The 57,671-nt window shown below is 35.8% G+C and carries 57 protein-coding genes, 2 pseudogenes and 1 riboswitch (1 of these 60 running past the window's edge); of the genes and pseudogenes, 1 reads left to right on the forward strand and 58 read right to left on the reverse strand.

Annotation, left to right across the window (positions count from 1 at the left end; translation table 11 throughout):
* Nucleotides 1-141: 141 nt before the first annotated feature.
* The 37 genes and pseudogenes from WMZ97_RS16125 to WMZ97_RS16295 all read right to left on the reverse strand — a co-directional run bounded on the left by WMZ97_RS16125 (nucleotide 142) and on the right by WMZ97_RS16295 (nucleotide 35,350).
* Nucleotides 142-348 carry a hypothetical protein gene (locus tag WMZ97_RS16125; RefSeq protein ID WP_343273121.1) on the reverse strand — a complete coding sequence of 69 codons (207 nt, stop codon included), beginning with the start codon at nucleotides 346-348 and terminating at the stop codon, nucleotides 142-144.
* Nucleotides 345-1,730: a HAMP domain-containing sensor histidine kinase gene (locus WMZ97_RS16130; protein WP_343273122.1), complete on the reverse strand. Its 1,386-nt coding sequence runs from the start codon at nucleotides 1,728-1,730 to the stop codon at nucleotides 345-347. Before WMZ97_RS16130 ends, WMZ97_RS16125 begins: the two co-directional genes overlap by 4 nt.
* 1 nt (nucleotide 1,731) lies before the next feature.
* Nucleotides 1,732-2,433, reverse strand: coding sequence for a response regulator transcription factor (locus WMZ97_RS16135; protein WP_343273123.1), 702 nt, complete (start codon nucleotides 2,431-2,433; stop codon nucleotides 1,732-1,734).
* Between the two features lie 146 nt (nucleotides 2,434-2,579).
* Nucleotides 2,580-3,290 (reverse strand): cytochrome c biogenesis CcdA family protein, encoded by a 711-nt coding sequence (locus tag WMZ97_RS16140; RefSeq protein WP_343273124.1) that lies wholly within the window; start codon nucleotides 3,288-3,290, stop codon nucleotides 2,580-2,582.
* Between the two features lie 279 nt (nucleotides 3,291-3,569).
* Nucleotides 3,570-5,723, reverse strand: coding sequence for a heavy metal translocating P-type ATPase (locus WMZ97_RS16145; RefSeq protein ID WP_343273125.1), 2,154 nt, complete (start codon nucleotides 5,721-5,723; stop codon nucleotides 3,570-3,572).
* A gap of 261 nt (nucleotides 5,724-5,984) precedes the next feature.
* A pseudogene (locus WMZ97_RS21955) lies at nucleotides 5,985-6,104 on the reverse strand (hypothetical protein); the annotation flags it as partial.
* Nucleotides 6,105-6,242: 138 nt separating this feature from the next.
* Nucleotides 6,243-6,911 carry a response regulator transcription factor gene (locus WMZ97_RS16150; RefSeq protein ID WP_343273126.1) on the reverse strand — a complete coding sequence of 223 codons (669 nt, stop codon included), beginning with the start codon at nucleotides 6,909-6,911 and terminating at the stop codon, nucleotides 6,243-6,245.
* Nucleotides 6,886-8,292, reverse strand: a complete 1,407-nt coding sequence (locus WMZ97_RS16155; RefSeq protein ID WP_343273127.1) for an ATP-binding protein — start codon at nucleotides 8,290-8,292, stop codon at nucleotides 6,886-6,888. Before WMZ97_RS16155 ends, WMZ97_RS16150 begins: the two co-directional genes overlap by 26 nt.
* A gap of 11 nt (nucleotides 8,293-8,303) precedes the next feature.
* Nucleotides 8,304-8,846: a cytochrome c biogenesis CcdA family protein gene (locus WMZ97_RS16160; RefSeq protein WP_405027704.1), complete on the reverse strand. Its 543-nt coding sequence runs from the start codon at nucleotides 8,844-8,846 to the stop codon at nucleotides 8,304-8,306.
* Nucleotides 8,804-8,986 carry a hypothetical protein gene (locus WMZ97_RS21960; RefSeq protein ID WP_405027703.1) on the reverse strand — a complete coding sequence of 61 codons (183 nt, stop codon included), beginning with the start codon at nucleotides 8,984-8,986 and terminating at the stop codon, nucleotides 8,804-8,806. Before WMZ97_RS21960 ends, WMZ97_RS16160 begins: the two co-directional genes overlap by 43 nt.
* 63 nt (nucleotides 8,987-9,049) lie before the next feature.
* A complete protein-coding gene (locus WMZ97_RS16165) occupies nucleotides 9,050-9,955 on the reverse strand; it encodes a F510_1955 family glycosylhydrolase (RefSeq protein WP_343273128.1) in 906 nt (301 codons plus the stop codon).
* A 179-nt stretch (nucleotides 9,956-10,134) separates the two neighbouring features.
* A complete protein-coding gene (gene copZ / locus WMZ97_RS16170) occupies nucleotides 10,135-10,344 on the reverse strand; it encodes a copper chaperone CopZ (protein ID WP_343273129.1) in 210 nt (69 codons plus the stop codon).
* A gap of 93 nt (nucleotides 10,345-10,437) precedes the next feature.
* Nucleotides 10,438-12,822 carry a heavy metal translocating P-type ATPase gene (locus tag WMZ97_RS16175; RefSeq protein WP_343273130.1) on the reverse strand — a complete coding sequence of 795 codons (2,385 nt, stop codon included), beginning with the start codon at nucleotides 12,820-12,822 and terminating at the stop codon, nucleotides 10,438-10,440.
* Between the two features lie 16 nt (nucleotides 12,823-12,838).
* Nucleotides 12,839-13,141 (reverse strand): metal-sensing transcriptional repressor, encoded by a 303-nt coding sequence (locus WMZ97_RS16180; protein WP_343273131.1) that lies wholly within the window; start codon nucleotides 13,139-13,141, stop codon nucleotides 12,839-12,841.
* Nucleotides 13,142-13,313: 172 nt separating this feature from the next.
* Nucleotides 13,314-14,048: a DUF4396 domain-containing protein gene (locus WMZ97_RS16185; RefSeq protein ID WP_343273132.1), complete on the reverse strand. Its 735-nt coding sequence runs from the start codon at nucleotides 14,046-14,048 to the stop codon at nucleotides 13,314-13,316.
* Between the two features lie 267 nt (nucleotides 14,049-14,315).
* Nucleotides 14,316-14,888 (reverse strand): thiol-disulfide oxidoreductase ResA, encoded by a 573-nt coding sequence (gene resA / locus WMZ97_RS16190; RefSeq protein WP_343273133.1) that lies wholly within the window; start codon nucleotides 14,886-14,888, stop codon nucleotides 14,316-14,318.
* Nucleotides 14,889-15,587: 699 nt separating this feature from the next.
* Nucleotides 15,588-16,979 (reverse strand): TrkH family potassium uptake protein, encoded by a 1,392-nt coding sequence (locus WMZ97_RS16195; protein ID WP_343273134.1) that lies wholly within the window; start codon nucleotides 16,977-16,979, stop codon nucleotides 15,588-15,590.
* A gap of 294 nt (nucleotides 16,980-17,273) precedes the next feature.
* Nucleotides 17,274-17,421, reverse strand: a riboswitch (cyclic di-AMP (ydaO/yuaA leader).
* Between the two features lie 879 nt (nucleotides 17,422-18,300).
* Nucleotides 18,301-18,678 (reverse strand): hypothetical protein, encoded by a 378-nt coding sequence (locus WMZ97_RS16200; protein ID WP_343273135.1) that lies wholly within the window; start codon nucleotides 18,676-18,678, stop codon nucleotides 18,301-18,303.
* 246 nt (nucleotides 18,679-18,924) lie between these two features.
* Complete coding sequence (gene pnpS / locus WMZ97_RS16205) at nucleotides 18,925-20,322, reverse strand: two-component system histidine kinase PnpS (RefSeq protein WP_343273136.1); 1,398 nt, start codon at nucleotides 20,320-20,322, stop codon at nucleotides 18,925-18,927.
* Nucleotides 20,322-21,008: a response regulator transcription factor gene (locus WMZ97_RS16210; protein ID WP_343273203.1), complete on the reverse strand. Its 687-nt coding sequence runs from the start codon at nucleotides 21,006-21,008 to the stop codon at nucleotides 20,322-20,324. Before WMZ97_RS16210 ends, pnpS begins: the two co-directional genes overlap by 1 nt.
* Before the next feature lie 114 nt (nucleotides 21,009-21,122).
* Nucleotides 21,123-21,779 (reverse strand): phosphate signaling complex protein PhoU, encoded by a 657-nt coding sequence (phoU, locus tag WMZ97_RS16215; protein WP_343273137.1) that lies wholly within the window; start codon nucleotides 21,777-21,779, stop codon nucleotides 21,123-21,125.
* 23 nt (nucleotides 21,780-21,802) lie between these two features.
* The gene (pstB, locus tag WMZ97_RS16220; protein WP_343273138.1) at nucleotides 21,803-22,579 is read right to left on the reverse strand and encodes a phosphate ABC transporter ATP-binding protein PstB; all 777 of its coding nucleotides are present in this window, start codon (nucleotides 22,577-22,579) and stop codon (nucleotides 21,803-21,805) included.
* A gap of 11 nt (nucleotides 22,580-22,590) precedes the next feature.
* Nucleotides 22,591-23,412 carry a phosphate ABC transporter ATP-binding protein PstB gene (gene pstB, locus WMZ97_RS16225; RefSeq protein WP_343273139.1) on the reverse strand — a complete coding sequence of 274 codons (822 nt, stop codon included), beginning with the start codon at nucleotides 23,410-23,412 and terminating at the stop codon, nucleotides 22,591-22,593.
* Between the two features lie 21 nt (nucleotides 23,413-23,433).
* Entirely contained in the window at nucleotides 23,434-24,321 is an 888-nt protein-coding gene (pstA, locus tag WMZ97_RS16230) for a phosphate ABC transporter permease PstA (RefSeq protein WP_343273140.1), read from the reverse strand.
* The gene (gene pstC, locus WMZ97_RS16235) at nucleotides 24,321-25,250 is read right to left on the reverse strand and encodes a phosphate ABC transporter permease subunit PstC (protein ID WP_343273141.1); all 930 of its coding nucleotides are present in this window, start codon (nucleotides 25,248-25,250) and stop codon (nucleotides 24,321-24,323) included. Before pstC ends, pstA begins: the two co-directional genes overlap by 1 nt.
* A gap of 69 nt (nucleotides 25,251-25,319) precedes the next feature.
* Nucleotides 25,320-26,219, reverse strand: a complete 900-nt coding sequence (locus WMZ97_RS16240) for a phosphate ABC transporter substrate-binding protein (protein ID WP_343273142.1) — start codon at nucleotides 26,217-26,219, stop codon at nucleotides 25,320-25,322.
* Nucleotides 26,220-26,610: 391 nt separating this feature from the next.
* Nucleotides 26,611-26,889: a YidH family protein gene (locus WMZ97_RS16245; protein WP_343273204.1), complete on the reverse strand. Its 279-nt coding sequence runs from the start codon at nucleotides 26,887-26,889 to the stop codon at nucleotides 26,611-26,613.
* A 137-nt stretch (nucleotides 26,890-27,026) separates the two neighbouring features.
* Nucleotides 27,027-27,890 (reverse strand): prolipoprotein diacylglyceryl transferase, encoded by an 864-nt coding sequence (gene lgt, locus WMZ97_RS16250; protein ID WP_343273143.1) that lies wholly within the window; start codon nucleotides 27,888-27,890, stop codon nucleotides 27,027-27,029.
* 457 nt (nucleotides 27,891-28,347) lie between these two features.
* On the reverse strand, nucleotides 28,348-28,434 hold the full coding sequence (locus WMZ97_RS16255) for a helix-turn-helix domain-containing protein (protein WP_343273205.1): 87 nt from the start codon (nucleotides 28,432-28,434) through the stop codon (nucleotides 28,348-28,350).
* Nucleotides 28,435-28,560: 126 nt separating this feature from the next.
* A pseudogene (locus tag WMZ97_RS16260) lies at nucleotides 28,561-29,031 on the reverse strand (HAD-IC family P-type ATPase); the annotation flags it as partial.
* Between the two features lie 481 nt (nucleotides 29,032-29,512).
* Nucleotides 29,513-30,625 carry a DUF262 domain-containing protein gene (locus WMZ97_RS16265; protein WP_343273144.1) on the reverse strand — a complete coding sequence of 371 codons (1,113 nt, stop codon included), beginning with the start codon at nucleotides 30,623-30,625 and terminating at the stop codon, nucleotides 29,513-29,515.
* 182 nt (nucleotides 30,626-30,807) lie between these two features.
* A complete protein-coding gene (locus WMZ97_RS16270) occupies nucleotides 30,808-31,122 on the reverse strand; it encodes a hypothetical protein (protein WP_343273145.1) in 315 nt (104 codons plus the stop codon).
* Between the two features lie 89 nt (nucleotides 31,123-31,211).
* Nucleotides 31,212-31,673, reverse strand: a complete 462-nt coding sequence (locus WMZ97_RS16275) for a single-stranded DNA-binding protein (RefSeq protein WP_343273146.1) — start codon at nucleotides 31,671-31,673, stop codon at nucleotides 31,212-31,214.
* A gap of 53 nt (nucleotides 31,674-31,726) precedes the next feature.
* Nucleotides 31,727-32,377, reverse strand: coding sequence for a hypothetical protein (locus WMZ97_RS16280; RefSeq protein WP_343273147.1), 651 nt, complete (start codon nucleotides 32,375-32,377; stop codon nucleotides 31,727-31,729).
* Between the two features lie 126 nt (nucleotides 32,378-32,503).
* A complete protein-coding gene (locus WMZ97_RS16285) occupies nucleotides 32,504-33,727 on the reverse strand; it encodes a RecT family recombinase (RefSeq protein ID WP_343273148.1) in 1,224 nt (407 codons plus the stop codon).
* A gap of 533 nt (nucleotides 33,728-34,260) precedes the next feature.
* A complete protein-coding gene (locus WMZ97_RS16290) occupies nucleotides 34,261-34,743 on the reverse strand; it encodes a hypothetical protein (RefSeq protein ID WP_343273149.1) in 483 nt (160 codons plus the stop codon).
* 388 nt (nucleotides 34,744-35,131) lie between these two features.
* Nucleotides 35,132-35,350, reverse strand: coding sequence for a hypothetical protein (locus tag WMZ97_RS16295; RefSeq protein ID WP_343273150.1), 219 nt, complete (start codon nucleotides 35,348-35,350; stop codon nucleotides 35,132-35,134).
* A gap of 723 nt (nucleotides 35,351-36,073) precedes the next feature.
* Here WMZ97_RS16295 and WMZ97_RS16300 point away from each other — a divergent pair.
* Nucleotides 36,074-36,358: a hypothetical protein gene (locus WMZ97_RS16300; protein ID WP_343273151.1), complete on the forward strand. Its 285-nt coding sequence runs from the start codon at nucleotides 36,074-36,076 to the stop codon at nucleotides 36,356-36,358.
* Between the two features lie 343 nt (nucleotides 36,359-36,701).
* On the opposite strand, the gene WMZ97_RS16305 is transcribed toward WMZ97_RS16300, so the two are convergent.
* The 21 genes from WMZ97_RS16305 to WMZ97_RS16405 form a co-directional block, all read right to left on the reverse strand.
* Complete coding sequence (locus WMZ97_RS16305) at nucleotides 36,702-37,277, reverse strand: hypothetical protein (protein WP_343273152.1); 576 nt, start codon at nucleotides 37,275-37,277, stop codon at nucleotides 36,702-36,704.
* Between the two features lie 273 nt (nucleotides 37,278-37,550).
* A complete protein-coding gene (locus WMZ97_RS16310) occupies nucleotides 37,551-37,931 on the reverse strand; it encodes a histidine phosphatase family protein (protein ID WP_343273153.1) in 381 nt (126 codons plus the stop codon).
* A gap of 239 nt (nucleotides 37,932-38,170) precedes the next feature.
* A complete protein-coding gene (locus WMZ97_RS16315) occupies nucleotides 38,171-39,349 on the reverse strand; it encodes an Abi family protein (RefSeq protein WP_343273154.1) in 1,179 nt (392 codons plus the stop codon).
* A gap of 214 nt (nucleotides 39,350-39,563) precedes the next feature.
* The gene (locus WMZ97_RS16320; RefSeq protein WP_343273155.1) at nucleotides 39,564-39,731 is read right to left on the reverse strand and encodes a hypothetical protein; all 168 of its coding nucleotides are present in this window, start codon (nucleotides 39,729-39,731) and stop codon (nucleotides 39,564-39,566) included.
* A 124-nt stretch (nucleotides 39,732-39,855) separates the two neighbouring features.
* Complete coding sequence (locus tag WMZ97_RS16325) at nucleotides 39,856-40,266, reverse strand: NUDIX hydrolase (RefSeq protein WP_343273156.1); 411 nt, start codon at nucleotides 40,264-40,266, stop codon at nucleotides 39,856-39,858.
* Nucleotides 40,267-40,411: 145 nt separating this feature from the next.
* On the reverse strand, nucleotides 40,412-40,609 hold the full coding sequence (locus WMZ97_RS16330; RefSeq protein WP_343273157.1) for a DUF4367 domain-containing protein: 198 nt from the start codon (nucleotides 40,607-40,609) through the stop codon (nucleotides 40,412-40,414).
* A 514-nt stretch (nucleotides 40,610-41,123) separates the two neighbouring features.
* Entirely contained in the window at nucleotides 41,124-41,516 is a 393-nt protein-coding gene (locus tag WMZ97_RS16335) for a hypothetical protein (protein WP_343273158.1), read from the reverse strand.
* Between the two features lie 1,147 nt (nucleotides 41,517-42,663).
* Nucleotides 42,664-43,383 (reverse strand): hypothetical protein, encoded by a 720-nt coding sequence (locus WMZ97_RS16340; RefSeq protein ID WP_343273159.1) that lies wholly within the window; start codon nucleotides 43,381-43,383, stop codon nucleotides 42,664-42,666.
* A 14-nt stretch (nucleotides 43,384-43,397) separates the two neighbouring features.
* On the reverse strand, nucleotides 43,398-44,237 hold the full coding sequence (locus tag WMZ97_RS16345) for a S1 RNA-binding domain-containing protein (protein WP_343273160.1): 840 nt from the start codon (nucleotides 44,235-44,237) through the stop codon (nucleotides 43,398-43,400).
* A 49-nt stretch (nucleotides 44,238-44,286) separates the two neighbouring features.
* The gene (locus WMZ97_RS16350; protein WP_343273161.1) at nucleotides 44,287-44,667 is read right to left on the reverse strand and encodes a hypothetical protein; all 381 of its coding nucleotides are present in this window, start codon (nucleotides 44,665-44,667) and stop codon (nucleotides 44,287-44,289) included.
* 31 nt (nucleotides 44,668-44,698) lie between these two features.
* Nucleotides 44,699-46,366, reverse strand: a complete 1,668-nt coding sequence (locus WMZ97_RS16355; RefSeq protein ID WP_343273162.1) for a type IV secretory system conjugative DNA transfer family protein — start codon at nucleotides 46,364-46,366, stop codon at nucleotides 44,699-44,701.
* A 99-nt stretch (nucleotides 46,367-46,465) separates the two neighbouring features.
* Entirely contained in the window at nucleotides 46,466-46,621 is a 156-nt protein-coding gene (locus tag WMZ97_RS16360; RefSeq protein ID WP_343273163.1) for a hypothetical protein, read from the reverse strand.
* A 528-nt stretch (nucleotides 46,622-47,149) separates the two neighbouring features.
* Entirely contained in the window at nucleotides 47,150-47,392 is a 243-nt protein-coding gene (locus WMZ97_RS16365; protein ID WP_343273164.1) for a hypothetical protein, read from the reverse strand.
* Nucleotides 47,393-47,425: 33 nt separating this feature from the next.
* Nucleotides 47,426-47,941 carry a hypothetical protein gene (locus tag WMZ97_RS16370; RefSeq protein ID WP_343273165.1) on the reverse strand — a complete coding sequence of 172 codons (516 nt, stop codon included), beginning with the start codon at nucleotides 47,939-47,941 and terminating at the stop codon, nucleotides 47,426-47,428.
* Nucleotides 47,942-47,957: 16 nt separating this feature from the next.
* Nucleotides 47,958-49,034 (reverse strand): hypothetical protein, encoded by a 1,077-nt coding sequence (locus tag WMZ97_RS16375; RefSeq protein WP_343273166.1) that lies wholly within the window; start codon nucleotides 49,032-49,034, stop codon nucleotides 47,958-47,960.
* Between the two features lie 279 nt (nucleotides 49,035-49,313).
* Nucleotides 49,314-49,991, reverse strand: coding sequence for a hypothetical protein (locus WMZ97_RS16380; RefSeq protein WP_343273167.1), 678 nt, complete (start codon nucleotides 49,989-49,991; stop codon nucleotides 49,314-49,316).
* Between the two features lie 282 nt (nucleotides 49,992-50,273).
* A complete protein-coding gene (locus tag WMZ97_RS16385) occupies nucleotides 50,274-51,326 on the reverse strand; it encodes a peptidoglycan DD-metalloendopeptidase family protein (RefSeq protein WP_343273168.1) in 1,053 nt (350 codons plus the stop codon).
* A gap of 29 nt (nucleotides 51,327-51,355) precedes the next feature.
* Complete coding sequence (locus WMZ97_RS16390; RefSeq protein ID WP_343273169.1) at nucleotides 51,356-51,994, reverse strand: hypothetical protein; 639 nt, start codon at nucleotides 51,992-51,994, stop codon at nucleotides 51,356-51,358.
* Between the two features lie 84 nt (nucleotides 51,995-52,078).
* The gene (locus tag WMZ97_RS16395) at nucleotides 52,079-54,628 is read right to left on the reverse strand and encodes a CD3337/EF1877 family mobilome membrane protein (RefSeq protein ID WP_343273170.1); all 2,550 of its coding nucleotides are present in this window, start codon (nucleotides 54,626-54,628) and stop codon (nucleotides 52,079-52,081) included.
* A 15-nt stretch (nucleotides 54,629-54,643) separates the two neighbouring features.
* A complete protein-coding gene (locus WMZ97_RS16400; protein WP_343273171.1) occupies nucleotides 54,644-57,235 on the reverse strand; it encodes an ATP-binding protein in 2,592 nt (863 codons plus the stop codon).
* A gap of 14 nt (nucleotides 57,236-57,249) precedes the next feature.
* A protein-coding gene (locus WMZ97_RS16405; RefSeq protein WP_343273172.1) for a hypothetical protein crosses the window boundary here: on the reverse strand, nucleotides 57,250-57,671 show its 3' portion. Its footprint extends 520 nt past the window's final position; only the last 422 of its 942 coding nucleotides appear in the window; its start codon lies off the right edge, out of view; its stop codon occupies nucleotides 57,250-57,252.

Genomic DNA, 57,671 nt, shown 5'->3' on the forward strand with positions numbered 1-57,671 from the left:
TACTCCCACGGGCAAATAATATATAAAGCCCACCTTAACTTATAAAAATTTGTGTCTTGACAATGGGGTCCACTTTACATTGACATCATTAATATGACCTCCTTGTTTTTACTTACTATTTTGCACAGTGATATTGTGATATTATTTATTCTTTCCCTTTAACAGAATAACTAAATAAATGGTGCCAAAAACTACTAACGGTAACCCTGTCCATAAGCAAAGTTGGATAAATGTTTTGAAATAGGAAACAATTGATTCTGTTTCCCAAATAGCTGTCCCAGAAACCGTCAGACAAATTAAACCTGCTACGATTAGCAGTCCGGCTATAAGCCATTCAATTTTTTTCATGTTTCCCCCTCACCTGCTATTGGAAAACTTAGCTGAAACCTTGTTCCTTTACCAACCTGACTACTCACAAAAATTGTTCCGTTTTGAAGTTCAACTAAATTCTTTACAATAGCTAAGCCCAATCCTGTACCCCCAAGTTCCCTTGAACGAGATTTCTCGACACGGTGAAAACGTTCGAATATAAAAGCAAGTTCTTCATCAGGAATACCAACTCCTGTATCATCAATCGCTACATACACCGTATTTTCTACACTCCATACTTGAACACAAATAGATCCTTTGTTTGTGTATCGAATTGCATTTCCCAATAGGTTCGCAAAAATTTGCTCTAGACGCATTCCGTCAGCCCTGATTGAAGGTACACTGTTACTAATTTGTTTTCTTAATGTTAATCCCTTCTTTTCCAATTCCATCTTTTCCTTAAAAAGAACCATGTCTACAACCTCAGTGAGGTCGATAGTTTCCATCTGAAGATCTATTTTACCTTCTTCCATTTTAGCTAAATCAAATAGGTCATTAATTAACCTTATCATCCGCTCTGATTCATCTTCTATAATCGTTAAATAGTTTTGTCTTTCCTCTTCAGTTTGATACAGATCTTTTTTAAGTACTCCAGCATATCCTTTTAGATACGATATGGGGGTGCGCAATTCATGGGAAATATTCGCCAAAAACTCTTTACGGTTCGTACGATATCGATTTGTTTCAACAGCAAGATCGTTAATTGCCTTTCCTAGCGTACCTAGTTCATCCCGCGACGAAATGTTTACACGTATATCCAGATTCCCCTTCGCTATTTCCCTTGTCGCTTGCTCCATTTCCAAAAGCGGGTCCGACATTTTTTTTGCGATTACGAATGTAAAACCGAGCGCGAGGAATAATCCTCCAACTACAGACAATAACAGTAAATCTTTTATTTTTTCAATGGGGTCCTTAATATCGTTTATGGAGGTGAGAACAAAGAAAGCCCCTTTGAATGTACCCGCATCGACAATAGGATAGCCTATTCCTAGGTGTTTATTTTTATTAGAGCCAATAAACTCTTTTTGAACAGGATGTCCCTTTGATAAGTTGTTCATGTCTTCTTTCGTCAGATTTGTTTCATGTACAGCAGATTCCGCGGCAACGTTTCCTGCAGCACCCACAATATATATTTCTTTATTCGTCAAATCAGCGAGGTTCTTAAACATATTGATTACCTCTTGATCATCAAGCGATGTTATTGTGTTTGCATATTTTTGAGAAAGATCTGCAAGTTCCTGTTTAACCTGGCTGTAATAAAAATTGGTGAAAATTTTGTTCGCGACATAACCCAGCGGCAATAGCACAACCAACAACAGTACGATAATTGTTCCCCCAAGCTTTAGAACCAACTTGCTCATCTTATGTTTGATCCTCTGGTGAATTAAATTTGTATCCTACACCCCAAACCGTTTTAATAGGATTGTAGGACAAACCTGACTTTCGAAGTTTTTCTCGAATGTTTTTTACATGTGTGTCGATGGCACGTAAATCACTAAACTCACTTGGGGACCAGATTTTATCCAACAATATCTCCCGAGTAAAAACTCTCTTCGGCTGACTTACTATCAAATAAAATATATCAAATTCTTTAGGAGTTAATTCAATTCGTGTTTCATGAACAGTAACTTCTCTACTTTCATTATTAATTGATAAGTCTTCAGCATATAGTACTGCAATATCGCCAGCTTTTTGTTCCATTCTTTGTCGACGAAGGACAGCATGAATCCTGGCAATTAATTCTTCGGGTGCAAATGGTTTGACTAAATAATCATCTGCACCAAGATTAAATCCATGAACTAGATCTTCGACATCCATTCGGGCAGTTAACATGATGATCGGGATTCGTTTTGTTTGTCTGATTACTGAACATACTTCCCATCCATCTATGTCTGGCAACATGATATCCAGAATTATCAAATCGTACAGTGTTTGTTGAGCCATCTGTATAGCCTTATTTCCGTCCACCGCTTCATCAACCTTGAAATTCTCCTTGGACAAGTGGATTTTAATTAGGTTTCTCATATTCTGTTCATCATCCACAATCAGAATTCTATCTTTCATAGGCAATCCTCATTTCTCAACTGAATTAGCTTCATTTTAGTATAAACATTTGCATTATCTTGAATTTATTGCTCTTTTATTGTCTATTTTTCACTTATAACAATGGTTAAATATTCTAATTAATTACTAGTAAAATAGTTGTTAAATCAAAAGCCAGTAAATCCGTTAAAAAAGTTGCTGGATAAATAAGAGGTTAACTTTGTCATCCAATCAAAAAACAGGACAATCCCCATTGCAATCATCGTTCCCCCGCCGATTTTCATGAATAGCCGATTATACCTTTTTATCCACCGCATTTTCCCTAAGAAAAATGACATCAGAAAAAAAGGAATAGAAAACCCAAGTACATAGGAGACCATATATAATAAGGATTGATCGGGGTTAGAAACACCCAGGGCAATGACCGCGGCTAAAATAGGCCCCATACATGGCGTCCACCCAGCAGCATAAGCAAAACCAATTATCCCTGATCCCAAATAACCAGTAGGCCTATCTTTAAATTTCATTCGTTTTTCTCTCATCATAAATTTGGGTGTAAACACGCCTAATATTACCAGACCAAATGCAATTATAAGGACAGCGCCTATTTGTCGAATTAAATCACCGTAAGAAATAAATAATTCACCCAAAAATGAAGTAGAAAATCCCAAAGCGATAAAAATGACAGAGAATCCAATCAGAAAAAAAGTGGTATGCAAAAGTGCTCGCTTTTGCATTAAACCCTTCCCATTTTCTAATTCATCAATAGACATGCCCGTTATATAAGATAGAAATGCCGGGTACAAAGGTAAACAGCAAGGCGATATGAAAGATAATACCCCCGCTGCCAATGCTAACAATACAGTTACGTCTTCCATTTTGATCCTCCAAATTTGAAAGTATTTTTCATGCGTTATCTCAGTTTATACTGTCTATCCATTTTAGTAGTTAATTGTGGAGAAATTGTGGAGACTTGATCAGGCTTTCTCTGGTCGTTCTGTTTTAATTGAAATTAGAGGTATGGATAACGATAGTGAAGAGTGAAAAAACACAACTGAAGCATTCGCCAGTGCTCCTATGAGGTATATAAAAGGGGCGGAAAAAGTTGAAGCGAACCAATAATTAGGTTCGCTTCTCTTTACATATATTGATTTAATTTACGCTTTTAATAACTTTGCATTAATGGCAACAATAATCGTACTCAGACTCATCAGTACAGCTCCTACCGCCGGACTTAATACAATACCAACAGGTGCTAATGCCCCTGCCGCAAGTGGTATTGCCAAAATATTATAGCCGGTTGCCCACCAAAGATTCTGGATCATTTTCCTGTATGTTTTTTTCGATAGATCGATCAACGAGACAACATCTTTTGGGTTACTTTTAACTAGGACGACATCCGCTGTTTCCATAGCTACGTCCGTACCTGCACCAATTGCGATACCTAAATCGGCGGTTGCAAGTGCGGGTGCATCGTTTACCCCGTCTCCGGTCATCGCAACTTTCCAACCCTTTTCCTTAATTTTCTTCACCTGATCTGCCTTTTTATCAGGTAAAACTTCTGCATACACTTCATCAATATTCAGTTGTTTAGCAACCCAGTTGGCGACCTTTTTATTGTCACCAGTTAACATAATCGAATGTATACCTTCTTCCTTAAGAGCAGCAATTGCCTCTTTTGCCGTTTCCCGAACAATGTCAGCTAGAGCAATCATGCCAACCAATTCATCGTCAAGTAAAACAAATACGACTGTCTTCCCTTCTTCTGACATTTCATTAAATTGCTTTTCATTATAAGACATGTTTTGACTAGTAATATAGCCAGGGCTAACAACATTTACTTTTTTGTCATTAATTATTCCTTGAATTCCCTTACCAGTGATGGATTCAAAATCGGAAATCTTTTTTAGCTTGATCTCTTTCTCTTTTGCCGATTTTACGATCCCGGTTGCGATCGGATGCTCAGAATTTTGTTCCAGGCTCGCTGCCCAGTTCAGGACTTCATCTTCTTTATAGCCTTCATTTGGCACAATATTTGTAACTCCGAATTCACCCTTTGTTAGTGTTCCTGTCTTATCAAAAACAACCGCATTCAAGTTTCTTGCACCTTCAAAATTGGTACGATTGCGGATCAGCAACCCATGTTTAGCAGAAATCGATGTCGACACTGCTATGACAAGTGGTGCAGCTAAACCAAGTGCATGTGGACACGTAATAACCATCACCGTAACCATTCGCTCAAGTGCAACATCGAATGGGTACCCAAGAATTAACCAAATGAACAGCGTAATAAAACCGGATGCTAGCGCAACATAAAATAACCATTTTGCTGCACGGTTTGTAATATCCTGTGTTCTGGATTTTGACTCCTGCGCTTCTTTTACTAATGAAATAACCTGAGAAAGATATGAATCCTCACCTGTTTTTTCAACTTGGATGGTAAGCGATCCTTCTTTATTAACGGAACCACCAATGACTTCATCACCATTGTTTTTTTCTACGGGTACAGACTCCCCTGTCAACATTGATTCATCTATTGCTGATTTACCATCAATGATTGTTCCATCAACGGGAATTTTTTCACCTGGTTTCACAAGCACCCGATCATTATTTTTTAAATCGGATACCGGAATGTCTTTTACCTCATCGTTTTCATCCAACTTATGTGCTTCACTAGGCATTAGTTTGACGAGTTCTTCAAGTGCATTGGAGGCCCCCATGACCGAACGCATTTCAATCCAGTGCCCAAGGAGCATAATATCAATCAATGTAGCCAGTTCCCAGAAAAAGTCCTTTCCTTCCAGACCAAATACAGTAAGGGAACTATATACATATGCAACTAGAATAGCAAGACCTATAAGCGTCATCATGCCAGGGTTTTTGTCTTTTAACTCACTAACCCCACCGGTAATAAATGGCCATCCTCCATAGAAAAAAATAAAGGTAGCAAGCACAAACAAAATATATTGGTTGTACGGAACTTGCCAATCAACTCCAATAAAACTTTGAATCATTGGCGACATAATAAGAATTGGAATTGTTACGATTAAGGAAATGTAGAAACGCTTCTTAAAATCTTTCACCATATCCCCGTGATCGTGATGACCGTGATGGCCATGACTGCCACCATGGCCATCATGATTCTGCCCTTCGTGAGAATGATGCGCATCATGTTTGTGACCTTCGTGGTTATGATTAGCAAGATTGTGCTGTTCATGATCGTCATGATGACTGTGTCCACCATGATCATGATTATGACTATGTTCATGATTCACATCGTGGTTCTGTGGTTTGTTGTCATGATTTGTCATACTATATCTCTCCTTTACATTTTAATGTCTTTCTGAAAAAAATCGAATCCCTTGCATTTGTAATTATGAATTCTTAACAGTTGATTATACAATACCCCCGTAATGTATATTATAAACATCATAATATTATTTCTTTCTCTTTATAAAAGCAAATGTAAAGACCATGAATTCGAATATCCCTGTTTTGTTACTCTTAAAGTTCCCCGTTTATAACTTTTTATAAACAAACAAATTTCATTACTAGAAATAAAGTAAATAGTTTTACCGATTGACTACATTTTCTCGCTTGTATGTTAAGTTTCTCATTATTATGATGTTGTTCATGATGACACCTTTCATCGCGAACAACATCATAAGTGGGCATAAGAGAAGAAGAAATAATAGAAACCTTGTCCATCAGTATCACCTTTAAATACAAATGAGTGAGGATTACTCTCGACTGTATTTATAGTAAATAATAGTCCTTATATATGAAGAAATTTGCATTTAAAATGCTATCTTTATGACAAGTGTCAACAATTAAATGACCCATTTATAACCAATCCCCCATACCGTTTTAAAATGTTCATCAATTGGGAAACCAGCATGCCTGATCTTTTCTCTAATGTTTCGCACATGCGAATCAACGGTCCTTCCTTCCGTATCAGAGCAAAGTCCCCAAATCAATTCAATTAGCTGTTCTCTCGCAAAGACTCGATTCGGGTTTTTCATTAAAAGGCCAACCATCGCAAATTCCTTTGGGGTTAGCTTAATCGGTTGATGTTCATAGGAAAGTACGAAATGATCCTCGTCCCATAATAAACCATTTACTTCAACATGATTGGTGGGAGTTCTTCTGCGCAACAAAGCCTCTATTCTAGCGATTAATTCCATTTCATTAAAAGGCTTCGTTATATAATCGTCCGCACCAAGCTTCAGTCCATTTATGATATCTTCCTGTTGGTCGCGAGCAGTCACCATAATAATAGGTACATCAGAAATACGCCTAATTGCTTGACAAAGTTCCCACCCACTCATTTCTGGCATCATAATGTCCAACAATACAATATCAAAAACTTCCTTTTCGATATTAGATAACGCCACAGCCGCCCCCAGAGCTTTTGTACATTTGAAATGGTGTGGTTGCAAATACAATGCCAATAAATCAAGCATACGTTTTTCATCATCGACTAACAGTACCTTGTTCATTAGGCTCACCCCTTGTTAAAGTAATAATAAAGCTTGTCCCTTTTCCCCGTTCACTTGAAACTTCTATCTTTCCGCCATGTAGCTCAATAATTTCTTTTGCAATTGCCAACCCTAATCCTGTTCCACCGCTTTGTCTTGAGCGCGATTTTTCCACACGAAAAAAACGGTCAAATATAAATGGCAGATCGGCTTTCGGTATCCCTTCTCCTTCATCCGAAATTAAAATACGTATTTCTTGAGCAGTCTGTCTTACCTCCAAGATGATTCGGTCACCTATAGATGAATGTTTTTTTGCATTATCCAAAATATTGATAAGAACCTGTTGAAATCGTTGCGGATCAACAAATGCGATAATATCCCCCGAACAATGAGCAGAGAATACGATGTTTTTTTCCGCAAACACCGGATGAATCCGGTCTGTGACAGATTTAAGTAGGTTACATAAGACGACATCTTCACAGTTAATTGAAAATTTGTTTTGATCCATTTTGGCAAGTTCAAATAAATTTTTAACTAACTTGGACAACTGATCTGTTTCATCTCGTATTATTGCCGTATATTCTTTAATTTCTGTCTCTGAAGTAATCTGCCGATTAATGATATCTGCATAACCTTTTATATAGGTCAAAGGCGTCCTAAGCTCATGAGAAATGCTTGCTAAAAATTCATTTCTATCCAATTTCAATTGTTCTAGATCGGTTGACAGTTTCGTGATCGATTTAGCTAATTCCCCTAGTTCGTCTTTACGCTCCGTATGCAGTTCAACCTTGTTGCCGCCCTCGTTTAGCTGTTCCGTTGCTTCCTTCATTTTAATAATCGGTTGGGTAATAAACCTTGATAGAAAAAAGATGATAATAATGGTTAATACAATTGTAATCAGGCCAATAACCACAAACTGACGCCCAAGCTGATCAATTGTCTTTTTTACGGTATTTGTGTCAGCAAACATAAAGACGTTTCCTTTAAGCTCACCATTAATTGTTATTGGACTTTGGGTTGCGATATATTGTTTCTGTTTCCAACGATCTTCAACAATTTCACCCTTAGTGGGTACTGTGTTACTCCCAATATGCTTTATCACGCTCATCATTTCCTGTTTAATCGGATCGGATGAAACGACAACATTACCATTCTCGTCCGTCACGATAACTACAAAATCAGAAACTGATTCCATGATGCCGACATGTTCCAATGTTGATTTGTTTAAATTATCCTCCAAGACATCTCGGTGTGTATTCCCACGTGCTAGCGTACTTTCCATCACTTCATCTATTCGATCATTAGCAAGATTCGTATACAATACAAAAAATAAGAATGACTCAAAAACAAGAATAAACACAAAAAATAGCAATCCAATTTTTAATGAAAGTTTACTAAACATAGCTTACCTCTTTACACCCAATAAGTTAATGTATCAAAAATACCTATAACAATAAGCAGTACACCCGCTACCTTCTGAATAATTGTCCCTACTTTTCTACTTTTCTTTAGTATTACTCCACTTGCGCCAAAGTACCAAATAAGGAAAATAACTATTATTAATGGAAGAGATGTTCCAATTCCAAAGACAGATGGCAGAATTGCTCCATAAGATGATACAAGTACAATAGGCATTAGTGTAAATAAAAATAGTACAAACATGGTTGGACAAAAAGCTAGTGTAAAGCTTACTCCCATTAGAAAGCTTCCCAAGTAACGATCGCCAAAGGCTTTCTGCGGAAGTTGAAAAATGCGCCATGTTCGTTTCCAGCGGAACAATCCAAGCATAAACAATCCAATTACCAGGAGTAGCGGACCAATTGCTTTTCGTAGTATCGGCAATATTTGCGCCAGTGTACTGTATATCCCCTGACCCACTAACCAGATCACCAAACCCAGTATGGAAAAAACGACTATCTTGCCAAATATGAACCAAAAAACATGCAGCCATGGCACTTTTTCGACCAATGATTTATTCCGTAAATGGTAATAGCACTAATGTTACCTGTAAGCTGACATGGTGCAACTGCGCCAACAACACCAAGAAAGAAGGAAAACAGTAATGGTAGCTGCTTCACTCCATTTGCAATATCCATAATTGGACCACTTAACATACTACTAATTTGGTTAAACAAATGAAACATTTTTATTCAACTCGCTTATTTTACTTTTCCATCTACAATAATTTGGTCCCACGACTTCATATTGTCATTTGATAAGAAAGCCTGTCCTTTTGTAGTATATATCGCAAACTGTTTTTCATCTTGGGGATTTTGAGTAATAAATACTGGCCCATCTTCCGTCAAATCGGGTAATGTTAGTTCCTCTTGATCGCTATCTTTAATCGAATATTTCACTAAAGATGGTGCAGCGTTATAGCTTGCATAATATAAACTCTCTTCATTAAAAAATACCGCTGTACCTTGGGCATTATCTGTAAGCGATTGAAAATCTTCCCCTCCATCTTTTGACAGGTAGACACCGGTTGTTGTAGCTGCTGCAACAAGTTTTGAATCAGAAGGATGAATCGCCAAGGCGAACAAGTCTCCATCTAAGCCCTGTGCCCTAACACTTTCCCACGACTTTCCATCATCATTGCTTCTGTATAATCCTTTTCCTAACTCCGAATTTTTTTCCGGATTCATTAAAAAGATGTCGTGACTGTTGTAACCTACCGCCATTTCGTGAAAATCTGTCTCTCCTTCAAATTTCAAACTTTCTAGTGTCTTACCACCATCAAAACTGCGCTGTATCCCAATTGGATTTGGCAAATCGGAATCCTCACCGGGATGTCCGGATGTATAAAACCCTTCATCGACTGCATTGAACCCCATATAATCGTTTGAATTTTTCGTTGTTTCCAGCCATTCCCCATCACGGTATATCTTTAAGCCTGTATGAGTAGCGATATACAACCCCTCATCATTCCCTACATAGCCTATTCCATGAACATGGTCGATACTGTCATCAAATGATACCTCGTATTCCTTACTCTCGTTACTGCTGCAACCCGCTATGAAAAATCCTGCAATAATGGTTGCGACAATCATTGTTTTTTTCTTCATGAGTCTGTGTCCTCCGTTAATATAAAGTTTTCGATTGAAATAGAAATTGCTGTAAATAGCATATACGAAAAATATCGAGTTTCTGTGCAGAATAAGCTTAATTTTGGGGTAAATGATGTATCATGATTTATGAAATCGAAAAGGCTGATACCCTCTGAGGGAATCAGCCGCTATTCAAATTAAGCCACAACGTCGTAGCCTTGATCCTCCACCGCTTCTTGTATGTCTGCAACAGTGACTTTGGCATCATCATACATAACGTCTACTTTACCAGTGGTTAAATCAACCTCAACATTCGTTACGCCATCCAGACCTCCAAGTGCACCTTCAACAGATGATTTGCAATGGCCACATGTCATACCCTTGACATCTAGTGTTAATTTTTGCATTTTATTTCACCCCCTTTCAAAGGGATAGGTTCAGTTAAAATAAAACTTCTATAACAAATTCCACCAAACTTGATCAGTACCCGATTATGAGCATTATACCTTCACTCGTTTCAATCGAAGCGAATTGGAAACAACACTTACCGAGCTTAATGCCATCGCGCCACCAGCAACCCATGGTGCTAATAGTCCAATTGCCGCGATTGGAATTCCCGCACTATTGTAGGCAAATGCCCAAAATAGATTTTGCCGGATATTTTTAATAGTTGCATGACTTAGTTTAATTGCTTTTGGTATGAGTAATAATTCCCCACCAAGGATAGTAACATCAGCAGCCTCAATCGCAACCTCTGTTCCGGTTCCAATCGCAATGCCAATATCCGCCATTGCCAATGCAGGTGCATCATTGACACCATCTCCGACCATAGCAACCTTTTTCCCTTGATTTTGTACATCTTTTACCTTATCTGCTTTTTCTTCGGGTAGTACTTGGGCAATCACATGGTCGATATCCACTTGTTTCGCAATGGCTTGTGCAGTTCGTTCATTATCTCCGGTTAACATAATGACTTCTAATCCCTGATCTTTCAATTCACCAATCGCTTGAACGGCCGTTTCTTTTACCGTGTCAGCTACAGCTACGATTCCACGGTGTTTACCGTTAACTGCGATTAACATAGCTGTCTTACCATTGGTTTCATAACCCATTAAATCCTGTTCAGCTTGATCAACATCAATATTATGGTTGCCCATTAATTTTCTTGTACCAACAAGTACTTCCCTACCAGATATCATAGCCCGAATGCCGTGACCCGGTATGGCCTCAAAATCATCCACATCAACAAGTGTCATATTTTTTTCAGTCGCGTAGGCAACAATTGCTTCAGCTAATGGATGTTCCGAGCCTTTTTCGGCACTTGCAAGTAATTTTAGGGTCTCATCGTCCCCGGTAAAATCAGTTACCTCTGGTTTTCCTTTCGTAATCGTTCCGGTTTTATCAAAAATAATCGCATTTAATTGGTGAGTACGCTCTAAATGCTCGCCACCTTTAAATAGAATCCCTTGTTCCGCTGCTTTTCCTGTTCCTACCATAATCGACGTTGGCGTTGCTAACCCTAATGCACATGGACATGCGATGACTAGCACCGCAATCGCCGCAACGAGAGAAGGTTCAAAGTTTCCTGGTTGCACAAGGGTGATCCAAACGATAAATGTTAACACCGCAATTCCAACAACAATCGGAACAAAATATCCGGAAATCACATCGGCCAACCGTTGTATTGGCGCTTTTGAACCTTGCGCATCCTCCACTGCTTGGACGATCGATGCAAGCGCTGTGTCTTTCCCAACTTTGGTTGCTTCCATTTCGATGGTTCCATTTTTGTTCATCGTTGCCCCAATCACGTTTGCTTCGACATCCTTTTCGATCGGAATCGATTCCCCTGTCAGCATTGATTCGTCAACCGCCGTTCGTCCTTTGATGACGATACCATCTACCGGTATTTTTTCGCCTGGTTTTACAACTAAATGATCACCGACAACTACATCTTCCATTGGGATCATCGTTTCTTCACCATCACGAATGACACGCGCTTGTTTCGCCTGTAAATTTAATAATTCGGAAATAGCAGCAGTCGTTTTACCTTTGGCGCTGGCCTCCAAATATTTACCGAATAAAATCAGCGTAATTAAAATGGCACTCGTCTCAAAATAAAGATGTGGTACATATGCCGAGTTTCCAATTGTTTTTATCGCTTCATATAGACTGTAGAAATACGCAGCACTTGTTCCTAGTGCGACCAGCACATCCATATTTGCCCCGCCATTACGCAAATTTTTATAAGCTCCATCATAAAACTGCCAACCAATAATGAATTGTACAGGTGTTGCCAAAGCAAATTGGAACCACGGATTCATGAATATTCCCGGTAGCTCAACACCAAACAAATGAACAAGCATCGTGAGCAATAATGGAAGGGATAGGATAGCGGAAATGCTTAATTTCCATTTCATTCGCTTGATCTGTTTTTCCTTCCTTGATTGTTTCTCCGTTTTATCGGTCTTTATCGATGCATCATATCCAAGCTTTTGAATTCGACCAATAATATCCAATTCGTTCATTAAGGCCGAATTATATTCCACCGTTGCATTCTCCGTCGTTAGGTTTACCGTCGCCTGTTTAACGCCCGCTTGTTTATTGAGCACTTTTTCAATACGGGAAGAGCAGGCTGCACAGGTCATTCCCATGACATCAAACTCTACTTTTTCAGTTTCCACACCATATCCGAGCTTTTCAATTTTTTTTGTTATATCTTCTACAGAAGTTGTTTCCGGATCATAATTAACATTTGCTTTCTCAGTCGTTAAGTTAACCTGTGCATCCACACCATCCATTTTATTTAATATTTTTTCAATCCTACTGGAGCAGGCTGCGCAGGTCATTCCGGTTACACCAACCGTAACCTGTTCTTGTTCACTCACGTTGTACACTCCCTTCTTACTTAGAAAATTGTTTGATAATACCTAGTAATTCATCAATAGCGGCATTTCCTTCACCAGATTTGACAGCATGACTTACACAATGTTTGGCATGCCGTTCTGCCACCGTGAGCCCTACCTTTTTTAGCGCAGCATTAATGGCACTAATTTGTACCAAGATATCCGGACAATACCGGTCATCTTCCACCATTTTCTGAATGCCACGAACTTGACCTTCTATTCGCTTCAGACGATTAATCACCGCCTGTTTCTCATTATCTGTTCGAGGTGTAATTGGGTGATCATGAAGGAATTCTCCCATGCTCATCACTTCCTTTTTATTTATAATTATACTATACCCCCCTAATGTATATTTGTCAATAAAAAAACGACAAACTTTTGCGAAAAAAATAAACAAGCAACTCCTGACCAATCTGTAAGTATGACAGGTGGCTCGATGCAAACAAGCAATTTATAACCTGTTACGAAGTTTACTACATAGCGTGTTTGATACCTTTTTTCACAAGGTACCAGTTAGCAGGATAGCTTGTGATGAAACCAATCATCATTGCAATCTGCATCATAAACCAAAAGACAACTGAAGTAGGCTCTGGCATTATTGTGAATAATAAGTAGCCAGTTACGGCCATCCAGCCAAACATGCCAATTTCAAAAGCAACAAGTGATAATGTATCCGCTTTTATAGCATTTTTTATAGCCTGTCCAGGATGGTCATGCTTTTTGAAACCCATGCCATAATATTGAAACAGAAGACCAAATAAATACGCCAAAATAAATTCAACAACGTAATTGGCAAACATCGTACTACCGGCGATCATCCATCCGAATGCGAAGACGAGCGGTGCACCTATTAAGTCCCCAATGGAACAACCACTACTGCAATGTGTGGTGGATACGAAAACACTTTGCCAAAAAGGTTTGTCCTGATGATGCATATGGCCACGGCTATGGTCATGATCCATTTCCATACTAACTTCCATATTCATATTTCCCATATCCATGTTCATATGCATTTGGTTCTTATTCCTTCCAAGCTTGTAATAAGCCCAAATCCCGACAATAGGGAAATATAACCCGGTTAGCGGCCAAACAATGTTCATGATCGGCATCATTTTTTGCGGGTAGCGAATAACATCAATAACAATTACAACAGCCTGAATAATTCCTACAGCTATTGATAAATAAGAAATGAATTCAATCCAAGTCATCCAAACCCCTCTTTCATTTTTATATACCTCTACACGGTATATAATATCCGCATTTTTTTATTTAAAACATTCATTGACTATATTTGCTATAATGATCTTTTTTTTTTTAATAAAAAAGCATTGGGTTATCCCAACGCTTATTCAAATAAACATTATTTTGGTTGTCTGCTAATCGAGTTCAAATTCTTTTTACAAAGCTGTACCATTAGGGTTTATATATAACTATCTTCACTAAAACTATAATAGGTTATTTCCGTTAATTCATTTTTATTTTGGTTGAATTTGCTGTAAATACCCCTCCAAGCTTTCTAATGTTAATGCACCATCTACTTTTCTTACAATCTCTCCCTCTGAATTAATGAAAAAGGTACTTGGTATTGGTCCGACCTTATACAGATCCATAACTTGACTTTTTTTGTCATGCAGAATAGGAAAGGTAAGATCATATTTGTCAATAAACCGATTAATAACTAATTCCGAAGCATCCAGGCTTACAGCAACGATTTCGATTCCTTTTTCTTTATACTTCGGATATAGCTGTTGCATATAAGGCATTTCAGCTTCACATGGTTTACAATATGTAGCCCAAAAATTAAGCATGACGCCCTTACCTTTTAAATCACTTAGTCTTATTGTTTTCAACTCATTATTTTGACTAACTTGTTGTAATTGAAAATCTGGCGCTTTATCACCAACATCATAAACTGGATTATCTTTGTTTAGATTATTGACCAGCGCAAATATCACTGCCCCTGCTAAAATCGCTAAAATAGTTATTCTAAAAACCAAACGTTTTCTTTTTTTCTTGTTTTTATTCGCTTTAGTTTGTTTCAAACTCATATAAATCACTCCTACCACAATGATTAAAATGCACATCATACTATTTTAGATAAATGGTTTAGACATTCTGTTTAAATATAAGACAATTTTGTCAAGAAAGTGTGAGGATTAACCAAAATACAAAAAAGACACATTTTGTCCAAATCTATTATGGGGAAACAATATAGTAGTTATTAACCAAAGATAAAAACTAGGAGAAATCACAAAAACAGAGCCATCTCCTTCAGATGGCTCCAATGAATTTGTTAAAGGGATTAAATGTATAAAGTATGGCTTGCGCTATTCCTCTGTCTGGTTTGCTTATGTTTTTCACCGCTTGAACATTAACTTAATACTTTTCAAACATATGGAATAGTTACAGACTTCTTCTCCCTGTTCTCTCCCGCATTTCTAAATATAAACAAGAATTATCAAGAAAATATCAATAAAATGTTACAAGTAATTGAACTTTCCCCAGTCCCAGTTAAGTGAACGAATGGAGTAGGCCTGGCCAACAAAAGGATACTATTCTAAAAAAATCTAACGGATAAAAAGATTTTATTTTATTGTTACATTTTATCGAATCAGGAAAGTATCCACGAGAAAAAATGCGTTTAGTCATTTAAATTAGCAACAAACTGCATGATTTCTGTTTTTAAAAACAAAATTCAGAAATTCTGTCGATTTTTGTATTCTTAGAGTAGAGATTAAACACCATGGTTAACCTGTAATAATTCTTTCTTTTGGATAATGATAATTTGCTTCCTTTTTATTTTTACCTCCGATAATAAGGAAGAAGGAAGTTAAACCAATTCTACCAATAAACATTAAAATCATAAGAATGCATTTCGCAAAAATACTGAGATCTGGGGTAATCCCCAAAGATAAGCCTACTGTACCAAAAGCGGAGCAAACCTCAAAGAAAATAGCAATAAGTTGTTGCTGTTTATCTGAAATACTTATAATAATAACCGATACAAGGCACACTACAATAGCCATTAGCGTAATGGCAAATGATTTCATAATATCACTCTGATAAAGTTCACGATTAAAAACTTTGATATCACGCTTTCCTTTCACAAAGTTATAAATAAATAACAGATTTAAGGCAAATGTAGTCGTTCTAATTCCACCGCCCATAGAATTAGGGGAGCCTCCTATAAACATGAAAACACCCATAACTAGCAGTGTAGGGATTGAAAACTCTGTAATCTCCATTGTGCTGAATCCTGTGCTTCTGGTTGTTGCTGATTGGAAAAGAGCATAAAAAAACGATTTATGCCATGACATATCCTTAAAATAATGCTGAAATTCTAGTAGCAAAACCAGGATCATCCCAATAATGAGGAGAATCCCATATGTAATTGTTGTTAACCTTGTAAATAATGAAAAGTGGAAAGGGTATTCCGGCTCCAGCCTTCTTTTAGATAAATATTCCTTCACTTCAATTAAGACAGGAAATCCAATAGCTCCAATGATAATTTGTAGAATCGTTATCAGTTGCACAAAATAATCACTCGCAAAGGGAACGTAAGACTCTCCGGTTATATCCATACCAGCGTTTGTCGTTGCACAAACTGATGCAAATAGGCCCTGAAGGAATGCTTCCTCCCAAGTAGGATAATAGTTTAAAAAGTAAAATCCTAAAATGAGCGCCCCAATAAGTTCAATAATGAAAATCAACTTAAGAATATCTCTAACTAATCGAACTAGCCCAGATAATGCAAATTGATTATTGTCTAGCATTATTAGTCGCCGTTCACGTAATCCAATTTTCCTACCCAAAAGCACCCAAAAAAATGTGCTTATTGCCATAATACCAATCCCCGCGAATTGCAACACAATCATGATAATAAAATACCCAAACACACTATAAGTATCAGATATATTAAAAACAGTCATACCTGTGTCAGTCACTACACTGACAGCCATGAAGACTGTATCAAAAAAAGCCACCTCAATCCCTGGTTTACGGACTAATGGGAGACTAAATAATAGAATTGATAAAATAATTGCCAGTAAATAATAACCAGTGATAATTTGGGCAGGCGATCGTTTTTCCAGCCAGATTCGTATATCTCCCACTTTTTTCACCCTCTCAAATTGTTTCATATCACTCAAATACCCCTTTTTCAACATACAATAGAGGGTAGAAAACTACGGTAATAATGTTCTAGTATAAGCTACTTGTGCAATCCAATTTTGTTCAAAATTTACTGGGGTTAACTATCATAATTTAAGGTTTCCCTATAATCCTACATAGTCTAAAGAATCCATTCATATCCAGCAACAATATTAAAGGTCACAATAGTGTTTTTGAAATTTTATGCCTAAAAAAATCCACAAGAGAACAAGATCTCTCGTGGATTTTTGTCATCGCAAAGATACAATGAATCACACATACCTGTAACCTCTCTATACGCTTACGGAGTTAGCTGTCGGATTCGGATGTCAAGAGTCACCCTACCCCATTATAAGGATTCACCCCAAGTGGTCTGTTACCACGAAAAATTGGTTTCCCCGTTTCTCTTTTAGAATTCAGCGGTTTTATTATTTTGCTATTTTAAGATAAAGTTCATATTACCTACATCATTTTGTGTTGTAAAGGTTCAAATTTAGTCAAATAACTCCACATTCGTTAATTAATGATGTAATATACCACTATTAATTTAATTTACTATTACTTTCATTCCTTTTCATCGAAAATTATGGAATTAAATTATAATATAGGGCTATCTTTAGAGATTCCATTACAACTAGGACATCTACTAAATACCTGAAATTCATTCCTTCTTTCCTTTTCGTGTGTATTCTCCAAGTCCTATTCCAAAATCGTAAATATAAAGTATAAGAAACTATCCATTCGTATGTGCATAAAAGTCAGCCGTTTATTTCTGGGTAGTACAGTCACACCGAGTAATGTAAACAGAGTTGGATCTGTTTTGGAGGGAATAAAGTGTTGCTTTACATTATTTGGACAATAAATTCCTTCCTATAAGATGTTAAGAAGGCTGCACTTAAGTGCAGCCTTCTTTAATAAACATTTTTACCTTAGTTTAACGCAAAAGTAATTGTAACCTTCATCCATTTACCATATATACTCACGTTTCGAACACGAGAAATTAACCCTAACTCTTGGCATTAAAGGGATTTTGGCGCGCCCGCGTTTTTTTCAGACTTTCTTGTAAAACTGGTTCACTGTGCAGGACTCACCTTCATATGTATAGTGAATCGTTGGTGTGCGTTTGATCATACAAACAACATTCATAGAATATTTTTTCCCGATTTTCGATATGATTACTGAAAAAAAACAGCTATCAAGAGAACCGTTTTCGCTCTAAGTTTTTTCAGCCCAACAGAATCGAGGAGATTGAACACCGTTTTGGTTCCCTTTTGCGTGGCTTCCTGGCGTCTGTGGTAACCAAACGTTCGCTTATCGATACTTGGATCCGCCTCCTGATAACGGTTTATCTTTTTTGGAGCTGAGCAATGAAAAAGCAAGTGGCATAAAAGATCCGCCATCCGACCATCCAAGTGTGAGTATGCGAAACCCCTTGAAATATCTCCCGGTATTGTTGTCCTTCACCTTGGCAAGCAGTTCAACTGCCTCACCGCGATTGCGGCTGAACAGGGAGTCGTCCAATATGAGAACACGATCACGATCTTCGGAAGTTAATGGGTGCATGAATTTCACAACAAGATAAGGGCCAACACGAGCAAGAAATTTTCGCCAATTGTATGTGGGACTTTTCATGAAATCATATACCGTATCTTTTTCAAAATCCTTTGGGATGCGGTCGGATTTAAGCACTTTGGAAAAGCTCATTCCATGAAAAACAAGGGCAAAAATAAATTGCATGCCCCGAATGTTTTTTTAAACCAATGGTATACTTTATATTCTATAAAGTAATGTTATATTTTATGTATAGCACTTTCATGGAGTTGAAAAGATGAGAAGAATTTTTAAAAATTATAAACTTAAATTTCGTTCACTCATTTCTTTTGTTGGTAGCATTGATAGCGGATTTTCTATTTCTTTTTCCTGAGATGTCAATTTTCAAATCAATGTTTTCACTTTTCTTGGGATAGTTATTGTAAAAGTAGAACCCAAATCCCGCTCGCTTTTTACCTGAATTGTACCCTTATGCGCCTCCACGATATGCTTTACAATAGCTAATCCCAACCCAGTTCCACCGGTATCTCTACTCCTTGCCCGATCAACACGGAAAAACCGTTCAAATATCCTTGATTGCATATTTTCAGGAATTCCAATACCTGTGTCTGCAATCAAAATTTGAATTGCCTCCTTCTTTCTTGTTACCTCAAGAACTACCTTTCCACCATTCGGTGTATAATTAAAGGCATTACTTAGTATGTTTAGAAATACTTGCTGTAATAGGCCCTCATCACCATCGATTTCGATACTCTTATCAACGGTCCATTGAAAATTAATGTCCTTTTTGTTGGCTTGTTGTTTGACGAGTGGAAGAATCCCTTGCATTAATTTATGTATGTTTACTTTTGTATAATTTAGCTGTTGCTCATCTTTATCTAGTTTAGAAAGTTCTAATAAATCGGCAACTAACACTTGTAACCGTTGACTCTCTGTTAAAATAATAGATAAAAATTGATTTCTTAATTCCTCGTTTTTAGCGGCCCCATCAATTAATGTTTCCGTAAACCCTCGAATAGATGTAATAGGTGTTTTTAATTCGTGAGAAACATTAGCAACAAAGTCTTTCCTCATTTGTTCCACCCGTTTTAATTCCGTAATATCGTGGAGAACAAGAACAGCACCTTTAATGTTTTGTTTATCATTTAACAACGGTGCACTTACAATTTCAACGTGTTTTTCTTTGGTGTCCACAGTACTTGGTGAAATTTCAAATGATTTCTTTATCTTTTCTTCATATAGAAATGTTTCTTGAACTACATGATGTATATTTTCTTCAGCTAGTATCTCATAATACAAAAAACCAATATAATCTTTAGCTTGTCCTCCAAAAATGTGTAAAAACGTTCTATTAATAAGTTGGACATAGCCCCCAGCATCGATCATCATTAATCCACTTTCCATATTGTCGATGACTGTTCTTAATTGGGTATCCTGATTTTTTCCATGTATGGTCATTTCTTGCAAACTCTTTGCTAGAACGTTAAGGGAATGATTTATTTTGGCAATATCCCAATAGTAATTAACAGAGGTTCTTTCATTATAATTCCCTTTAGCAATTTCCTCTGCTACTTTAGCCGTTTGCTTCACTGGTATGATATACCTATCAAATATATAAAAAACAAAGATAGAAAAGGCGGTGAGTCCCCCAACTAGAATAAAGCCAACTATTATTCTGTCTATACCTGATGTAAGCGGAATAATAATGGTTCCAATAATACCTAAAATGATAATTACAATAATAAAATACAGAAGAAACAATCGTGAATTCGATGATTTCATCAAAATGGTTCCTCCATTTTGTACCCCAGCCCCCGAACGGTTTTTATATAAATTGGTTCTTTTGTAATCGGCTCTATTTTTTCCCTCAAATGGCTAACATGCACATCTACGATACGTGTATCGCCGACAAAGTCATAATCCCAAACCGCATTTAAAAGCTGGTCTCTTGATAGTACCTTTCCTTTATGTTTGGCAAGATAGAGTAATAACTCAAATTCTTTTCTTGTAAAGCTTAACGTTTTGTCTTTAACAACTGCCTCATATCGTTCAGGGTAAATCAATATATCACCAATTTTAATTAATGATGCACTTTCTGCACCAAGTGTCCTCCTTAATATTGCATGAATTCTTGCAACTACTTCTTTTGGACTGAAAGGTTTTGTTAAATAATCGTCTGCCCCCAGCTCTAAACCCGATATTTTGTCATCCTCATCACCTTTTGCCGTTAACATAAGTATAGGTGTATCTATTTGTTGTTGTCTTAGCCGCCGGCAAACCTCTGTTCCTTCTAATTCGGGCAGCATTAAGTCCAAGACAATTAGATCAAATGATTGTTCTGTCGCTTTTTTTAAACCTTCTAAACCAGTAAAGGCGATGTCTGTTTTAAAGCCTGCTTGTTCGATATTATACTTCAATAAAGTTACAATTGACTCCTCATCATCCACGATTAAAACCTTTTTATCCATCATATCACCCTCTGCATCATTCTATGTTCATCATACACCGAAAGGAAGGTGTGTGAATACTAGAAGGGTACGCACACACTAATCATAATGAACTAGTGTAAAGTTTTTTACAATCTAATTTAAATCAAAAGATTCACCTTTAACAAGATACATGATACTCTCACCAACATTGGTAATATGATCAGCGAATCGTTCAATATATCTAGCACTAAAAGCCATCTGCATAATATGTTGAATTTTTTGAGGGTTTGTAGCTGTTACTTCTAACATTTCTCGAACTACTTCCCCATACATATTGTCGACTAAATCATCCATTTCTGCTAATTTCCGAACTAACGTAATGTCCTCATAGTCATAAGCCCTAATTGCTAAACCATTCATATCTATAGCTGTCTTTTTCATTTTTTCTAGCACTGGATGTATTTCTACACCATGATTTTCGCCAAGATGTATGGTAGCTTTGGCGATATTTTTAGCATTATCTGCCATCCGTTCCAAATCGGAAGAAATTCGAATAGCAACAATTAACCTTCTTAAGTCTGTAGCAACCGGTTGTTGTTTTGCTATTAGAAGGATTGCTTCATCATTAATCCGTGTATCTAATTTATCTAACTGTTTATCATCTTCAATTATTTGTTTGGCTTCTTCCACGTCTTGATGATACAGAGCATCCACAGCTTCAATTAATGCATTTTCCGCACCATGTGCAAGTTCAATAATCAAGTCCTTTGATTTCTTTAATTCGAATTGAAATTGTTCTCTTGCTACCATATCCGTATCCCTCTTTTCATTTATTAGCCAAATCGGCCAGAAATATAATCTTCTGTTCTTCTATCAGTTGGATTTCGGAATAATTTATTTGTATCAGAAACTTCCACTACCTCACCTTGTAAAAAGAAAGCAGTTTTATCCGATATCCGCGCCGCTTGTTGCATATTATGCGTTACGATAACTATCGTATATTTATTCTTTAATTCTGTTATTAATTCCTCTATTTTCAAAGTAGAAATTGGGTCTAATGCTGATGTCGGTTCATCCATTAAAATTACGTCTGGTTTGGTAGCTAATGCTCGTGCTATGCATAATCTCTGCTGCTGTCCTCCTGATAGACCTCTTGCATTACTGTTTAGGCGATCTTTCACTTCATCCCATAAAGCAACGTCTTTAAGGGTTGATTCAACAATTTGATCTAGTTTTTTCCTATTCCTAATTCCATGAATCCGTGGGCCGTAAACGACATTGTTATATATAGACTGTGGAAATGGGTTGCCCTTTTGGAAAATCATTCCAATGTCTTTCCTTAAATCGACTAAATCAGTTTTTCCATTTAAAATATTCACGTCATTATAGATTATTTCACCAGACATTTTCACAGTTGGAACCATGTTGATCATTAAGTTGAGCGTCTTAATAAATGTTGATTTCCCACATCCGGATGGCCCAATAATTGCTGTTACCTCATTCTTTAACATGGTTAAGTTTAAGTTTTTAAGGGCAGGAAAGTTTCCATACCATAAATTCATATCCTTCACATCAAATACTGTATTTGTTTTCGTTAACACATTACTCATAGTCATCCTCCTCACCCAAATCGTCCTGATATATACTCATCGGTTTTTTGCTGTGAAGGGGCGGTGAAAATTGTTTCAGTATCATCATATTCAATGACTTCCCCATTTAAGAAAAAGGCCGTTTTATCCGATATTCTAGATGCTTGCTGCATATTATGCGTTACAATGACAATGGAATAATCTTTTTTAAGTTGCAAGATTAATTCCTCAATTTTGGCATTCGAAATGGGATCAAGTGCTGATGCTGGTTCGTCCAATAATAATACATTTGGTTCCATCGCAAGTGTTCTGGCAATGCAAAGCCTTTGCTGCTGACCACCTGATAGTGATAAGGCACTTTTATCAAGTCTATCTTTTACTTCATTCCAAAGAGCTGCTTTTCTTAGACTTTCCTCTACTATTTGATCCAATTTCTTTTTCCCCTTAATTCCATAAAACCGTAATGCGTGTGTGATATTGTTATAAATTGACTTGGGATATGGATTAGGTTTTTGAAAAACCATTCCTACCTCTTTTCTTAGCGCAATAACATCGATGTTTTCATCGAGTATATTAACATCTTCATAAATGATTTTCCCTTGGTTGTGTGCGATTGGGATCAAATCATTCATTCTGTTAATACTTCTTAGAAAGGTGGATTTTCCACACCCTGAAGGACCAATTAGTGCTGTCACCGAATTTTTTTCTATATCGAATGTTACTTTTTTTACAGCCTCATTATCTCCATAAAAAATGCTCAAATCTTTTACTCGCAAAATAACTTCTTTATTTGCAGAATCTTTTTTCTGCAGCTTCTTCCCCAATTCCGGTTTTAATTCAATTGACTCTGTCATAACTATTTGCACCTACCCTTTTTATTTGCTAGCCGTTACTTTCCGATTAACGAGTCGTCCAATCCAGCGGGCCAATAAATTAAAAATTAATACGGAAATGACCAATACAGCCGATGAACCGTCAGCAATTCTCTCTACGTCCGGCATAATTCCATTTGTATTAACCGCCCATATATGCACTGACAATGTCTCTGCTGGTCGAAAGAGGTTTAATGGTGACGTTTCTGAAAAAGGATTCCAATTGCCATAATCTAAGTTAGGTGTTGACAAACCTGCTGTAAAAAGCAATGCTGCAGCTTCCCCAAAAACACGACCCGATGCAAGAATTGCTCCAGTTAAGATTCCGGGAAATGCACTAGGTATTAATAATGTTTTTGTCGTATGCCAGTGCGTAATCCCAAGCGCTAAACTAGCTTCTTTTTGTTCAACGGGGACTGATCTAATCGCATCTTCACTGACACGTACCATAACAGGAATGTTGAAAATTGTTAGCGCTAAGGCACCACCAATAATGGAATATCCCCATCCCATCGTGTTGACGAATACAAGTAGACCAAACATACCCACCACAATGGACGGTAGAGATGCAAGCATTTCAATGCACGAGCGAATAAAATTTGTCACCTTACCGGGTTTAGCATATTCAGCCATATAAATTCCACCGAAAACACCTAATGGAACAGTTATCAGCATGGTTACAAATAAAACATAGAAAGAATTAAATAGTTGATCACGTATTCCTCCACCAGCACTTACCGTACTCGAATCTGAAGTTAAAAAGTCCCATGATATTTCTGGAACACCTCTAAATAAAATAAAGGAAAATAATCCAGCTAGTATTAATACGATAATTGCTGCTAATAAAACAAAAACACCTGTAGCTATTCTGTCTGTTACCTTGCTATTCATTAAATCTTCCTCCTAGACGACAAGTAACGAATAATTAAAATAAATAGGAATGAGATAATTAGTAATATTAATCCCATCGACCACAATGTATTGTTTTCCACACTACCATATGTGGTGTGTCCCATATTTAACGTAATAATAGTCGTAAGTGTTGCAGACGGGTCCAACAGCGAAGATGGAAGGTCACGAACATTACCGATTACCATTTGGACGGCAAGTGCTTCCCCAAATGCTCTCGCCATTCCTAAAACAACCGCAGTCAATAGAGAAGGTAAGGCAGCTGGAATTAAAACCTTTCGTATTGTTTGCCAACGTGTGGCTCCTAATGCATAGGACCCTTCACGCAGGTTATTCGGTAACCCACCCATTGCATCTGTAGCAATGGTCGTAATTGTCGGCAATATCATAACCGCTAAAACGATTGTGCCAGTAAGCAAACTAAAGCCAGCTGGCGAGCTATCAAACGTATTCCGAACTAACGGTACTAATACGGTAAGGCCAATAAATCCATAGACAACAGATGGAATACCTACAAGCAATTCAATAACTGGCTGTAATACCCTTTTCCCCCAAGTTGGTGTGATTTCCGTCATAAAAATAGCTCCGCCAATCCCTAAAGGGGCAGCAACTAATGCTGATAGAAATGTGACTGCAAGCGAGCCTACTATAAAAGGTAATGCGCCATATTGGGGGTTTCCACTGGTGGGATTCCAGTCTTTACTCGTTAAAAATTCAATTGGATTTATACTATTTACTATAAAAGACTGTAGCCCTTTTACCGTTAGGAAGGTCGTAATTGAAATCGTTGCAATGATCATGATAAGTGCACAAATTGTAACTAGAAGGCGACCTTTTAATTCACCGTGCGATCCTCTTTTATTTGATTTAAGTAACCTTTCACTTGCTATAGAAGTTGTAGTAGTTTTCATGATATTATTTGCACCCCTAAAATAATCATATTAGGGTAAATGTACAATCAGACACTTACCCTAATGCTTTTACTTCTCAGATTGATTTCCTTCTGCATCACGCTCTACTTGCATTTGTGTAGCACCGATGTAACCTTGTTCTGGAACCAACCCATTTTGAATTTCATCACTCATTAGATACTCTAAAAATTGTTTTGCTAGCCCTGTAGGCTCTCCTTTTGTATAAGAATGTTCATATGCCCAAATCGGAAATTTGCCTGACTGTACATTTTCATCAGTTGCTTCTACTCCATCCACAGATAGAGCAACAACTGAGTCATCTGTAAAATATGAAAATGCCAAGTATCCGATAGCACCGGGAGTTTCGCTGATAATTTTTTTAACTGTATTGGAAGAATCTTCGGTTACACCTTCTGCAGGTGCTGCACCGTCTAAACCAAAGTTAACAAAGGTCGCACGCGTACCAGATGAATCTGGACGATTGACTAATGTAATTTTTTGATCCGCCCCACCAACTTCAGACCAGTTGGTAACTTCGCCTGTAAAAACCTTAATCAAGTCCTCCTTGGAAAGATTATCAACTCCCACTTCTGGGTTTACTGCAGCAGTAATACCTACCACAGCCACTTTGTGATCCACTAACTCATCAGCGGGGATTCCATCTTTTTCTTCAGCGAAAACATCAGAATTACCTATATCTACAGTGCCTTCAGACACTTCACTCAAACCAGTACCAGATCCACCAGCATTAACTGTTATATCTGCTCCAGCATTTTGTGCCATAAATTCTTCTGCGGCTGCTGCAACCAATGGCTGCATTGCACTAGAACCAGAAACTACGATAGAGCCACTATTTTCGTCTGAACTTCCGTTATCTTTTTGTCCATTTTCTCCAGAACCACATGCCGCAAGTAATCCGATTGTTAAAACAAAAAGTAAAGAGACTCCAAATAATTTTATTGTTTTCATTTCTTTTTCCCCCTAATAATTTGGTGTTAAATTTGATTTATTTAACTACAACTAAACCTTAGCATATGAATGTAAACTAACCGTTAATTGAGTGTAAATTTATTGTAAATTTACGAGGAAATTTGCGAGAAAACTTACATCACACCTTATATCAGAAAGGTTATGTATGTTGGTTTGGAATAGGAGATAACTTCCACTAAAACTTGATTTCTTTTTAAGTATCGTTAATAAGCGAGATAAATTAGGTGAAAAATAGCAAACAAAAACGCCCAGAAATCTGGGCGTTCCTTAAATAAAAATCATTTTCATCCAAAATATACTGAAAAAGTTATTTACATGTCCTCAATGCAATCTAAGTACGGATATAAATCTTCATGTACTAGATTGTTCCTTAAATAACCAAGAAGTATAATCCAAATACTAGAATAATTATCATTATAAAGGTTACAAGTGTTAGCACAATCTTTTTTGAAGCCAAAAAAGTTTGATTAACTGTATTAATCTTCCTCATATAATTTATTGTAGCCATTATAATCGTCGCCAAACCTAATATTACTGAGGATATCCCTATAATGTTTGCAATTGCCGTTCGTATCCAAACTAAGAATGTTCTTTCATTTGCTAAGTGTTGCTGGATATACTTTGTCCATTTGGTATCTTTTAATCCTATGTTTCCCCATTAAGATCACCCCCTCAATGGATTTCTCTTTCATTAATTCTGCTAATATAATGTAATTAACGAAAAAAAGGGATCGCTATTAACACCTTTATTATGAAAAAATTATCAATAAAATAACATGTACATCCTCATTTCTTCCCATTCTTTTTCTTATCGGATTTCCTATTTTCCAGTACTGGCTTATCGTTGTACCTGTCCGTTGTAACTTTACGACGATAAATTATTAAAATAATCGCTCCAACAACAAGTAATAATGAAATAATTTGTGCAGTTCGAAGCTCACCAAACACATATAAACTATCAGTGCGCATTCCCTCAATAAAGTAGCGGCCAATTGAATAAAAGATTGCATAGCTTAAGAAAATTTCTCCTCGTAATGGATTGTATTTGCGTAGAACTATAAGGAAAACAAACACAAGAATATTCCAAACTGATTCAAATAAAAATGTTGGATGATACATCACACCCTCAATCGTCATCTGGTTCATAATAAAATCGGGAAAATACTGATAGAAATTTTCATAAGTAGATTCCGAAATCGGTCCCCCATGAGCCTCCTGATTCATAAAATTTCCCCAACGACCAATTGCCTGTCCCAAAATTAAACTCGGTGCTATAATATCTGCCAATTGCCAGAAGGAAATATTTCTCATGTGGGAAAAAACAATTGCTGTTAATATTCCACCAATTACAGCACCATGAATCGCAATTCCACCTTCCCAAATTGCAAAAACACCCCACCATGGTCCATCTACATAACGTTCCCATTCAAAAGTCACATAATAAATACGAGCACAAATAATTGCGATAGGGATAACAAAAACTATAAAATCAATCAATATGTCTTTTTTTAAACCAAGTCGATCTGCCTCTTTAGATGCTATATACAATCCTAAAAACGCACCAAATGCAATGATAACACCATACCAATAAACGGTTAATGGGCCAAGCTCAATAAATACACGATTTAACGGTGCTGCACTATATACCAATGAAATCTCTCCTCTTCTTTACTGTCTTCTCTTGTCATTCAAAATTTATAACTTTAAATTCAAGAAATTACAGTCTCATGACCTTCAATAATTGCCATCGGTTTTCTATAATTCACTTTGCTTATGAATATCGGTTATAGCAACCTCTCCTAAAGGGATTATAAACGTCCCAGAGGATATTTAAAGTTTAAAATAACCTATTACTAATAATATCACCAACCCAAGCAATCCAAATATGGCAGTAGTTAGTATTCCTTATATCCATTACTGCGAACCGTACTCTCCCCAACATCTAAATCTTTGTACCTTTCTTTGAGCCAGTCATAAACTTATGCACCTGGTAAATCCGAATGTTCGCTTAACCGTGTATGGATAAGCATTTCATATGGATCTAATTTTTTAGTTCTCATTTTAACGGGATCCATCCATTTCGCCATATCTTACGGGGATTTATCAATTAGTATACCGTAGTTCTCGAGATACCAAGTTTTCTGGCGATCCTACGTATTTTAAATCCCTGTTGTTTTAATTGATAGATTTCCATTTACACTTTCCACTTTTCCACCTTTCCTAACTCACTCCAATTACTATGTGAGTTATACAACAAATGTATTATATAGTAACGAAGGCCAAATATTAATAGGGGAGACGGGCCAACGCGCGACGCATTTAAAAGACGTAAGGCATTTAATATCACAATAATAGCAGCTCCAGTATCACTTAATACGGCCATCAATAGCGTAAGGACGCCTGGAATTATAAGGACAAATGCCGCAAGTTTAATAATTTAATTAAAGAAAACTAGATATTTTGTTTGATCACCAATGCTTTTCTACTTAACTTAACCGTATGCCGTACTTTTCCAAGAATATTTGCCATTAAAACTATATCAGCGGTTTCCATTGCAGTATCTGCTCCTGCACTACCCATTGCTATTCTTAGATCTGTGTTGGCAGTCCCGGCTCATCATTTTTTCCATCACCAACCATGATAACTTATTGAATTTCATTTTGTAGTTGTTTAATTACTTTTACCTTATTTTCTGACATTAGCTTCGCAAAATGGCGATTTACTTTCGTCTTATTGGAATCATTTTTGCCGTACCTTCATTATCACCTGTTAGCATGACAAGTTGCTTCATCGACTTGTTATAATTCATTTAAACTATATTTAATCTTGCAATAAATTAATTTCCTACTTCTCCCAAAATCCCTATAGCAATAGGTTTTTCTTGTTGTTTTTTCAAGCGTTGTGGTATGCTTTTTGCCGGGTTTCATTCACGATAGGAGGTAATATCCAGTTGATCCATGACTTCCTGTGTAAGGGCTTATCGGTTTTAAGGGCTGTGTAGATCTGGCGGATCTGAAAATTTTTGGTGTTGTAAGGATTTTAGCTGGCTTCGGTTAGTTGCTTAAGATGGGAAAATAAGCGTTGACTGGGTTTAATCCATATTTGCTACGTTTCGTACTTGTCCCCCTTTACTTTAAATTCGTGTTTTGATACGCTTTTGCAAAGAAAGACAAAGAGTCAAGACCGATCGATTCCCCAGTTGTAGAAGATGGAGGTATTCTTGCTTTTTAGGATAAACAAAAAGACGACCTCGTTTAGAAGTCGTCACCTCACTAAATTTTAGTAAAAGAATGGCTAATCATTTGTAATTTTTTCGTTTTCACAAATTCCTCCATATGTCTTAGCATTTCATTCATTCTTCCATCTGCCTTTTCCTTTCGAGTTGAACCGGAACCAGTAAATTCTTCATAGTTGGTCGTAATTCGAGGCTCGCTGTTCTTTTTCGGTTTAAAAGCATGTTTGAAATCAACGGCCCACTCAGAAAACCCTTCGCTGGAAACATTCATTTCTATTGCTTTTAACCCCGTTATTAAAGTTATTGGAAAGTGTACTTTCTTCAGTAGTAATGTTTCTTTCTTATCAAAGCAGTTAACCAGATAATCCATTCCTTGTTCAACCTTTTTAAGTAATTCCGACTTGTATTCTAGATCGTCTTTAAACGTAACGGAGTAATCTGATAATGTTTTCTGAGATACGTTGTTATACTCAAATGAATTGTCTATCATCATCATGGTTTGAATAATGGCAGCTAAATGTCCATCTGCTTTCAGTTGTGTTTTTGAAAAAGCTCCAAATTCCTGAATCAGTTGATGATTCCCAAGCTCTGTTAACCTTATAGCCCATTTTGTACCCATCAAAGCCTTTGCTTTTTGTTGTGTTGTTAAGGCAGAACCATTATTCATCCGAAAAAATAAATCTTCTATTTCTTCATCCGTTACCATATCACCATCTAGGGTATAGGTTAGAATGGATCGTGATAGAATCATATCTTGAACTTCCTCGTCCAATTCAGAAAACAACTTTCCAGCGATTTCATAATCCTCGCCATCAATGGTAGTTTCCGGTGTATCATCATGTAGTTTGAATTGATCCTCTATGAAATCTTTCATTGTCGTGATACGTTGTTTACCATCCAAGATATATCGGACAACAATCATTTTTGGTTGTCTTTTTCCATTCTTTTCAACCATAATTTCTTCCTTTTCACCTAATAAATAAACTGGTGGAATAGGGTAATTGTGTGTAAGAGAATGGATCAAGTAAGACTTTTGCAAAGGTTTCCATTGACCGCCTGAACGTTGAATTGGGTAATCAAATTTTAATGTACCATTGCTACTCATTTTTACCAGCTGTTTAACATTCCAACTAATGTTTTTTATTTCCAAATTGTTTCTCTCCCTTTTTTAGAAATGGTTATCCCTTCTTGATGTTCACCGAATAAGGATAATAATTCCATAGACTTCCTTTAAAATTTTTCACATAAAAAAAGGAGACTAGATACTAGATCCACTCTCCTTTTTTACAAACCTATTTATGATTAAAAGCCTATCTTACATTGACAGTAACCTTAAATGGAACTACTGATAATTATTTCTTTTAATGTTTTAAGGTTTGTTTCCGTTAGTTTAGTATCAGAAACGAAATAACCATTTTGATTTACCAGTCCTAACGTTATTCTTCCTTCCTGCTCGAATAGATTTACAGAGTAGCCATTAGGAAAGGTCACCTCAAATTCTTCCTTATGATAGTATTTTTTTATTTCAGATTCTGTTGCTTTTCTGTATCCTTCTTGGGCATTAATTATTTGTTTATGGGTTTCATTGGTAATATGAATAACCACTCCATAGTTGTCATTAATAGCATAGTCTCCAATTTTAAACATGTAATCACTCCTTCACGCTTTAAGTTAAGGTACTAAAAAATAGAAAGTAGGTATATTAGCACCAACTCCATTTACACAGTGAACGCTGGTCAGAAAGATAAATCATTATTCGAAGTGTTAATCGGCTGATTTTGAAATGGATTTCCCTGGTTTTGATTGTTTTGTTGATAAGGGAAACCCTCATTACCATTCCCTTGTTGCTGGTAAGAGTTCCCTTGACTTTGCTTATTTTTAGACTCTAAAAATGTCACCTGATTAACCAAAATCTCCGTAACGAACACTCGTTGACTTTGCTTATTTTCATAACTTCTCGTTTGAATGCTGCCCATTACACCAACCTGTGACCCTTTCTTCATAAAGCTGGCTAAGTTTTCCGCTTGTTTGCCCCAAACGACACAATTAGCAAAATCAGCTTCATATTCCCCGTTTTGATTTTTATAGGTGCGATTTACAGCCAGTCGGAAGTTTCCAACTGCTTTCCCTTGTGGTGTATAACGTAAATCCACATCTGCTACCATTCTACCTACTAAAGTTACACTATTAATACTCATTTTTAAACCCCTTTCAAAACTAGCATTTGCTAGTTACCTAGATTTTCCCACCTCTAGGCAAAGTGGTTATTTTTCAAATTGGAAATGGCGATTTGATCCCTATTTACCAAACTTTCTAGTTTTGACATTTTGTGAATAAATAAGATAATCACAAACAGGTTTTGAAATTCAAAATCACCACTTTGATATATGGTATCGTAAGCGATTCTAGCCATTTCCTTGCCCTGAACTGACCAATTTTCTTTTTTGGTGGAATTCCATTGCTGCATGATTTTTTTGGCAAGATTGTTCACTTTTGATTGCTTGCAAATCTCAACAAACCATCCAAAATGTTTTTTCCTTTCAGCCTCGATTGGAAAATGCGTAATAAGCGTAACCAATGCATAATGTATCATTAGTTCCTCATATTCATAAGTTTTCCAATCCTTTATAACCTCATTTTTCTGCTCTTGAAATAGTTCAAAATGGAGGCGTTTTTTATCCTGCCAACCAATTTCTTGTAATTGATCGGGTGATAAATTATAAGCAGGATGAAGGTTTTTCTTCCGCTTACCAAAATATTTTTGACGAACGGTTTCATAAGATTGATCAGAGAGCAAGGCCTCAAATTGCAATACGCCTCCACCTTCTCGGCAATACCAACATTTAAACACATTATCCCTTGTATTTAGTGATAAATAATACTTCTTTTCATTTTCTGGCAAGCTATCTTGTTTACAAAAAGGGCATTTGAACAGTGATTCCTTTTTACCATATGTGCATGGATCACTTGCGAGTCTATACGTTGCTGCTATATCAAGGATAGAAGGGAGCATAATTGTACCCCTTTCTTACGCTGATCGAACATTCTTAACTTCATCAATATAAGCTAAGAATGTAAATCCGTTTTCTTCTCCAATTTTAGCGACAAACGCATCTCCTTGATTGATCTTTTTTGCATCACTCACAGCTCTCTCGGTACGGGCGAAAATCGGCTGTTCTTTTCCTTCAACATAGAGTTTCATAAATTCTGTGCCATTAGGTGCCTGACCTGATTCTTTATTTAACAAAACAAACTTACTATTGTTACGTGATGGAACGGGTTCTAGTTTTTGTCCCTGGCTAGTTGATTGCGGTTGGTTTGCTTGTTGATTACCGGTTTGACTAGCTTGCTGTTTAACAACATTCAGCCATTTCATTAGTTTATCTTTTACTGCATCAAATTCATTCAATGTTAGTTCATTAAGAGGTTTACCTAATGAATCGATAATACTATCTGGTTCAACATTTTTTACATTTGCGATTTCGCTTACGATAGTATTTAAATCATTAACTTGTACGAACGTTACACGATTTTCGATTGCAGTTTTTACTTGTTCCGTTTTCTCAATTTGTTGACCGGATGTGTTGTTAGCCACGTTTTGAATTGGTGTGTTTTGAATTGTGTCCTGAGCAGGCGTATTTTGGTATATATTCTGGATTGGCGTTTGTGGAGGGGTTTCCTCGTCATTAAATGCCATTTCCTCTTTGGTATACAATCCACCTAATGGAAATTGCCTGCGAAGGACAAACACTTCTGCAACTTTAACAATCATGGCAGATGGCATTTTGTCCCATGTATTTCTTTTTCCTGATTTTGAATTGATTGCCGAGCTGTTTGCTTGGTAATATTCATTAAAGTCAACAAAAACTGCCACTGGTCTGAATTTGGAATGGTGCATTACCGCGTATGCTCCTATAATCCCCCCTCGTTTTTGGCCGAATTTATGGTGCACTTCACCTTTTGAAGGCATGAACTCAAATTCATCCCCTTCCTTAACGACATTTGCGATAGGTGCGCCAACGTATCCTTCTTGTCTGGTTGCTACCCGTAGCAATCCATCTCTTGTGGTAATAAAGTTAACCCGATCACCGTACTTTTGAAACACAATATCGTTTAACAATGGATTTAGCCCAAAGGTTTCACAAATCTCAATAAACTGATAGGCTTCCTCATTTGTTCCATTTTGCGGTGCAACAAATCGACTGAAAATTAACCCCTTCTGGTCATTGGTAAACGTTAATGCCTTTTCCATTTATTATCATTTCCTTTCAAAATATTTTTTGTCTATACAGAATACCGCTATTGTCCTCCTTTCATTAATGGTTTTTAAACACAAAAAAAACGACCAAATCCATAAAGGATTCAATCGGTTTTTAAGCGTTCTATATATAAACACATTAAAAATGTGTTTAATAGCAATAGTATGTCGAAACATTTTTCTACTCAATAAATGAGCCATCCTCATAACAGGAGAATGTTAATAATTTTGTGTGCTTCTCTTTCTGGAAAGGAAAGTATAACACTTTTCACCGAGTGGGCGAACCTAAAAATAAATCTAATAATTATATTATATAGAACTTGTATTTTATTTTCAAGGTATTAGAGGATGAGGTATGTGTCAAATTAAACATTTGTTTTCCATTGTACTCCTTTATTCGATATTAGTTTTAAAGGAATGAGATCCATGGAAAGAAAAAATCGAAAACATTTAGTCGGGTTCGGAACCTTAAAGGATTTGATCAAACATGCTAAGGTTTGTCACATTGAATTAAGGCCCAAGTTAATTCAATAAAAATCTATAAAAAAGGGATAACTAAATTCTTTCCTATATTGAATAATAATTTCAATTGGTGCTTTGTTATTATTTTTAGTACTCAAACTATCTTCGCTTTTTATATATCCTTCATACCAAGTTTGTTCTTTATTATTCATCTTTTGCTCTGCTGTCCCTTTAAAATAAATTTCAAAGCCGTTCTTATTGTAATGTTCAAATACCTCTTTTTCGCTCAGTTGCGTCGATATTTTTATGTATGAAACAAGAGTTGGATATCCTCCACTTCCCCAAGGACCTCCTCCGTATAAAACTCCATAATCAAATTTTTTTCCAACGACTTCTGTTTTTTCGGGTAACTCATATTGGAAAAGTGTATTTGCATATTTTTTAGCGTAGACATATTCCTGACCAATAAAAAAATAAAAGATAAAGAATACACCTAATCCAAGAAAAGTAACGGTTAATACTAATATTGTTTTTCTGTTCAGTTTCATAAAACACCACCTTATTTTGTTCAATTATCCTGCGCGTTACTTTGAGTACATTTCCCCATCAAAATTGCCCAATCCTACAATACAGGGCGCAGATCTTTGTTCGTACGAATAGGTAAGGGTTTGAAGTTATCGCTCCCTTCCCCACGTTCACACCGTACGTGAGACTTTCACCTCATACGGCGTTCCAACTAATCCAATTCAATTTAATTATTAACACTCTCAATACTATGTGTTTGAATTCTTCTGTTTCAATAAGTCGGTGCGGTCCAGTGGAAGGTGAACCTCTATTAGTCTTACAAGAACCTTATTGCCCGTTAAAGATTTGTCTTGCATGATTAAATGAAACTTTTATTAGCTTAGTGGGTATCCCTCCACGTCAATACACGCTTCAACGGTACTGTGCCATACAATAACTATTCTCATTATTGTTTTCCTTATCACCTAATAAGTGAAATAATTCTATAGACTTTTTAGTAAAGTCTTTGTTATTGAATTCTTGAATATGTCTACTCATAATACTATCAATTTTTATTGCTATGTCATTTTCACATGTGTAAAGACGAATATTTCCGTCACCAACATATACATTTTGATTGTCATTATCCATCTACTACATTCCCCCAAATACAGCTTCCCCTACAGGGTTCAGTCTGTTGATAAAAATTGCAAACTGCAATAAACCAGCCTGTCACTTTTGGTGACTTGCACCTGTTTTTAGTATTACTTTGCACAGGGGTCAAATAAAAAATGTCGCTTGCTACGCCAACCCCTTAATTTTTTTGTGCCATAATCCGGCCCATATATTCAATATTGACGACATTCCTTGTTAGTGAATACCGCCCTTTAATGGAACGACCTATTATAAAAAAGCGATTGCTGCCACAGCAAAAATTACAGCTATAATTATCCAAAAAATCAATGGTGTGATAAGTTCTTGTGATACATATTTTGTTTCTTGTTTCTTTTTTTCTACCAAAATCTTTGTAACCAAAATAACCAAAGACCTATTGAACCACCAATTATAGGCATTAAAAAGTAGAATAGTTCAAAAGACCCCTTCTCGAGAGTAAGAAATAGAAAGTACAAATAAAACCTCGGGAACAATAAAAATAACCAGAGATTGTTTTAGAAAACGTGATGAATTTAACTGCAAGATAAACACTCCTTATTCAACAAAATTGCCCTATTGTTCATTATTAGTACTACATTAATAGTACTATTACTTATTTCTTAAGCACCTATGGCTAAAATAAACTAATTCGGAATTAAATTACAGATAAATTAATATACTTTACTGTATTTATTTAATCTTGAAGGGATGGATGTTTAAATGTCTTATGTAAAACTTGTTGAAAAATTTGATTTAGATTTTCTTAAACAAATGAATAAGCAGCTAAACGATATTCAATTGTGGGCTACTTGCCAAAGATGTGATGAACATAACCTTTATCATGTAATTGATAACTTATGTCGGGTTGCCGGAATGTACAATGATGTAATTAAACAGCATATTAGTGATGGATATGTCACTACGGGAGATCCACAGGATTACATTAATAGTAAAATGACAACACCCAATTATGTATACCAAGAATTCAAGGGGGAGTCCATTTAGGATTCCTTTTATTTATAAATTCTTCATACTATCTAGTAACCGGTTTTTCGCTCCACTTGATGATTCGAAATATACAAAGGACAAATGTTCTGGTTATCCTTTCAAATCGTTGTAAAACAATTGCGCACGATTGTTTTAAAAATTATTAATCACTTTGTTCATTATTTTTTTTGCTATTACAAATGAAATCACTGCGGAAATAACTAAAAATAGAGCAAGAATTACATATGTTGCACCCTCCCACCCTAATATTCTCAAAACCGATATAAAAAAGACGCAGATTCATTTTCCTAAACAACCACGTAACCAATAATACAGCTAACCCATCAGTTTATAGCCATGGTCATGTGTAAAGCTTTTGGTTTGCAGACTCGAAGGTGTTTTTAAGATTTATTTTACGTTTAAAGTTTCCTCTGGAAGTTATGATTGTTAATGTATGAATCCCCGGTTGGATACTTTCTTTATCATGCATCCAAAAATGAAGATGTCCTCGTTCACTCGTATATGGTTCAAGCGTAAATATTGGTTTTAGATAATGTAAAGGATCATGAGAACTGCCAAATAAGATTTCATTGCCATTTTCTGGAGTAACTTTGTATGTAGGATTTGTATATGAATAAGAATTAAAATACACAGCCCCTTCCATCCTAAATTCCAAAATGGAAAGTGGAAGCGAGCTATTATTGGTTATTATAATTTCTAATAAAGTGATACTTGTCATATTAGGCTCGTGGCTTTTATTCTTCGATGTATTTAACGCTAACGACCCATCATACGATTTCAATATCCAATTTCTATCTTCCTGAAGTTGATGAATTTTAATTTTAGCATTGCTTCTCCAAAGACTCGTCATGGCAACAATTATTGATATAATCAACGAAAAAATACTAAAAACAGCTGCTATAATTTCATTTGTCATTTAACCGCTTCCTTCTCAAATACTTACACTCTTTTCAAGGTTGGGCCCGATTATTTGTTCCAGATAAGCGCCCGATTGCTTAATACCGCACATTTATCCAACCACCATCCTCTAGAAAGTCATCTCTTGTAAATAGACGATTGGAAATCAATTGTCGGTAAGATGTGATAGTCCCATCGTGAGAAACAATATAGGCTTTTCCCTTTGATTGTTGTTTACACCAACCAAAAAACTTTTCACCAAGAACTTTGAATTTTCTGTCAGGAAAAGCATTTATACCATAGTCCATAATTCGGTGGAATAATGTTCATCCAAGGCAAAGATGGGGAATTCTTTTTTTATATTTTCTATCTCTATAATTTCGTCACACGGAAGCGTCTGCCCTCCTGTTTTTTGCGGAAACAACCTAGGTGATACCATTGGACTTATAATTTTTTCGCATATTGTATTATTACTCCAAATAAGGGCGGTTTCCATCGTTCTCCTCATAGGGCTTACAACAATAAAATCGTTTTCAGACAAGGGGAAATGATGTCTTAACAATTTAGCTTGTTCTATGCCTTTTGGGGTTAAAGATGGATTTTTGATAAGTAAGCTATCTGGGGGATTCAGTGTATGAATTCCCTGACCGTGTCTTATAAAAGTTAGATCCAAGTTTCCCACCAACCTTTATTTAAAATCAATTATTTTTTCACATAATGGCCCGATTGAAGCATAACCTTTATACCGTTAAAGCGCCCGATTGCTGTATAGTAGCAAATACAAAAGTATTACAAAATAAACCTTTTATATCGTAGGCTCAGCTATTGATGGGTTAACTTTTCATCATTTCCTTCAACACTCTGGGATTCCGTTTAGCCATTTCCCACTGGTTATCCAAACCGATAATCTTTTTATTTAATGAGATGGGCATACCAATCAAAATCTAAGCCCATTAACCTCAGGGTACTTTGATATGGTATCGTAGGAAGTGAAGATTTTAATGATAGCAACTCTCTTCTAATTTCATTTTTGAACTTTGTTAATTCCGTTTGATTAAGAAATAAAGAAATACAAAACATCAAGGTATAGATACCGTGTCTATAACGTTCAATTTTTTCAAACTGTCTTCTGTCTAAATGAAGGGTTCTCCCTTTTAAACTATTTATTTGTGAAGCTTGAGGAAACTTATTTAAATACTCCATAAATTCATCATCAATAGGAGTGTGAACATTATTACAGTAAAACCGTTCATTATGGGCACATGAATTCCGAAAAAGACCTAAAATACGTATTACTCTTGAAGCATTTAATACTTTTAATTCGTTTGATAAGTTACTACCTTTTAATTTTAACTTATCCAATACTAATAATTGAACATCTAATGTTAAGATTTCAAACAATTTACTTATGTTTCCAAAAGTCATGATATTGGAAAGTATCCACATTGGCAAATAGGTATGTTTGTCCAAATACGAACTAATCGATTTGTTTTTTTTACGTTGCTGGCCAATTTGTCTATACAGTATAGCTATTAAAGAATGATATATATCATCTTTATTTATTATGTATTTTTTTGGGTTAAATTTCATTGTGTTATTTCGTCTTGGATTCGAACCAATTACCGTATATTTATGTCCACTTTTTTCATTCACTACATATGTTTTTACATCCATTAAGTCATAGTAATCACGTCTCAAATATTCACTTTCTCTGTGTAAGTAGTTAACTAATTTATTTTTCCCCATGTCAGTATGGTACTCATAAAAAGATTGCACAATCACATCTTTGAGATGCTCCTCTATCTTTAAAATTCTTTCCAAGAATATTCTTCTTAGTTTTCCGTCAAATATATATAATGCTTCTAAATGAGAAGGCGTTGTCCCTGGCAAATAATAATCTTCATTAGGATCTGCATAACTTGGGTAATTATTTATATCAGCTAAAAAAGGATCTTTGTAAGCATTTATTAAATTATAATAATTATACTTTTTAATGACCCCACGTTCCTTTTCTTTATCTTTGGGTATTGTCATTCCACGTTTTCTTAATTTATCTAATCTACCACGGAGCGTTGTATAATTTTTCTCCATACTTTTCCCCCTAAAATGAGAAAACCCCATATATACTCAAAAGGTACATACAGGGTTTTCTAACTGATCTCTAATATTATTATACAATATAAAAAGGAATATGTCATGTATTTTATTTATTTTGTTTAAAAGTTTGTCAATTTAAATTTGGACACACAATACTCCTTTAGTTTCAGCCAATCTGTTCTGCTATCGCGCCCGATCGCGGTATAGGCTAATTAATTGTCGTAAAAAACGCGGTTCCACATACAACAACTAAAGCAATTGAAAGCCCTATTTGATTTTTACTCTTGTTTGGCATCTGTTTAATCGCTACAAAGAGCGTAATGAGTCCATACAATACTCCACATATGAAAATAAATTGTAATATCGGTGAATCCAATCTAAATCCACCTTCGTGTCGTAATCTGGCCCGATAATGAATTTTAGGACGTTTCCTTATTCCGTTAAAGCGCCCTTTTGTGGAAGATCCCTAACTTTCTTACCCCAATGCTAGGCAAAAAAGATTAATCCTGATATGTATAAGGGGAAGAGGAATTTAGAAGGTTTTTTACCCCACCACGGTAATATGGCATTAACTCATTAGCGGTTTGTAAGTCTACCCATTTGATTTCTAAGATTTCGTCTTTGTATTGTATAGAGGCTTCCCCACCTATAATCTCTGCTCTAAATGTAATAAACAAAGCGTGGTGTTCCTTTTCTTTAAAAAAGGCTTCATTCACTGCAATAACATTTTGAACTCCTATTTTCAAACTTGTTTCTTCCTCTGCCTCACGAATGGCTGCCTGTTCCAACGTTTCACCCTGTTCAACTTCTCCGCCAGGGAGAGACCAGCCACTACCTTTGTTATTCACCATCAAGACTTTCTCATCGTTTTCATCATAAATAAGTGCGTATGCTACATCAATTCTCTTCATTTTAACCATCCCCCCTTGGAGTTTAATTCTGCCCAATTTAACTTTCAGAACTTCGTTATCCTCACAAGAAACTATGCCACAAAATGGCCCGATCAGGCACAATCCTTATTCAAGAATTGCGCTCCGATTGCTTAACAAGAAAAAATTAAAGAAGTGCATTTTTCTCCTCACTTGGGTAATCAATTGAATCAGCTATTTTAACTAATACTTCAGCAGTAACCTTATCAGAGACCCTTCCATCAACACTTAGCATATATTGCCAATTATCCCTTTCAAAGACTAATACATACCAACCACCGTTAAACTGCATATATATTGCTTCATTTCCGTTTTTCAGGTTCACCTTTTTAATAATATACTTATTTGGAATTTGAATTTTATGCTCGACGGGGTGAACATCTATTTTATAATGATTTTTGGGTGTATTTTCATTTACGAACTTCAGATCTAAAGTGTCATTTTTATCACCATCTAAATCACTAAACTTCCCAAATAATGAGTAAAAGTTATAGGTGGAATTCTAAGTGGTAGTTTTAAGTCTCGGTTAAAATGTTGTTCAAATTTTTTTATAGCTTCTTCAGCTGTCGTATACCCACCAAACTTAGGGTAGAATTCTTCCAAGGGGCTAGGTTTACTGTTAGTATTTGCATATACTGTTCCGTAATTTACCCCACAAAAGAAGATGCTGAAAACAATCAGTAACAGAGAAAATTGTTTCTTTACTAATCACCCCAAAATTATATTTTGGTATATTTTCAACAGCAAACCTAACAACTATTCCATTTAGTTCAATAAGCCATGGCTCAATGCTTTAAAGGGCGCAGAGCCTTATTCATTAACTGCGTCCTTTAATTGAACTATTTATTAGGATTACGATTAATAAACTCCGCTATATCTGCTTTTAATGTATACACAAGTTGAAAATAATCCTCTTCTGAAAGAGTACCTTTCTCTTTCCACTTTTGCATTTCCCGATAATGATAGTCCGCAAAATAACCTTCCAAATCACGCCTTGAAACGCCTTGCTTTTCAGCCATTTCCGCAATGGAAAGTCCCTTTTTCCAATACCGATTATACTCCTTACCATCTATGCCTAACAATGCATAAATCGCATCATAATCATAATGAATCTGATAAACCATTTTTCCATCTTGGCTTTCTGGATTTTGTTTTTCTGCTTTTACAACTGGAGACAAAGCTAAACAAAAGAATATTAATAGAATCAATATTTTTAGGCCAATTTTAAACATGAACTAGCATCTCCTTGATTTCTTTTGATTCTTATTATTTTGTGGAGTTTTGTTTATTTCATGCCTTAGGAAATCAAAAAAACCATCAGTTTTGATGATTTCCTATCGTTTAATTAAATTGCCCAATCCTAAATACAGGGCGCAGATCTTTACTCAGGAAGTGCGCCCGATTGATGAAGAACTTTTTTATAGGAAAATATTGTAATTAGTAAACTGATAGCAAAAAGAATAAATGCAAACTGTATCGTAAAATACATAATCAACTCAAGCGAGGTAAGTTTTCTTTGTTTTTAGTCCTTTCTAAATCCCTTAGATAAAAACCAGCACTTATAATAAGCAAGGCGCTAGCTACAACCCTTAAAATTTCCACAAGAAGAACCAATTATATAACCCCTTTCCCCCAATGCATTTTTCCGTTAAATGGCCCGATCGTATTATATGGTTAACCAGTTATTTCTGGTTGACCTATTGTGGAATTGTCATCTATTCAATTGTATCAAATTTTTTAAGTGAAACGTATTCATGTGGTAACTTTCAACTCATTGCAAAAACCTTAGCTCGATAGGCATGAATAGTGTTGACTAAATCTTCAATGGTAATAATGAAACAAATCCCCCTATCGCTGTTTCCGCAACGAAAGGGGGATTCTACCCTAATATGCTTCCGGACACATTAGAGATTAAAAACATAAAAAGGAAAAGATATAAAATAGTATCTATCAACGTGGTTTAACCAGTCATAGATCATCACAATTGGAGTCATTACGAATATATTAACATCAACCTAATTAAAAGGGCAAACAAAAATATCGTTTAAAATGTTGATGTATTGGTGTTTTTACTGTTTTCATTCAAACGCGTTTTTGTTTCCATAAAAACCCCGCTACGGGTGATAACATAATACCGCTGCTATGCTGCTAAATCTGTCCTAACCAAATATTTTAGTCCCTTTCATATTACATTTCTCTTTATTGGTTGTTTTTTATTTCATTCCGGTTTTGAAAATAATGAATAGGGATACAGAAAGACGATGCCAAGATGCTAATAAATAAACTCAATAGCTTACATCATCGATAATTTAAGCTAAAAAGAATCTAAGAAATTACATCTGACTTCTTGTATCAACCCACTCTCGTTATAAAAGTTAGCTAAATAGGAGGAAACTCATTCCTTGCTTCTATTTTAAATTCGTTACCATCCAGCAAATAAAAAGATTCGCTTAATTTTTTTGTTTTATCTACTACACAGCTATCCAAAATGGCACGAACCTTAATATCGTGTAAAAATGGTTTTAATTGCTCCAACAACGAAAGCGATTCTGTTATTAAAATCAATCGTTTATTAAGTGAATTCCATTTTAAATACATCATAAGGTCATTTAAGCCACCCCGAACAACGTAAACGTACATGGCTTTATTGTTAATCATAATCGATCCAATAAATGGGTCAGCTGCGGGCAATAGGTTATTTGGATGAAACCGTTCATAAAAATTTAAAAACAAAAGCCTTTTTAAAATGTCGTTTACCGAAAATTTCACCCAATAATTATTTTCGTATCCTGAAAAACCAACTATTTTTGCCCCATTAATGCCTAATGAGTAGACCGCAATGCGCCGATCACCATTCATCACCAATTCATGCTTTACAAGTCTGTTTCGTTTCACCATCCGCTTCACCTTGTCTTTATTAAGTGAAAACAAGTGAAATAATTGTCTCGCTGTTATTAAACCAACTGATGCAACAGCCAGTAATGCTTCCTGTTCATTACTGGCTACTTTCCCTAAAATAGGTTGTTCCTTAAAATTTGATGGTGTTCTGCTCCAATGTACCGACCAACTATGTTGCAATGAAAAAGGGCTAATAGCCATAAGCTATCAACCCCTTAAATTACTCTTGTGATTCGCGTAACAATATGCTCTTTCTTTGCATCCGTATTTATAATTCTTACAAGTACACGATCACCTTTAGCTACATTTTCATGGATCAAATGACGAGCCAGGGAATCGACACCATCCTCTAAATTAACAAACACCCCATACTCTCTAACACCGGAAACAACACCCACATATTCACTATTTCTTTTATAGCGTTTCAAACAATCAGGATATGGATTTTTTTGCGTTGCTTTGGCACTCACTTTGACCTTCTTCTCTTCCGCATCAATTTCCATCACTTTGACATGGAAATGATCGCCAGCTTTAATTTCCTCGGTCAAATCGTCAATCCAACCATAACGAACATCATCAATAGGAATTTTCACCTCGATCCCACCAATGTCAGCCCGAATCAGGTTTGGGCTAACATTGCTTACTACCGCAACAATCGTATCCCCTTCCTCGATCCGATTCAAAGTAATCGTTGCCATTTGTTCCAGTGCTGCTGTTCGGGAACCAACAAAAATATCATTTTCCCGATCATAGCTTAACACTTTAAAAGCAACTTTTTTTCCGGTCATGGCCCGTAATTGCCGCTTGTTGTCTACTCCCATCTGTTCCAATGGAATAAACCCACGCACCATATCAATTTGTATCACAGCACATGTTTCCTTTTTATCGTCTGCCCGTGTCAAATCCTCTATCGCAACAATGGGAGCCTGTAAAATTGTCTTATTTTGATAAGCCCCATAAATTTCTTTCCATGTTTTATCGTAATGCAGGTTTTCCCCTTCCAATTTTTCTGGATTAAACCCTTCAATCAACATACTTCCAATTTCATGACTCATATTTTTATTCTCCTTTATCGCAGTATTTTTAAATAGCTATTTCAATAGTTCACGCATGTAACATTCTTTCCATCTCATTTGACAGTATCGCAGTAATCGATTGGTGCAAGCATTCGATTTCGTCAGTAGGAACATGACTGATAACGGTTGGTTTGCCAATTCGTTTTCCAATAGTGTAAAGAACTCTAATTTCTGGGTCTTCCGCTTGTACGTTTTTAGCTATATTGAAAAAGACATTTTGAATTTGCGCTTTTCCTTTCAGCGTAATCGTTCCAAATTCCACCGTATCTGTATCCAAACGATAAGAGCTGTATTTTTCGCCCTTAATATACCTTGCTAAAGGAAGATTACGTTGCAAGCAATAGCTAACTTCCTTATTCGTTGTCGCATAATGATCAAATAACGGGGTATCTAAGATATCGTTATTCATTTCACACCTCACTTTCCCAAATAAAATGGACTTACCAAAAATCGTTATCTTGATCCTTTGGCAAGTCGCTTTGAAACGAAAATGTTTTTGTTTTAACCTTAACATTGCTCCTTTCAGGTTGGAATCCTACCTTCAATTCAGCAGGTTCGTAATTTAATTCATCTAATTCTTTTAGTTCGTCATCTGAAATATAATGTCCATCTCCTTCTACCATATCACTCCTTTCAAGTGTCATCTTACTATTCAGCCCCAAATGGGTTAAGTCAGGATCGGGTGCATCGTTTTCTTCTTTTTTATCCTGCTGCAAGACTTTTTCGTTTGTCCTTAGGGGAACAGTATTTTTATCCTTTATATTTCGAATTAATTGATCCTTCAATTTTGAAAACACAGGCTCCTTTTTGGATTCTTCCCATTCCCTTAACTCTTTCCAGTTTCTTGGTACAAAACTCCCCATAGCAATTCCTGGTGGCTGTGGTTTTCCATCTTGCAGTAGTTTATGGATAAAGTGAAATCGTGGCAACCCATCCATAATATCGGTAAAATCAAATCGATATTCTTCCTGTTCGGTATCCCTATAGTTGTCAGGGAAGAATCGAGGAATTAGAATTCTATTTTTATAGGTACTCTGCCGCATAATTACTTTATCCTTTCCAAATTCCTCAGCAAATTCTTTTGCATCCTCACTGGAAAGTCCACCAAAAACAAGTTTGTTTCGACATGATGTTAAGATTGCTTGTTTCATAGCCTTTGCATTGAGGTTTCCTGATTCAATTTCTAATTGGCCGAGAGATTGCGTTGCAAACACACCTGCTACCCGATATTCCGCGGCAAGGGATAAGAAAATCTCTACATCCGGATTTATATATCTTGAATATTCATCCACAATTAAAAAATGTGGTACTCTCGTTCGTTCTGTTCCCGGTCGTCTAAAAGTACCGTTTTGTAAGTGCATAATTATAAATTGCCCAAATGCATCGCCTGACTTCCTTAATAGGCCCAATGCGGTATTTACTGCCAATACCCCACCCTCGGCAAAATGCTTATCAATATCAATGTCACCTTTTCCTGTCATGATATGGCGTAGTGCTTGGTTACTAACGATGTTTTCAAGTTGTGCCCGAAGTCCAATAACAAATTGTCTGTATTTATCTGCCATACTTCCCATAAGTTCTGATTCAAAAAAGTGAACAAGGTCGGTTTGCCCATCCCTTGCCCGTAATTCAGCAACCCGTTTCTTTAAAACATCCGGGTCACGCAATGTATTCATAACATCTATAATATCTAGTTTGTCATCATATAATTCTTTTAGGAGTTTCGTGACGTTTCTTGCAGACAGCTCTTGTACAGTTGCAAAGAAAGCATCTTGTTTACCGAACAAACCTTTTAATACAACAACCGTTGCTTCTGCGACTGCGTTTATTTCACCTTCCATTGGATTAAACTTTGCTGTATTGGATTTGAATGGGTCAACATGTGTTACCGATATATCCATTTCAACACACATATCATTCACCATTTGTGCAACGTCTCCTTTAGGCTCTACAACTGATAACCCCAATGGAATACCACGTTTTTTCATCAGTAACAACTGATATATCATTGGTTTTAAGATAGTGGCTGTTTTACCGGAACGAGTGGCTCCTACAACAAGCATGTGTGTAAAACAGTCATCCCCTTGCCATTTTATCGGTATTGGCACTTGCATCACTCTTTCTATTTTTTATACTATTTTGGTCTTCTCCGGCTAAATGGGCTGTTTTTCTTGAAAGTAGCTTAATCAACCAAAAACTGTTTTGAATTACATTCTATCAATTATTTCTTCTATATCATCCTGTTCAACCGGATCGATGATTTTCATAGAGTGATTGTTGATGATAAGCATTAATAACACTGAAACAATAAAGACTAAAATATAAAATGCGAATATAAGTTTAATAAAGTGTTTGTCCTCCATATCAAAATCCTTTCCGACCTCCTTATTAAGACCATATGGGTTCTATGTTTTCACAATAACAATACATTTCATAGTCAATGCTATCCTGGATAAGTGAGATAATAGTTTCGTCAGCGCAAAGTTCTGACCAGTATTTCCCATATTTGAGATAAAGCCATTTTTGGAAACTCAAATGTTCGTCACCCCTTTTCTATATGGAATCGTTTAGTTGATAGTTTCAGTTTCTCTTATTGAAAGTTTTTTTAGCCAAATTAGTTCCAGCCTTATCTGACATGTACCCCGTATTTTAACAAATCCATTTATTTTTCATCTTCATGAGAACCGAAAACAATAATCTTGTCCGTTATTTTGCACCCACTCTTTAATGATGATTTCAATATGTTGATTGTTTTGATCTTAATACCTCAAAACAGCTTTAGTATCGCCAATTACTTGAACTTGAACATTTTTTCTTATTTAGAAAGCCCATATTTTTAAAATTGGGAATAAAAAAAGGACCTGCGAAGTCGCTAGAGAATTTGTTCACTTTTAAAAAGAATAACTGTCATCACCTTTATAGGAATTTGGCACATTAATTGGTAATATGTTGTTTTCGTTTGCTTCCTTACGCTCAGTGAATACATACAATTCTGCTTTCTCAACTAGAAACTCTAAATCTGCTTCACTTACCAGTAATTCGTTTCCATTTTCATTATCAATATAGTTGAGTATGATACTCTCTTTTAATCGTGTGATCCGTTCAGTATCCAATTCTTTTTTTAAACGTAACATGATAAAATTCACCCCATTCTTATTATTTTTTAATCAAATCGGTGGCGCCTGTTCTTCTGACTCTGTGGAATTTCCTAGTATAATGATGATTTCGTTACTGTCCTCTTTTTCCTTTTTCTTCTCAAGCCATCTATCAATCTGACCTTTTTTCGACTCTTTTTGAATCCGTTGATTACCACGCTTTCGTTTATAGGAAATCTCCGCTCTAATGTAAATGACATTTATATAAATAAGAAATGCTGTAATTGCGGCAAGTGAAATTTTCATCATAAACAACGAACTGATGAAATAATCCATTTTCCAGTGATAATACACCAGACCACCCAATGAAAACGCGATATAAAGTGATATTGAGAAAATAAGCATCCTGTTTAACCGTTTGCTCCGGTCTGTATTGAACAAATGACCAACCAACAGGTAAATTAGTCCAAATGCAATTCCAATAAAAAAAGGAGTTTTACCACTGGGGATATAAACACCTTTAAACATAAGACAAAATAATATGGTATTGGTTAATAACGAGAAATAGACCACAAGCACAGACGCCATTTATTGGTCACCTTCTTTACGATTCTTTCCAAAAACATTTTTGTTGGATGTGCTGGGCAAAAGCTAACACTTCTTGCGGATTTACAACTAAATATTCGATATGCTGTATGTCACTAAGCATTTTCTTATGGAAATCCACATGGCTTTTGATCGTACTGGTTAGAGCTAGTATTTTTTTGCCATCACGTTTATAATCCTCCTTTCTGTACCGTTTTATTTCTTCTAGTTTCATGAGGTCGTTGTCGAGTAAGTCCAAGAAGTATTTTTCTTCCTCGTTGTGCTTTACAACATAATCAAATTGTGTATTTGATTCAAAAGCATTTTTGGAGGAAGTGTCATTCAATAAATTCAAGCCTAATTCACTTAAAAAAAGTTCATGAAACGCTTTGTTGTCGCTCGATATGTTCAAATATCCCGTAGCAAAGTTGAATGGGATAACTTTAATGCTGCCACCTTTGATCAGCTTATCGGTTTCGTTTGCAAATGAGTGAATAACCGAATTAAAACTTGGTGCGCCACGTGTTGTTATCAAAGCACTTTCAAATGGATTGCGATTAATTTCTTGTTTGATACGCATTAAGGTGGTTGCATAAACTTTTTTCAAAAATATATACAATGCATATTCCTTAGAGTTATCAGGATTGGTCAACGTGCCTTGTAACATATCGTTTCTATTCAAGATATGAAAGCTTTTAATTTCTCTGCTATCCCGATAGGTCCAACCGGTATTTTGCAATGCTAGAAATAAATCATTCGCTGTTAGTAGGTAAGGTAGTCGGTGCTTGCTTAGTCGTATATCATCTGCTGTGTAGTCTATGGTGTATCCGTTCTTTTTTAGCAAAGTGATTCCTTTTCCGCTAATTCGGTGATAGGTTCCTTGTCTGTTTTGTTGGAGAATATATTTACCACTAATTTGTTCCGTATATATATAGCCATTATTTCTTAGAAAGCCCAGTTTTTCATAAACATACCATTTCCCTAACCCCCTAATATGTGCAACCTGGGCTGTGCTTAACGCACGGCATTTGTACATTTCATATAAAAGGTTTAAATCTCGCTGTTGTGCAACATCTTTTCTGTTGTTTTTTGGCATACTTTTCTTGAATTTCACCTCGTTTTCGTTATTCGGAAAGTAGGCTGTTTGTTTCCGGGTTTTCTGCTGGTAATCGAACAATCCTCAACAAACCACTTCGAATTTTCTCCCTTTCGTTTATTCGCTTAAAAGTAAAGAATCTCTTGACAATCGAACTTTTTGACATTAAAAACATCCCCAATATACAAATATCACTTACCCCCAATATTAGTTTCCCCCAATATAGAACTATATTTGGGGTTAGATTGGCTGCTTTTTTCATCCCCAATATAAATGCTATTACGAGAAAAAATGAAACGTTTTTTTTGCTGATTCATCAAGCGTTAATTCCTTTTCTTTTTCTTTAAAATAATGTGCTTTGTATTCCGATTTACTCAATAAATAATCTGTATTATGTTTTAGATTCTCATGGTGGCACAACAAAAAGTCTATAAAATCTATAAAATTATTTCTCGGTACTACATAAACTTGAAGATGATATTTTTCCTCATCCAAAAATCCTATATCCATATTCCAAACATTACGCCAGTGATCATCACCAATAATACGTGTTTGCCTTATGGCATCCTGAATAAACTTTTTGTTTCTGTTGTCTAAATCTCGTATAATCTTATTCCTAAAGTAATGCACATAAACAATTACAGCTTCATTCATCACTGGAAGTTTCATTTGCGAGTAATCATAACTGTCAAAAGTTGCACGGTAATAATAATGACGTAATATAGAAAGGTATTCTTGATCATTTTCTTTATAGGTAGGAAGCATACCTTCATATCCAAATTGAAAGACCGGATAATCCTTTATAATCAGAGGTTTAACCTTTGCCATTGGATAAACAGTTGTTCTCGTAATCGTTTTCTCATTTTCCCCTAACCTATTGATTTCCTTCATAATTTCCTGTTTGAACAACTCTAATTGCTTTAACATTTCTTTTAGTTCATCTGCTTTTTCCCACATTTTTGCATATCCCCCTGTCTGACAGCCTAGACGTAGATAAATGAAGAACTACATAATTATTATTTGTATCTTTGTCCGACATCCTTTTGCAATTTACCATTTGTCTGACAGCTTAAACCCTTTTGTTTCTTATAGTCTAACTATCAATGAAATTCAGTTGTCGGACATTTTATTGGCTAACTGTACAAGATAAATTTTGTTGGACAAATTTAAAAACACACAAACAAAACGTTGATTATACATCCCTTTTAGCATACTATTTTGTCCGACAACTTTATTAATTTATTTTTTCGATATGAATTCTTTTACATATTGCATAGGGTTAACTTTTTCACCACTAACTAACACTTCAAAATGTAAATGTGGGCCTGTTGAACCACCCGTTGAACCAATTTTTCCAATTTGCTCACCTGCTTTTACCTTAGTTCCGGCTGGAACACCCTGTTCCATTAGATGAGCATACCTTGTTTCAAAACCATTTCCATGATCTATAGCAACAAAATAACCATAACCATTTCCCATTCTTTCACTAGTTGAATAAAATGTAGTGCCGCTAACTGCGCTAACGGTAACTGTGCCATCCATGAAAGCAACAGCAGGTTTGCCATGTATACCATCCCAAGCTATATCAATACCGTTATGATCGGGCCTATCTGGTGGTCTAAAGCCTGAAGTAAGATTTTTCGTATATGGTGCAACCCAAGCCTTATCACCAACTATTTCAACTTCACCTGCTATCTCACAATTCATTGTTAAACCACCGAATTCAGCTGCAAATTGATTCACAACAGGAACCCAATTAGTATTTAATCCATTTGGATCATTATCAGCATCCAATGGTGCATACACGCTGCCTAAATCATTAATTGTAACTAAGCCTCTTGTGTTTACTAATCTATCTAAAGTTTTCCCCATAGCATCTATACCCTCTTCTAATGATGAATACTTAAATAGTGTCGTTGAGTTTGTTGAGGGATCCATTAGTCCTCCTGGGTTATTATAATTTTTTACAGCGTTAGATGTTCCCCAAGCCGTTTCGTGCATAGCAATCGCTGCAAATAAAACAGGATCAATATTATGTTCTTCTGCTGATGTAATAAAATAATTGCCTTTACTTGATAAAATACCACCTTTTTCAAAGGCTTTATTCCATTTCGTTTTATTTAATCGTTGTGATTTATTACATACGACATAATCACTATCCTCACCGGCACTAGTTGAATCTATTTCATCAAACGTGCTCGAAATTAAAACAGGCACAATCATCACGAGCAATACCAGTGTAATAATTAAACCGCTTAATGCAACGCCTAAGATTATTAATATTTTTTTCATTGATCATCCATCCTATAACCCCTCCTTTTTCATTGGAAATTAATATTAGGATATATATGATTTACCTTGTACTGGTCATCCTTCTTAATTAATAGAATTGTATAAACATCTGTTACTTCTTTTTTATCTTGCTTTTCCGCATTAACTGTCTCGCCCTTGATATAAACGATGTAAGGAATTATATTTTCTTCTGCATCCTTTTTCGTAAACTTTTTTGATTCAATGATTTCCAACGAAATATATTTTCGATTAAATACGTTGTACGTTGGTGCTTCTGGATCTTCTAATAACGTTTCGTATAAATCGGGTGTCATAAATTCCTTACTTTTTTTAATAAATTTATTGGGATACCTACCATCCAGGTTGTAGAAAATTTCAATAAAATCTTTAGTGAGTTGTTTGGTTTCTTTTGTTGTCTTTTTTCCAAATATCTTTTTGTAAGGAACCGACAATTTCGATTTATCCACTTCTTGTGGGTCAAATAACTTTGGGTCATCATCGTAATCTTCTCCGTAATTGTTTTCGTTTGATTTTTCCTCTTTCATTTCTCCATCCATTTTGTTTTCATCCCCTCCGACTTCTTCTTTTACTAGCTGATCCTTATTCGTATAATCAGTAACAACCATTGGTGTATCTCTGTTATCTTTTTTTTCGAATAAACCAAACAAAAAACCGCCAATTAAGGCGGTTATCGCAATTCCAACGAGTATATTGGTAAAAACGGTTGTTTTTTTAATTTTTATATCCCTCTCTTATTCTAAATTACCTTCAGGCGTATCTGTTGATGAATTACTACCCCTTTCTGTCTGCACTTCCCGATTTGGTGCATGTTGTTCAAATGATGACTTTTGTTCTGGGGTCATATTTTCTACTGTTTTGCTATTTGGAGTATGACCATTTTTGTCTTTGGATGACAACGGTTGCGAATCTATCATATTCCCCATTGGCACATCAGAACTAAAATCACTACTCTTATCTATTGGTGTTCTCATTTTTGATGAAGATAATGATTGTGAATCCATATTGTTGCCATTTGGTGTATCAAAAGTTAAATCACTACCTTTATACGTTGACGTTTCGAGTCTTGCTGTCGGTAATCCGGTATTAGATTCTTTCAAATCGTGACTGTCTAAATCACCATCGGCAGCCATCATCCTTTCGTTTTGTTTGATTAAGTCCCTTTCTTTCATTTTATCTGCAATACCGTTAACAAATTCCGTCTTATAATCTAATGTCTCACCATTATCCAAGCGATTTTTTATATCCTTATCAACATTTTGATAAATACTTCGTGGAATATATGCTGTACCAATCGCTTTATCATGTAATGCGCCATTAATCCCTTCCATTTCTGCACCAGTTAAATTTTGTTTCTCTAAGAAATTGTTAAAACGTTCTGTTCTTTCTTCCTTAATACCTTCAATTTTCTGGTGAGCTTCACTTTGATCCATTTTTAGGCTACTTGCCAATTGTTCTGGATACCCCCGGTCATCCTCACCTTCTTGTTCTAAATGCCTATCCAACGTGTTTTCATCTGTTTTAACAAGGGCAACTCCTTGAGCATTTAGGGAATCCCTGACATTTTCTTGATCGTTTTCGTTCGTTTCATTTTCATTCATAAGCTTATGGTCGCTTGATTCTTTCCCTTGCGCTAAAATCATATTGGAATTGTCCTCCGTGTTCATCATATTATCTTGCCCATTAGTCTTTTTAGTTTCTGCAAAATTCTTTAACATCTGTCCTTTGTAAGTAGCATTAGTAAAATCTTGAGTTGCGCCAGCAATACCATCGCTTTCACCCGTTAAGACTTTACCAACGGTAGCTCCCATATTACCACCCATAGTAGCCCCCATAGGCCCACCGTATGCTGCGCCAACGGCTGTACCAGCAACCGTTGCTGTCGTTTGAACAGTTTTCTTAACAGGTTTTGTTGTGACACTTCCCAAGCCTTCTCTTATTTCACCAACCATATTTGAACCAGAACTAAGGATGTTTGCTATTCTCTTTCTCAAAAGGAATATCGCAAAGAATAAAATGGTGTAGAACAGGGCATTGACATAGCTTGCTCCAAGCTGACCACTGAATAAATTTGAAGTAATTTCTTCCTCCATATCAACATATAAAGTAGTCAAAAACATCATAACAATTAGCATAAAGTGAAGGGCTATTTTTACTAACAATGGCAGGCTTAATTCAAAGAAATATCGTTTTAATACATTGAATTGACTTGGGAAACTTGCTATTAACAAAGCAAACGGTGCAATTAAAGCTATAATTACAAACCAAAATTGTGTAAATACAATAGAGAGAGCAATCAAATATATCGGAATGGATGTAATCCCGTTAAGCATAAAATAAACCAAAGTCATGTATGTTTTTTGTGGAACACTATCGTATGACATATAATAGTTCTCTCGTTCATTTATTTCCTCGTCAATAATTTTCTTTCTTTTTTTACTATCTGTTTTAGCAGTGACTAATTCATACACTCTTTCTTTTCCATCAAGGTCATTTATATTCAGTTCACTTAAATCAGAAGTTCCATACTGCAAAGAGAAATATGGTTTGTCTACAAAATGATCCCATAATGTTTTACTGAAATTATTAACTCTTGAATTATGGTTGTTTTGATCCACCTGTGATCCCACAACAAAATTTCCAATTTCAGTACTCATAATGTTCATGCCTTTTAAGAAGGAACTGTAATTCGTAAATAATAACAAGGCTACTGTTAATACAATAATAAACTTGAACAATTCACCAAACGAAGAAACAAAGGATCGCTTCCATACCAGTTGATAAAAAGCATACAGAATGACAACTAAAGCCATAATCCCAAATAAGGTTGAAAACATTCCACCCGAAGTAAATGATGGAATATAATATCCGGAAATCCCAACCATATCTGTTACTTTGTCAGAAGTTTTATCTATCGCCTTATCAATAAATTTAAAGTCCTGAGTCATTTCAAACGTACCGATCATCCACTTGGTAAAAGTTATATTGAGTGAAAAAATAACTTTATTGATCAGCATGATCGTTTCATTTAAACCTACTGATATAGCATCTGATGCTTTCCCCAGGACATTAAAAAAGCCTGCTTTATCATCGTCAGGCATACCAGCTTCTAATTTATAATAAAATTTTTCGCCATCTACTGAATACTGACTTCTATTGACTTCTCCGTCATCGAAGTTCTCCTTTGTTTCAAAATCTTTGTCCAATGCAAATGCAATATTAGAGGGAAAGAATGTAAAGGATAAAACGAAAAGAGAAAGTACAATAAAAAAATTTCTTTTCATAGACACCAACCTCCTTTACGATATAGTTTTACTTTCTCTTTCTCTTTGTTTTTCTTCCTCTGTTGAAGTAGATGAATCAAAGGCATCAAACAAATCAGTAAAGATTGGATTTATTTTTATTACTGCTGAACGACCATATATGTCTTGAAATAGAGCTTCACCTCGATCTAAGTTTTTTAATGTTTCGATGTTATTTCTTGTTTGAGGTAAGTTTAGATAATTCAACATTTCCTCGGCCTCTTTTGTTAATCGAAGTCCAAAACTAAACTTCATTCCCATGTTGGCAACGCTATGACCATGATCAGACGCATTTTGTGATCCTTTAAGTAATGTAGTGTTGTAATAACGGCCTTGACGAACAATGTAATCCATCAATTCTGCTCCCATTGAGTTACGCTCAATCGCACTTGCTTCATCCTGCAAAATGATTTTGTGAACCGACCGATCACCACTATACATATATTGTTTTGTCCAAGCAGTAATCGAAATCATGATTGCTTCTGAAATTTTATGACTGACTCGTAGTGTTTTCGTCTCTAAACCAGGTAAGTTTAAGTTTTGGATCATTAAAACTTGAATAGGATTTTTATGTTGTAACACCCGAAAATCCTGATCTGGTTTTCCAAATAGCAAGAGTGATAATTGATTCCGTTTTAACGTTTCAAGTGTTCCAATCAACTTTTCTAAAACGATATATCTATTGTCAGACATACTTTTCGGTCTGTTTTCAAATAGATCCTTTAGGTAATTCATGGCCTCACCAATACAAGGATCTTTTGTACGTGATGCTTTTTCTACCGCATCACTCAATAAACTATAAGAATCGTCACTGATTTCAATATTCGTCAAATAAGAGAGAATATCCATAGTTATATCTTTAGCTTCCTGCATATTTGTACTTGTCCTAAATGGATCAAGCGAACCAGCATCACGGTCGTCTGAACCTAAAGTCCAAACTTCAATGAACTTTTTATCAATATATGGTAGTCCCTTATTCCATTCTTTCCTGTCACCTTTAGGGTCAATAATTAGAGAACTCGATCCGTTTAAAGTCGATAAATAGACAAACAAGTTCATAAAAAAGGATTTCCCTTTACCAGTCATTCCTGCCACAAGAACCGATAATGAATCAACAACGTTCCCCAATCCTTCATATGCCTTGGCTGCAAGATCTGGCTGAACAAACACAGGCTTTGAGAACTGTGAGGTGTGTCCAATATAAAAGCCCCTGTTGTCGCCTATATTAGTCGTGGCACCGAACATTAACCCTGCTAACACATTTGGGGCAACTTCCATCAAATAATCATTCGTTCTGCGATTGTAAGCGGGTAATGTACCAGATAATAGTTGCAATTGTTCACCATATGGCGCAATTATCTTTAATCCGTATCTTGCTAATTCCTTTCGTAGTATATCTACTCTTGTGCTAAGTTGTTCTTTATTACCAGCCGTTATTTTAAAAATGAACTGACAACTATAAGCTGGAAAACCTGTTTCTTGAAAATAACTTTCCATTTTTATAGCACCTTGCTCGGATACTTGAACAGATAAATCAATATTTTGCTGTCCTTGTAATGCTTCTTTGCGTTGATCTTGGAATTCTAACTTTACGTTACTTAATTTTTTCCTCAACACTTCATTGGGCTGATGGTCAGCTCTAATAGAAATAGTTAAAGGAAAGGGCATCCTTGACTGGATACGATACAGCCATTCCGACCCAGGGTGATACAACACATCTTCCATCTGGCTAATTGTCAGATATTGTACATGTATACTTTCAATTTCCTGTTCATCCGTTATCCTGGAAAGAAGTAATGTTTTAGCATCTAATTCTTCCACATTCACATTTTGTAAATCGAAAAAATCTTTCTTTTGGCAACGTATAGCTTGATGAACGTTTTTATCACTATCCATTCCTTCAATACTTTTCCCTGATTCAAAATCCTTTCTGATATAAATGTCTGAATTATTATTTCGTGTGCTATATGTTTTTTCAATCATATAAACAAGTTCTTCTGTTCCTACCATTTTTACAGGGGAAGAAAAAGAACCACTTAATGTTGCCATGATTACTTTTGCTTGATTTTGATAAGCAATAATCTCACTTTCTAAAATATCTGTTGTTTCCAGCCCAACAGCAGAATAAACAGGTGAATTGAAACCTTGAAAGAACGATTTAATAGTAGATATTGCATTCAAACCAATATTGCTTGATGCATATTTGTTTTTCTCCGGATCTAGTTGAATACCCAAGTAATGATTATATTCACTTGATTCATTCAGTTCTTTTTGGTTTTCAAGAACATTTTTTACCTGTGCCATAAAGGCGATTCCTTGTTTTTGTAACTCATATTTTTTATATTTCATTTCTTTAATGGTGTTATCCAGAATCTTACTTATATCAGTTGGATTAGGAACAACCAAGAAATGCAAATCAAGTCCTGTATTGGTAAGGAAAGCCATTTGCCGTTGAAATGGAACAATCTTTTCGTCATCATCTAAAAAGTCATAACTAAATCCATCAATTTTAAAATAAGCCCATACTGTTTTGTTATGTCCAAAAACTAGATTACTAACAATATGTTTGACAGGAAACTCCAATTTCATTTTTATTGCTCCTTTTACTCATCATAATAATATGAATATTTATCATTTTCTTCACTTCCATCTTCTTTATGTTCGCTATTCTTGCTCATGTCTTTTTGCAGTACCTTCTTTTTCTTGCTAATTATTTTATTGCTTGTCTTACGTTCGGAACCTTTTTTGAATATGCTATTGATTTTTGATTTAAAAAAATATAGCAACACACCAACCCCCAGTAGGATAAATACCATTGCTATAATTACTATGAATGAATTTGATGAAGATTGTTCAGATGTTTGTAGTGGCATTTGTTCTAGGGTTGTATCATCTGTATTGTTATCCCACATGTTAATTCCATTAAAGACCATTAATGAAGCGAAATTTATTGCTTCCTCTTTTTTTCCTAATTGAAAATAAGCATTGGAAATAGCATTTGCTCTCCTTCTATCCATTTTCAATC

This window comes from Lentibacillus songyuanensis (assembly GCF_039548255.1).
Classification (GTDB): Bacteria; Bacillota; Bacilli; order Bacillales; family Amphibacillaceae; genus Lentibacillus_C; species Lentibacillus_C songyuanensis.

Excerpts from the sequence above, each read along its gene's own strand:
- WMZ97_RS16125 (WP_343273121.1), bottom strand. The coding sequence starts at position 348 with ATGAAAAAAATTGAATGGCTTATAGCCGGACTGCTAATCGTAGCAGGT.
- WMZ97_RS16130 (WP_343273122.1), bottom strand. The coding sequence starts at position 1,730 with ATGAGCAAGTTGGTTCTAAAGCTTGGGGGAACAATTATCGTACTGTTG.
- WMZ97_RS16135 (WP_343273123.1), bottom strand. The coding sequence starts at position 2,433 with ATGAAAGATAGAATTCTGATTGTGGATGATGAACAGAATATGAGAAAC.
- WMZ97_RS16140 (WP_343273124.1), bottom strand. The coding sequence starts at position 3,290 with ATGGAAGACGTAACTGTATTGTTAGCATTGGCAGCGGGGGTATTATCT.
- WMZ97_RS16145 (WP_343273125.1), bottom strand. The coding sequence starts at position 5,723 with ATGACAAATCATGACAACAAACCACAGAACCACGATGTGAATCATGAA.
- WMZ97_RS16150 (WP_343273126.1), bottom strand. The coding sequence starts at position 6,911 with ATGAACAAGGTACTGTTAGTCGATGATGAAAAACGTATGCTTGATTTA.
- WMZ97_RS16155 (WP_343273127.1), bottom strand. The coding sequence starts at position 8,292 with ATGTTTAGTAAACTTTCATTAAAAATTGGATTGCTATTTTTTGTGTTT.
- WMZ97_RS21960 (WP_405027703.1), bottom strand. The coding sequence starts at position 8,986 with ATGGATATTGCAAATGGAGTGAAGCAGCTACCATTACTGTTTTCCTTC.
- WMZ97_RS16165 (WP_343273128.1), bottom strand. The coding sequence starts at position 9,955 with ATGAAGAAAAAAACAATGATTGTCGCAACCATTATTGCAGGATTTTTC.
- copZ (WP_343273129.1), bottom strand. The coding sequence starts at position 10,344 with ATGCAAAAATTAACACTAGATGTCAAGGGTATGACATGTGGCCATTGC.
- WMZ97_RS16180 (WP_343273131.1), bottom strand. The coding sequence starts at position 13,141 with ATGGGAGAATTCCTTCATGATCACCCAATTACACCTCGAACAGATAAT.
- WMZ97_RS16185 (WP_343273132.1), bottom strand. The coding sequence starts at position 14,048 with ATGACTTGGATTGAATTCATTTCTTATTTATCAATAGCTGTAGGAATT.
- resA (WP_343273133.1), bottom strand. The coding sequence starts at position 14,888 with ATGAGTTTGAAACAAACTAAAGCGAATAAAAACAAGAAAAAAAGAAAA.
- WMZ97_RS16195 (WP_343273134.1), bottom strand. The coding sequence starts at position 16,979 with ATGAAACAATTTGAGAGGGTGAAAAAAGTGGGAGATATACGAATCTGG.
- pnpS (WP_343273136.1), bottom strand. The coding sequence starts at position 20,322 with ATGAAATCATCGAATTCACGATTGTTTCTTCTGTATTTTATTATTGTA.
- WMZ97_RS16210 (WP_343273203.1), bottom strand. The coding sequence starts at position 21,008 with ATGGATAAAAAGGTTTTAATCGTGGATGATGAGGAGTCAATTGTAACT.
- phoU (WP_343273137.1), bottom strand. The coding sequence starts at position 21,779 with ATGGTAGCAAGAGAACAATTTCAATTCGAATTAAAGAAATCAAAGGAC.
- pstB (WP_343273138.1), bottom strand. The coding sequence starts at position 22,579 with ATGAGTAATGTGTTAACGAAAACAAATACAGTATTTGATGTGAAGGAT.
- pstB (WP_343273139.1), bottom strand. The coding sequence starts at position 23,412 with ATGACAGAGTCAATTGAATTAAAACCGGAATTGGGGAAGAAGCTGCAG.
- pstA (WP_343273140.1), bottom strand. The coding sequence starts at position 24,321 with ATGAATAGCAAGGTAACAGACAGAATAGCTACAGGTGTTTTTGTTTTA.
- pstC (WP_343273141.1), bottom strand. The coding sequence starts at position 25,250 with ATGAAAACTACTACAACTTCTATAGCAAGTGAAAGGTTACTTAAATCA.
- WMZ97_RS16240 (WP_343273142.1), bottom strand. The coding sequence starts at position 26,219 with ATGAAAACAATAAAATTATTTGGAGTCTCTTTACTTTTTGTTTTAACA.
- WMZ97_RS16255 (WP_343273205.1), bottom strand. The coding sequence starts at position 28,434 with ATGGAAATCTATCAATTAAAACAACAGGGATTTAAAATACGTAGGATC.
- WMZ97_RS16270 (WP_343273145.1), bottom strand. The coding sequence starts at position 31,122 with ATGTTTAAAATTGGAGACTATGCTATTAATGACAACTATGGAGTGGTT.
- WMZ97_RS16275 (WP_343273146.1), bottom strand. The coding sequence starts at position 31,673 with ATGAGTATTAATAGTGTAACTTTAGTAGGTAGAATGGTAGCAGATGTG.
- WMZ97_RS16285 (WP_343273148.1), bottom strand. The coding sequence starts at position 33,727 with ATGGAAAAGGCATTAACGTTTACCAATGACCAGAAGGGGTTAATTTTC.
- WMZ97_RS16290 (WP_343273149.1), bottom strand. The coding sequence starts at position 34,743 with ATGAAACTGAACAGAAAAACAATATTAGTATTAACCGTTACTTTTCTT.
- WMZ97_RS16295 (WP_343273150.1), bottom strand. The coding sequence starts at position 35,350 with ATGGATAATGACAATCAAAATGTATATGTTGGTGACGGAAATATTCGT.
- WMZ97_RS16300 (WP_343273151.1), top strand. The coding sequence starts at position 36,074 with ATGTCTTATGTAAAACTTGTTGAAAAATTTGATTTAGATTTTCTTAAA.
- WMZ97_RS16305 (WP_343273152.1), bottom strand. The coding sequence starts at position 37,277 with ATGACAAATGAAATTATAGCAGCTGTTTTTAGTATTTTTTCGTTGATT.
- WMZ97_RS16315 (WP_343273154.1), bottom strand. The coding sequence starts at position 39,349 with ATGGAGAAAAATTATACAACGCTCCGTGGTAGATTAGATAAATTAAGA.
- WMZ97_RS16325 (WP_343273156.1), bottom strand. The coding sequence starts at position 40,266 with ATGAAGAGAATTGATGTAGCATACGCACTTATTTATGATGAAAACGAT.
- WMZ97_RS16335 (WP_343273158.1), bottom strand. The coding sequence starts at position 41,516 with ATGTTTAAAATTGGCCTAAAAATATTGATTCTATTAATATTCTTTTGT.
- WMZ97_RS16340 (WP_343273159.1), bottom strand. The coding sequence starts at position 43,383 with ATGGCTATTAGCCCTTTTTCATTGCAACATAGTTGGTCGGTACATTGG.
- WMZ97_RS16345 (WP_343273160.1), bottom strand. The coding sequence starts at position 44,237 with ATGAGTCATGAAATTGGAAGTATGTTGATTGAAGGGTTTAATCCAGAA.
- WMZ97_RS16350 (WP_343273161.1), bottom strand. The coding sequence starts at position 44,667 with ATGAATAACGATATCTTAGATACCCCGTTATTTGATCATTATGCGACA.
- WMZ97_RS16360 (WP_343273163.1), bottom strand. The coding sequence starts at position 46,621 with ATGGAGGACAAACACTTTATTAAACTTATATTCGCATTTTATATTTTA.
- WMZ97_RS16365 (WP_343273164.1), bottom strand. The coding sequence starts at position 47,392 with ATGTTACGTTTAAAAAAAGAATTGGATACTGAACGGATCACACGATTA.
- WMZ97_RS16370 (WP_343273165.1), bottom strand. The coding sequence starts at position 47,941 with ATGGCGTCTGTGCTTGTGGTCTATTTCTCGTTATTAACCAATACCATA.
- WMZ97_RS16375 (WP_343273166.1), bottom strand. The coding sequence starts at position 49,034 with ATGCCAAAAAACAACAGAAAAGATGTTGCACAACAGCGAGATTTAAAC.
- WMZ97_RS16380 (WP_343273167.1), bottom strand. The coding sequence starts at position 49,991 with ATGTGGGAAAAAGCAGATGAACTAAAAGAAATGTTAAAGCAATTAGAG.
- WMZ97_RS16385 (WP_343273168.1), bottom strand. The coding sequence starts at position 51,326 with ATGAAAAAAATATTAATAATCTTAGGCGTTGCATTAAGCGGTTTAATT.
- WMZ97_RS16395 (WP_343273170.1), bottom strand. The coding sequence starts at position 54,628 with ATGAAAAGAAATTTTTTTATTGTACTTTCTCTTTTCGTTTTATCCTTT.
- WMZ97_RS16400 (WP_343273171.1), bottom strand. The coding sequence starts at position 57,235 with ATGAAATTGGAGTTTCCTGTCAAACATATTGTTAGTAATCTAGTTTTT.